Raw genomic sequence first — 57,671 nt, 5'->3', positions numbered from 1 at the left:
ACGATTACCAAAGCGGTGAAGCTGAAGCGACGACCACCCTTGACAACCTTGGCAACACGGTTGATGTTGACAACGCGCTCGATGAACTGGCTCTTCTCAGCCTCGCGTCCACCGTCACGGCCACCGCGGCCACGGCCACCGTCGCGGCCTCCACGAGCACCGTCGCGACCGCCACGGCCACGGGCGTTATCGGCGCCAGCAGCAGTTTCAGTCTTCGCGGTTGCACCGTCAGCTGCAGTTGCTTCTGACACAGTGTTCTCCTTGTTGATGTTTTCGGTCACAGTGCCAGACCGCCTTCACGTGCGCCGTCAGCAATAGCTGCAACACGGCCGTGGTAGCGGTTACCGCCGCGGTCGAAGACAACAGCTTCGATACCGGCAGCCTTGGCGCGCTCTGCAACGAGCTCACCAATGCGCTTAGCCTTGGCGGTCTTGTCACCGTCAAATGCGCGCATGTCTGCTTCCAGGGTCGATGCTGAAACCAGGGTCAGACCCTGAGTGTCATCGATGACCTGAACAAATACGTGGCGGGCTGAACGGTTGACGACCAGGCGCGGACGCACAGTCGTTCCGCTGACGCGCTTGCGAACTCGCAGGTGACGACGGCCGCGTGCTGCGGCCTTGGACTTTCCTCGTACGGATAGTGCCATGGTTACTTACCAGCCTTTCCGACCTTGCGGCGGATGATCTCGCCAGCGTAGCGAACGCCCTTACCCTTGTACGGGTCGGGCTTGCGCAGCTTGCGGATGTTGGCAGCAACTTCGCCCACCTGCTGCTTGCTAATTCCTGACACGGAGAGCTTTGTGGGGCTCTCTACGGCCAGTGTGATGCCTTCCGGTGCCTCAATGAGGACCGGGTGGCTGAAACCAAGAGCGAACTCGAGGTCCTTGCCCTTGGCGACTACGCGGTAACCGGTACCAACAATTTCCAGCTTCTTTTCGTAGCCAGCAGTGACACCGATGATCAGGTTGTCAATGAGGGTACGAGTCAGACCGTGGAGTGAACGCGAAGTGCGCTCATCATTGGGGCGGCTAACGGTGATGATGTTCTCGTCGATCGAAGCCGTGATGGGGCTGGAAACATTAAGTTCCAGCGTTCCCTTCGGGCCCTTGACGGAAACAAGGCTGTCTGCAATCTTGACCTCAACGCCGGCAGGCACGGAGATGGGGAGACGTCCAATACGTGACATAAGTTATTTCCCTTCTCTCTCTACTACCAGACGTAGGCGAGGACTTCCCCACCCACGCCCTTCTTGGCAGCCTGACGGTCGGTCAAAAGACCTGAAGACGTCGACAGGATAGCGACACCCAAACCACCCAAAACGTTGGGGAGGTTCGTGGACTTTGCGTAAACGCGCAGTCCGGGCTTGGAGATACGGCGCAGGCCAGCGATTGAACGCTCACGTGCGGGGCCGTACTTCAAGTCGATGGTCAGCTTCTTGCCAACCTCAGCGTCTTCAACCTTCCAGGCAGAGATGTAACCCTGTGCCTTGAGGATGTCGGCGATGTGGCCCTTAAGCTTGCTAAACGGCATGGTCACGGTGTCGTGGTGTGCCGAGTTTGCGTTGCGCAGACGCGTAAGCATGTCTGCGACAGGATCTGTCATTGTCATTTGGGCGCTTGCCCTTCCTCGAAACGGTTTCCTTCGCGTGGCAACAAAGTGGGCGAATTGAATTCGCACACTTTATACCCGCTGAACGGACCTGTTACGTAGATTATTTATCTTCGGATTTGAACGGGAAGCCGAGTGCCTTAAGCAGCGCACGGCCTTCGTCATCGGTCTTGGCTGTGGTCACGACAGTGATGTCCATACCGCGGGGGCGGTCAATGGAATCCTGGTCGATCTCGTGGAACATAACCTGCTCGGTCAGACCGAAGGTGTAGTTGCCGTTGCCGTCAAACTGCTTGCCACTGAGGCCGCGGAAGTCGCGGATACGGGGCAGAGCCAGCGTGACCAAGCGGTCCAGGAATTCCCACATACGATCTCCACGGAGAGTCGTGTGGCAACCAATCGGCATGCCTTCGCGCAGCTTGAACTGAGCGATCGACTTGCGAGCCTTGGAAACCTGGGGCTTCTGGCCGGTGATGGCGGTGAGGTCGCGGACTGCGTGGTCAATGAGCTTGGAGTCCTTAGCGGCATCTCCAACACCCATGTTGACAACAACCTTGACCAAGCGCGGAACCTGGTTAACGTTTGAGTACTTGAACTCCTCAACCAGACCAGCCTTGATTTCCGCTGCATAGCGGGTCTTCAGGCGAGGTGTGATCTTGGGTGTGTTCTCTGCTACTGCGGCGCTCATGCCAGATCCTTCCCCGAGGTCTTGGCAACGCGGATGCGTACTTCACGCTTGCGGCCATCGCGCTCAACGATTTCGGTGCGGTAACCAACGCGAGTCGGCTTCTTCGTGGACGGGTCCACTACAGCAACGTTTGAGATGTGAATGGGAGCCTCGACGATTTCGATGCCACCAGTGTTGGTGCCACGTTCCGTCTGACCGGCTTTAGTGTGCTTGGTGACACGGTTTACGCCCTCGACCAACACGCGGTTGGTTTCGGAGTACACCTTCAGGACCTTGCCCTGCTTGCCACGGTCGCCGCCACGCTCAGCCTTGGCGCCTGTGATGACCTGAACCAGGTCACCCTTCTTGATCTTTGCCATAAGTTACAGCACCTCCGGAGCCAACGAGATGATCTTCATGAATTTCTTATCACGAAGTTCACGGCCAACCGGGCCGAAGATACGGGTACCGCGGGGGTCCCCGTCAGCCTTGAGAATGACAGCTGCATTCTCATCAAACTTGATGTAGGAACCATCCGCACGGCGGCGTTCCTTCTTGGTGCGAACGATGACAGCCTTAACGACGTCACCCTTCTTAACGTTTCCGCCCGGAATTGCATCCTTGACGGTAGCGACGATTGTGTCGCCAATGCCTGCGTAGCGGCGCCCAGATCCACCGAGAACGCGGATTGTCAAGATTTCCTTGGCACCCGTGTTGTCGGCAACCTTAAGCCGCGACTCCTGCTGAATCACTAGTGTCTCCTGTTCGTCGCGCCGGTTCTTGGACACAATGTATCTGTGAACAAGCCTTGCGGAACGTATTGTTCGGGATGTCTCTCGACGTGCCTGGATTTTGCCAAAACACGCCTAAATACCTCATGCCAACTGCACTTTCCGCACCGGGAACGTGGATAAATCCGCGCATCGAACGGCAGTTTGTAGTGGCACGAGCATTTACGAGGTAATTGCGCACCTACTGTCACTGCCGAAAACGGCGGCACAGAAAAGGCGCAGCAATAAATAATCCTAGCACGACGGCGGAACCTGAAGGTACGCTGCCAGCCCACCAAAGGCGTTACCTCCCCCACACGGCGTGGCCAACCCTCGGGCCGCCGGTGGTTGAGCCGACATTTTTTGTAGGCGACGTAAAGGAGGCCCCAAAGGCCGCCCGCGGCCGACGGGCCGGATAGTCGCCGGAAAAATGGCGGTCAACCACCGGGACCACCGCAGGCGAGGAGCGCCGTCGAGCATTGGGTGTTAAACGATGTTGGGCCCGCCGCCACAAGTGGCAACGGGCCCAACATTTTAGTAATCAACCACGCACAAGTGCGTGAGTTGGCTTACTTAGCCTTCTCTACGATCTCAACCAGGCGGAAACGCTTGGTTGCGGAGAGCGGGCGGGTCTCGCTGATGACGACGAGGTCGCCGATGCCGGCGCTGTTCTCTTCGTCGTGGGCCTTGACCTTCTTGTTGCGGCGAAGAACCTTACCGTAAAGAGCGTGCTTTACGCGGTCTTCAACCTCAACAACGATGGTCTTGTCCATCTTGTCGGAAACTACGTAACCGCGCATCTTCTTGCGCTCGTTACGAACGAGAGTCTCCGCGCCGTTTTCGGTGTTGTCTACAGAATCGCTCACTTGGCGTCCTCCTCTGTTGCTTCAGCCTTCTTGGAGGCCTTCTTGGCTTCCTTGTCAGCCTTCTTGGAGGCCTTCTCCACGGGTGCAGCGGCAACGACGTCCGGGCGAATGCCCAGCTCGCGCTCACGCAGCACTGTGTAGATGCGGGCGATGTCGCGCTTTACAACGCGCAAACGACCGTGGCTTTCCAGCTGGCCGGTGGCCGACTGGAAGCGCAGGTTGAACAGTTCTTCCTTTGCCTTGCGGAGTTCTTCGACAAGACGTGCATTGTCAAACCCGTCAAGCTGTGCAGGGGCAAGTTCCTTGGAACCAACTGACATCTCTACTCACCACCTTCGCGACGCACAATGCGTGCTTTCAACGGCAGCTTGTGGATTGCCAGGCGCAATGCCTCGCGTGCTACCTCTTCTGATACACCGGAGAGTTCAAAGAGAACACGACCCGGCTTGACGTTTGCGATCCACCACTCGGGAGAACCCTTACCGGAACCCATGCGGGTTTCAGCAGGCTTCTTCGTCAAGGGACGGTCGGGGTAGATGTTGATCCACACCTTACCGCCACGCTTGATGTGGCGAGTCATTGCGATACGAGCAGACTCGATCTGACGGTTGGTTACATATGCCGGCGTGAGGGCCTGAATGCCCCACTCGCCGAATGAAACCACGGTGCCGCCAGTAGCCTGACCCGAACGACCGGGGTGGTGCTGCTTACGGTGCTTTACGCGACGTGGGATAAGCATTTACGCCTCTCCTCCTTCTACTGCCGGAGCCGCAACCTCTGCAGCTACAGGAGCTTCAACCGCGGCAGCTGCCTCGGTGCGCTCAGGACGGTCGTTACGACGACGGTCGCCACCGGCGCGGGGACCGCGGGCTCCGCGGTCATCGCCGTCACGACGCGGGCCACGGCCACGGGCAGGAGCAGCAGCTGCCTGAGCAGCCAGTTCCTTGGACGTGACATCGCCCTTGTAGATCCAGACCTTGACACCAATACGGCCGAACACGGTCTTGGCTTCGAAGAAGCCGTAATCGATGTTGGCACGCAGGGTGTGCAGGGGCACACGACCTTCGCGGTAGAACTCGGTGCGTGACATTTCAGCGCCACCCAAGCGACCAGCACAAGCGACACGGATGCCCTTGACGCTGCCGGTGCGCTGTGCGGACTGCATTGCCTTCTTCATCGCGCGGCGGAAAGCCACACGTGAGGTCAGCTGCTCTGCGATGCCCTGGGCAACGAGCTGAGCATCAGCTTCCGGGTTCTTGACTTCCAAGATGTTCAGCTGAACCTGCTTGCCGGTGAGCTTTTCGAGCTCGCCGCGAATGCGGTCTGCTTCTGCTCCACGACGACCGATAACAATTCCGGGACGTGCGGTGTGGATATCCACACGTACACGGTCACGGGTGCGCTCGATCTCAACCTTGGAAATACCTGCGCGGTCCATGCCCGTGGACATGAGTGCGCGGATCTGGATGTCTTCTTTTACGAAGTCCTTGTAACGCTGGCCGGGCTTGTTGCTGTCCGCGAACCAATGTGAACGGTGATCCGTGGTGATACCGAGTCGGAACCCGTGCGGGTTTACTTTCTGTCCCACTTAGCGAGCCTCCTCTTTCACGGGGGTAGCGACAACCACTGTGACGTGGCTGGTGCGCTTCTTGATCTCGAACGCACGACCCTGAGCACGCGGTTGGAACCGCTTCATGGTCGGGCCCTCATCAACGAAAATTTCGCTGATGTAAAGATCATTTTCGTTGAACGCGATGCTATCGCGATCCGCCAGAACGCGGGCATTTGCCACTGCGGACTGGACTACCTTGAAGACCGGCTCCGAAGCTGCCTGGGGGGCAAACTTCAAAATCGCCAATGCCTCATTCGCCTGCTTGCCACGAATCAGGTTGACGACGCGCCGGGCCTTCATAGGCGTTACGCGCAGATGACGCGCACTTGCCTTGGCTTCCATTGCTATCTCTCTCTCGTCTTTGCCGTATTGACAAGCGCCTAGCGGCGCTTGCCCTTACGGTCGTCCTTGACATGGCCGCGGAATGTCCGCGTTGCGGCGAATTCGCCGAGCTTGTGCCCGACCATCGACTCAGTTACAAACACGGGGATGTGCTTGCGACCATCGTGTACGGCGATCGTGTGACCCAGCATGTCCGGGATGATCATCGATCGACGGGACCAGGTCTTAATTACGTTCTTGGTGCCCTTGTCGTTTTCCCTAGCTACCTTTACAAAGAGGTGCTGGTCAACGAAGGGACCCTTTTTCAGGCTACGTGGCATGTCTCCAGGCTCCTATCGCTTGTTCTTGCCAGTACGGCGGCGACGAACAATCAGCTTGTCGCTCTCTTTGTTGGGACGGCGGGTACGGCCTTCGCGCTTACCGTTCGGGTTAACCGGGTGACGTCCACCAGAAGTCTTACCTTCACCACCACCATGAGGGTGATCGACCGGGTTCATGACAACACCGCGGACGGTCGGGCGTACGCCCTTCCAGCGCATACGGCCAGCCTTACCCCAGTTGATGTTGGACTGCTCAGCGTTACCAACTTCGCCGATGGTCGCGCGGCAGCGCGCATCAACGTTGCGGATTTCGCCGGAGGGCAGACGCAGCTGGGCGAACTTGCCTTCCTTGGCGACGAGCTGAACCGAGGCACCAGCTGAACGAGCCATCTTGGCACCGCCACCGGGACGCAGCTCCACAGCGTGGATAACAGTACCCACGGGGATGTTGCGCAACGGAAGGTTGTTGCCAGGCTTGATATCAGCTGCCGGACCGGCCTCTACGAAGTCGCCCTGCTTGAGCTTGTTCGGAGCGACGATGTAACGCTTGGTTCCATCAACGTAGTGCAGGAGGGCGATGCGTGCGGTGCGGTTGGGATCGTATTCGATCTCAGCAACGCGTGCGTTTACGCCATCCTTGTCGTGACGACGGAAGTCGATCAAGCGGTACTGGCGCTTGTGGCCACCACCCTTGTGACGAGTCGTGATGCGACCGGTGTTGTTACGGCCACCCTTTTTGGGCAGAGGACGAACCAGAGACTTCTCCGGCGTCGACCGCGTGATTTCAGTGAAGTCGGCAACGCTCGAGCCACGACGGCCCGGGGTTGTCGGCTTGTATTTACGGATTCCCATAGTATATTTCCTCGTTAAAGTGGTCTCCGCTTATGAAAGCGGACCGCCGAAGATGTCGATCGTGCCCTCGCGGAGGGAGACAATGGCGCGCTTGGTGCCCTTGCGCTGTCCCCATCCGAACTTGGTGCGCTTACGCTTACCAGCACGATTGATGGTGTTGATCGAGTCGACCTTGACGGAGAAGATTTTCTCCACGGCCAGCTTGATCTCGGTCTTGTTTGAGCGGGGGTCGACCAAGAAGGTGTACTTACCTTCGTCGATCAAGCCGTAGCTCTTTTCCGAAACGACAGGTGCAAGCACTACGTCGCGCGGATCCTTGATGGTAACGGCGCTCACTTGCCGTCCTCCTTAATGGTCTGGGCAGCTTCGCCGCCGGCCGGGACAAAGCCAGCGGCCTTGGCGTCCTCAACCGTGGTGAACCAAACTTCGGCCTCAGTGGCGTCATACCAGCGTGAACCAGGCACGTGGTACTTCATGGAGTCCTTGTTGCCCTTGATGGTGCCTTCGGCGTCATCGTTGGAATCTTCGGAAACCAGGTCTTCAACCAACAGCATGCTCGAAGCGAAAGCTTCAGAAGCGGCGCGGCCGGAAACGAAAACGTCGTATGCAGCCTGAGTGAAGACGATGTCATCAGAAACGAGTACGTCGTAGGTGTTGAGCTGGTCAACATACAGAACGTGCAGGTTGGTGATGTTACGTACGCTCAGCGCAGTGGCGTCGTTGGCGCGCTCGATGACAACCAGCAGGTTCCTGCGAGTTGAAACAGCGGCCAAAACAGCCTTTGCAGCCTTGGTGGACGGCGTGGTGCCGGAAACCAATTCAGCAACTACGTGGATACGGCCGTTGCGTGCGCGGTCAGACAGGGCACCGCGGAGAGCAGCAGCCTTCATCTTCTTGGGCGTACGCTGGCTGTAATCGCGAGGGGTCGGACCGTGGACAACGCCACCACCGGTCATGTGAGGAGCACGGATTGAACCCTGACGGGCGCGGCCGGTACCCTTCTGTGCATGCGGCTTACGGCCTGCACCAGAAACTTCGGCGCGGGTCTTGGTCTTGTGTGTACCCTGGCGCGCAGCAGCGAGCTGAGCTACGACAACCTGGTGCAGCAAGGGCACGTTGGTCTGTACGTCGAAGATCTCTGCGGGCAGATCTACTTTGACAGTAGTCATTTACTTATGCTCCCTTCACGGCGGTGCGTACGAGTACGACCGAGCCGCGGACGCCGGGGACGGCACCCTTGATCAGCAGCAGCGACTTCTCGGCGTTAACACCGTGAACCGTAAGGTTCATGGTGGTTACGCGCTCGGCACCCATACGGCCTGCCATGCGCATACCCTTGAAAACGCGGCCAGGGGTGGACGCGCCACCGATGGAACCGGGCTTACGGTGGTTCTTGTGAGCACCGTGTGATGCCGGAGCACCCTTGAAGCCGTGACGCTTCATAACACCGGCGAAACCCTTACCCTTTGAAGTACCGACGACGTCGACCTTCTGGCCGGCTTCGAAGATCTCAACGGAGAGCTCCTGGCCGAGGGTGTAGGTGTCGGCGTCTGCGGTGCGCAGCTCGACAACGTGGCGGCGAGGCGTAACGCCTGCCTTTTCAAAGTGACCAGCCAAAGGCTTGGTGACCTTGCGGGGATCGATCTGGCCGTAGCCGATCTGGATCGCTACATAGCCATCAACCTCTGCGTTACGCAGCTGGGTGATGACGTTGGAGTCGGCCTGGACGACAGTTACAGGAACAAGCAAGTTGTTCTCGTCCCAGACCTGGGTCATGCCGAGCTTCGTGCCCAGGATGCCCTTAGTGTTTCGGGTCGCGGTCATAGTTTCTCAGCACCTCCCTACAGTTTGATTTCGATGTTCACGTCGGCCGGCAGGTCGAGACGCATAAGCGAATCAACTGCCTTGGGCGTGGGATCAATGATGTCGATCAGACGCTTGTGCGTGCGCATTTCAAAGTGCTCGCGGCTGTCCTTGTACTTGTGAGGAGAACGAATTACGCAAAAAATGTTCTTCTCGGTGGGCAGCGGCACGGGGCCTACTACCGTTGCGCCTGCGCGCGTGACCGTCTCAACGATCTTCCGGGCTGAAACATCAATAACCTCATGGTCATATGACTTCAGCCGGATGCGGATTTTTTGTCCCGCCATGGCGTCGTGACTCTCTTTCCTGTAACGAAGCAACCTGTAGTAGCGATGCTGTTGACGTAAACGCTGTTTACTTTTCCTGTTCAATGTGTGGCACTCACAGCCACGCTCCCGATGAACTGAATCCGGATAAATCCGGGTTCCTCAATCCATCGCAGCTCCGCCCCCCGCGGTCGGGCGTGTCGCGAATAATTCGCGCACGTACCCGCACTAGTTATGCAAGGGACTTGTTGCACCTGGTCTTTAACTTGGACCCTGCGACGAGCATTATCTCGACCGGGACACGAAAAAGCACTTGGGCAACTCAATAAGTATGCCGGATTCGCCCGATTATTACCAATCGGGCCAAGGTAGGCGCTGGCCTCGTATGCACGAGCAAGGCCCCGACGCCAGCGTCATTTAGCGCTCTTGACGCGCGTGAGATGCTTCAAGCGTGAGCAATGTCACCGGAGATGCGAGTATCCCCGCTCCCCCAACCCAGGAGTCCTTTGCGGCTGTCCCCACCCGGAGAGTTGGCGGACGGTGGATCCTGTTCTTTGCGCTGAGCTGGTTTGGTGTCTGGATTGCCCAGTTGACGCCTGTCCAGTTGCTGCTTCCTTTGCAGGTGGAGAAGTATCTGCAGGCAACGGACTGGGTAGAGAACGTTCTAGGGTTTGGCCTGATCTCGGGCATCGCCGGAGCCTTCGCCCTGCTCGCCTACCCTCTCACCGGAGCGTTGTCGGACCGCACCACGTCCCGCTTCGGCCGCCGTCGTCCATGGATCGCCTTGGGCACGTCGGGATTCGCCGCGTCCTTGCTGCTCTTGGGTCTGCAGACATCGCTGCTGGGCATCGGGATTTGCTGGGTGGCTGCGAGTACGTTTTTCTGCGTCCTGACGGCAGCGTTGACGGCTGCCATCTCCGATCAGGTGCCGGTGAATCAGCGCGGCTATGTGTCGGGTTGGATTTCGGCCCCGCAAGCCATTGGCATCATTGCCGGCCTGGTTTTGGTGATGGCGCTGGGGTTGGGCACTTTTGGCGGATATGCCCTGATGGCCGGACTCCTGGTTGCTCTGGGCCTACCCTTCTTGCTCCTTATTCCTGACGCCGTGCTGCCCCAGGGGATCGTTGCGCCGCTGACGTGGCGAACGTTGCTGGAGGGCCTGTGGATCAGCCCGCGCAAGCATCCGGATTTTGGCTGGACGCTTCTGAGCCGCGTCTTGGTTAACTTGGGCAACGCCTTTGGCACCAGTCTGCTGCTCTATTTCTTGATGTACGGGCTCAAGGTGGACGACGCCGAAAGCTCGCTGATAGTACTGACACTCGTGTACATGGTCTTCGTGATCATTGCCTCGCTGTGGCTGGGCCGGCTCTCCGACAAATGGGGCAGGCGCCGGGCTTTTGTCTTTGGTTCCTCGATTCTCCAAGCTGCTGCGGCTCTGATTCTTGCTTTTGTACCCACCATGGGCGCGGCAACCTTCGCCGCCGCCCTTCTGGGTCTGGGCTATGGCTGCTTCCTCTCTGTGGACCAGGCGCTGGCCACGCAAGTGCTGCCGGATCAACTCTCGCGCGGGAAGGACTTGGGGATCATGAACATCGCCCTGACGGTTCCGCAGGCCTTCGCCCCTATGCTGGGTGCCCTGCTGGTCAGTGCGGTTGGCGGCTTCACACTGTTGTTTGTGGTCTCCGGTGTCACCGCGCTGGCCGGAGCCTGGGCTGTCAGCCGTGTCAAGGGTGTCCGGTAAATACGACGGCGGGTCCCGGCACCCGCTGCTCCCCCACCCGGGTGCCGCTAGGCTGGGCGGCGGCCGGTTGGGAGGGATGTTCCGCCGTCGGTATCCCCTGTCGCCTTCTCGATCAGGGCTACTTCCCGATCAGAGCTGGGCCCTTCAGTACTGGGACGGAGGCTGCTCTGGCTGCCTTGGTTGCTGCCCGGGCTGCTGTGGAGCTGGCTGCTGTGGGGTGTACTGCTGCTCCGGCTGCTGTGGCGCGTACTGCGGCGGGGTTGGAGTCTGTTGCCCCATCTCTGGACGGGCCATCAGGTACGGGGGCAGGGGCGGTTGGCTGCCCGGATCCGTGGGCATGGGGTTGCTCCCCTGCGGCTTCTTGCGATTCAACCGCCAAATGGCGAAGGCGATCAGGCCCAACGCCAGCAGTGCGAGCAAGATGTAGGTGAAGCCGCGCAGGTACCAGATGACGGCTGTGGCAACTCCTACGGCACCCCAAATGGTGAAAACGCGTTCGTCCAGGCCCAAGCCAACAGCCAGCAACGCCACGAACACCAGCAGCGAAACAAGCTGCTGCAGGGCATCGCCGCTGAAGATGGTCAGGAACCCGCCCAGGCTTGCCGCAACAGCTGCCGCCATGAGCATTCCCTTGCCAGCGGCTGCCTGTTTGGCCTGATAACGGATCACGGCTAGCGCGGCCAGCGCCAGGGCTGTCCACTGCACGAACCAGAAGAAGCCCAGGTCCACATACACGCTGCAGGCCCAGAACCAGGTCACGGCGCAGGCCAGCACCGCAATGTCCATGGCCAAACGGCGGCGCGCGGGCGGAACCTCCACGCAGCCGAGCACCGCAACGCCTGTGAAGGCAGCGGCGCCCAGCAGTGCTGTGGAGTCGTATCCCACGGCCCACAAAGCGAAGAGGGCTCCGCCGCCGAGTGCCACGGCAACCAGAGCGCCTCGCTGCACCTGCGGTTCCCGGACCAGGGACAGCAGGACCATGCGCACAATGTATAGCGTGCCCACAACCACCACGAATGCCGCTAAGGAAGCGTATCCGGTGTTGTCCACGAGATCGTCCACCTGGATGCCGAAAAGGACAGCGGACAATAGCACCATGAGGGAGCCGGGCAACGTCAGCCACGGGAGCTTCATGACATGGGTACCCAGCAAGAGCGCCAGGCCAGCCACCAGCCACATCGCAGCAAAAATGCCTGTCGCGGCGGCGCTATCCACAATGGTGGCAGTGACCAGGAAACTGCCCGTGGCTACCAACCAGTACCAGCGCATCTCGGGTGCGGCGGGCTCGCTGGCGCAGCGCCACACGATAGCCGCGACGCAGAGTCCAAGGAGTATCAGCGCCGTGGCGCCGGGCCACATGACAGGCGCGATCACGGCCGCGCCGCCCATGGCGGCAACAATGGCCAGGTAGGAGGCGCCGCGCTGCTTCAACCACACTTGGGCTGCCAGTGCCGAAGCGGCCAGGACCACCAGCTCCACCGCAACCACCCAGCGAAGGGCTGTTCCCGAGGGCTGGAATCCGAGGGACAGGACCACATAGGAAAACGGCACCAGCACCTGTGCGCCAAGCAGCAGCCACAGGCCGATCCGCAGGAACTGCTCCTGACCCACCGCCGCATTGAACCGCCCTGGCACGCCGGCAAGGTACGCCAGCCCCAGTTGCAGCAGGAGCACTCCAGTGAGTACCAGTGAAACTACCTCGAGGTTGTCCGTCATCTCCCTGACAACAATCCAAGCCAGTCCGAATACGGCCGCCCTGGCGAGCAGGAAATGCCCTCCTCGTAGACCTTCGGTGCCGGCCCGGGCCGCCAGGAACCCAGATGTGAGCGTCAGCATTCCAACGACTACGGCAGCCTGCGGGCGGTCACCCAGCGAGAGTAGCGAGAGCAGCGCCAGTGCCACCGGTCCGGCCCACAGCACCGTGGACATGGCGGCGCTGCGCAGAGTGCCGCACGCAGCAAGGGCAGACACCGCCGCTGCAGCCAATACAACGGCAGTCCGCGCCGTCCAGAGCCCAAGTTCAGAAGCGAGGATTCCCGGTGTCGCCATGAGAACAACGGCGGCCAGCGTCAGCCCGACGTCGACCTGCAGCCCCCAGATGCGCCGGCCATGCCCTGCCACCACCGTGAGGATCACCAGCTGGGGCAGCAAGGCCACCAGCATGATTGTGCCAAGACCCACGGGGGTGCCAGCAAGGGTTGTCGCCGGATCGAACTCCCGCCACAGCTGGAAAAGCGCAATGGCCAGCAGTAGGGAAACTGCCCGTGCCGCCCGCCAGTAGGCCCAGCGGTGCAGCGTTTCTTTCTGCTGGCGCAGTAGGCTGCCCGCGAGCAGTAGGTAGGCCAGCCCGGCAGCCCAGACGATGCTGGCCCCACCGGCGTCAAAGACTGGTCCGGTGCACAGCGCGGCAATGACAAGGTACGACGGCGCCACCACCTCCGCGCGGGAGAACCCTCCAGCGCGGGGCAGCTTGGTCAGGGAGAGTACGGCCGCTGCAAGCCCCATGGCAAGAGCCGAAACCAGGAACTCCGCCCGCAGCTGGGGCAGTGCGGCGGCGCCAAGGAAGGAAAGTCTTGACTGGCCTGCGTAGGAAACCGAGAGCAGCACCACCAGTCCGGTTCCCACCACTGCCCAAGCCGCGGCCGAATAGCTGGTGGCCGGGTTTGCCGCACCGAATCTGGCCAGCATGGCATCGGTCAGCAACTGCAACGCCGAGACTCCGGCCATGACGGCGAGGATCAAGTGGACCTTGCCCGGTTGGGCGGGGATGAACTGTGCCAGCGCCGCTGCCACAAAGGCGCTCACCAGCACCCGGGCCACAATCAGCATGGCATGCCCTAAAGTGGTGTTTCGCGCGAACAGGTGCCTGGCGGCCGAGTAGATAGCGCCAATCGCCGTCAGGACCATCCAATCCGATGCGGTCAGGAACGGTGCGCATAGCAGAGTGAGCGCCACGGCTGGCAGTGGCAGCCACTCCCCTTTGGGCAGGAACGCGGGCACCACAGCGGTTGCGGTGATCAGTGCAACCGCAAGGCCCAGAGCAACAAAGGATGAGTTGCCCGATTCCACGCCGAAGGGAAGGGCCAGACCAACGGTCCACGCCACAGCACCTGCGGCCACCAGCGGGACGCTGGTGAACACGTCGCGGTCAGCCCAACGGCCTTCGCGGAAGAAGAGGGTCAGCTGGTCCCGGCGGTAGGCCACGGCAATAGCTTGCAGGGCCAGTCCAAGCGTGAATGCCCCGGCCGACCACGCCAGTTCGGACTGGATCAGCCAGCCTATAAAGGGAGCAGCAAGAGTCACGGATGCCCTGAGGCCGAGGTAGTTCCACCTGCGCATTGCAGGGGCACAGAGGGAAACCATCACGGCGTAGTAGATGGTACCCGCGAGTAAAACGAGGGTGTGGTCGGCCGCGTTCAAGGCGAGCGAGAAGACGAGCGAACCGGCAATGCCCACGGGCGCAAACCAAGGACCCAGATCGGACAACGGCTTGGCATACAAGTTGGATTCGTCGCCGCTTTTGCCCAGCAGGTGTCCGGCCAGGGACAGTAGTGCCGAGAAGACAACCAATGCGGCGAAGTACCAGGCCAGCGCCGCGCCAAGGACCGCCACGGAAGACCACGCAGTGGACAGTAGGAAGGCGAGGGACAGGTAAACAACCAGCCGGCTTTGCAAGCGCACGGCCGCAACCACATAAGCCACGGTGCCAATCAGCGACGTCACGAGCCACACAACCGGGGCGTCGGGGAAGCCCAGGTTGTACGTGGCCAGACCTGCGAAAGGAATGATGGCCAGCGCGGTGCCGGTGAAGGCAACAGCCGCAGGCTTGAGCCTGGCAACCTTGCTGTGGAGCATCAGGCCAGCGCCATAGAAAAGCGCCGTGGCCAGCCAGACCCCAACAAGCCGCACGGGCACCGGCTGGCTGCTGCCAACGAACAAGGCAGCGGCGGCCACCATCAGCAGGCTGGCAACGTACAAGGTGATGTTGATGTTCTGGGTTTCCCGCCGGCTCTTCCGGGCGGCCAAGGCGGCCGGGTCAAGGGGAACATGTGGCGGACGCTGCGCCATGATCGGCGGTGCCATGGGGCTGGCTTGGCGGAGCACGGGCGCCGGCATGATATTTGGCGGGGGGCCGGCCATTGCGGGCCGGGCGGGGAAGGTCTGGCTCTGCGTTGGCCCTTGCACGGGCTGTTGCAGTGGCTGTTGCAGTGCATGAGGCGGGGGAAGCTGCAGTTGGGGAACCGGCGGCCCATTAACGGGCGGTGCAGCAACAGGAGAAGTCACAAGAGGTTGTGCCGGTGCCGCCTGTGTGATCTGGACGCCGGAAGCAGTCTGGGCGGCCTGGGCTGCAAGGGCGTCGCGCCAACCGGCAAGGTGCCCGTCCAGGTAGCCGCTGCGATAGGCCTGCTGAACGGCAGACGGTGAGGGCGGCTGGGCCGGAATTTCAGGTACCCGATCCTGGTTCATGCGACTCCCCTAGTGACTGTAGGCTCCCATCCTAGGCCAGCAGGTGGACAAAACCACCACTTAGACCACCAAATGGATATAACTATCCGGCGTCTGAAATCGACAGCATTTCAGCAATTAGGGCCTCGTCTCCGCAGGCCGTGGCAAACGCTGAAATACGACGCTCAATCTCCCGCCCCAGCAACCATTCGCCAACGGGGTGAGCCAGCCACCTCAGCCATCCCGGCCGGCAGGAGAAGGTGTACTTCCAGACTAGGCGAGTTCCGCCGTCGTGCTCGGAAAAACGCCAGCCACCGCCAAACTGCTCAAAAAACCACGGCCCGGTAACCATCTTCATGCCGACGTTCCGGCCCGGGACATACGAGACGTACTCGCTAACCATGAGCAGCCCCATCCTCGACCGCGTCCGGGTCCGCACACCCTTGGCCGCCTGAGTGGCACCGCCCTCAAAATGCTGCGAGTGGATGAACGGGTCCCACTTCAGCCGGAAGTTGCCAGTGGTCTGGGAGAGTTCGAAGGCTGTGGCAGCATCCAGCCGCACAGTCCGTTCGGCAACGACCTGAGGCACGGATCAGCCCTCCTGAATTCGGCGTATGGCGCGCACTAGGCTCACGGTTCCGCCAACGCCCGCACCAACGCCGAGGACCATGAGTCCCAGGCCCAGATAGTTGGGGAAGCTCCAGCCCGTGGCGGTCAGTGCCGGAATTTCGCTCTCTAGCTCGACGGCGGGACTCTCACCCAGGCGGTAGCGCACGGGTTGGCCCACGATCTCACCCTTCGTGGGGAAGTCCACCAACCAGCCTCGAGTGGAGATGCCGGGGCCTGGATAGTCGGGAAAGTGGTTGGTAGTGAGCGTGTGTTCCGTCCCGTCGCTGCCCGTAAACGTCAATTCCACCCTGAAGGATTGATGTATCCCACTGTCGTTAAGGCCCACATTGACCCGGGCATCGGTGACAGTTCCAGGCAGCCCTGACTCCTGCAGGTCCCGAGCAGTATTCCCCGGATTGCTCCCCAACTGAAACATGTTCAAGCCAAACAGCAGTAAGGCTGCAGCAAACGCCAAGATGATGATGGATGCGGTTCGGAGTGTCCGCGCAGGAACTTGTTGCTTGCTGATTGCCATGATTCCAGCCTATAGCGCCGCCGCTGCCGCACCATGGGCATTACTGCCCATCGGAAATTTTGCCCACATCTTCTACGCTGGTCATAAGAACGTGTAGCCCCGCACCCACCCGCAGGCCACCCCCGCCCGAACGGACTGACATGAACGAACAAATGCTCGGCGCCGACCCGGAAGAACTCCGGGCACTGGCCAAGCTCTTCAACAAATACTCATCCGCTCTGGAATCTACCTCCAGCCAGCTCCACCCCACCATCATGCGTGCGCGCTGGACCGGACCCGATGCCCAGCGGTTCCGCCAGGACTGGACGGCTCGCCTGCGGCCACAGATAAAATCGGCCAGCGAGATGTTCACCGACACCGCGGATAAATTGAAGGCCCAGGCCAGAGAGCAGGAAACCGCCTCCAGTGAAAGCAGCCTGAGCGGCAGCGGCGGAAACGGCAGCGGAAACGCTGGTGGCGGAAATAGCGGGGACAAGTCCCCCAGCACACTTCAGGACGAGTTGGAAAACCTTGGCAACCGCAGCGAGCAGGACGTGCGGGACTGGTGGAATGGTCTCAGCGACGAACAGCAGAAGGAATTGCTGGACGGCCAGGACGAAAATGGCATCCCCAATGCCTATTATCTGGCTGCCCTAGAGGACAAGCTCCCTCTGGAAGACCAGCGCGCCATCCGCGAACACCTCGTGGAGACGGCAAAATCGTCCATTCCCATGTACTCCCACACCGACAAGATCGGTGTGGACGGTCAGATCGCCTGGGTGCATGGCGGCGCCCACCTCTCCAGTCAGATTACGCAAAACGCTGACGGATCGGTGAAGCTGACCCTCGCAGGAGATGTCGGCGGAGGCGTCAACACCCCCGGCACAGCGGCAGGAGCTAACGCGACCCTGTCCGGCGAGCTATCCAAGACCTACACCTTCAACAGCCTCGAGGAAGCCTTGGCTGCCCGAGAGCAAATGCTCAACGACCTGCCGCCGGACAGCTTCGGACGCGCCTCCGAGGCCGTCAAGAACCCTGGCGAATACATCGAAGGGACACTGGACACCGCAGCCAACCAACACGGTTCCACCAAGGAGTACCTGAACGCCAAGGGAACCTTATCCATCGGCGTCACGGGCGAAATCACCGACGGCGCCTCCGCCTCGGCCAAACTGGACCTCGCCTATGAGCGGAACCTGGACGACGGGACCGCAAGCGCCAGCGTGAAAGCTTCGGTTAGCGCGGAGCTGGATCTTGGCGAAGGCATGAAGTTCGGCGGCGACGGTGAAGCGGGCGTGACACTGTCCATGGACAAGGACGGCGATATCCAGAAGATGACGATTGACCTCAAGGGCACCTTGGAAGGCTCCGCGGAGGTCCAGGCTAATCCCAATGCCCAGGATCCGCTGGCAGAATTCCTCGGCGAGACCCCTGTCAAGGAAGGCCCTAGCGCCGAAGCCGCCGCCGGTGTGCAAGGCACCGTGAGTCTGGAACTGCAGAACACGCCAGAAAACCAGGGACTCATCCAGAGCTACCTAGGCAACACCGCCAGCGGCAATGACCAAGGCGCCGCAACCGACCTGGAGAAGATCTACCACGCCTCCGCCGTCACCGTGCAGGCAAATTCAGTTGTCTCCACGGAAAACAACTTGGTTGACTTTGACAGCGGTGCCGCATCACTGAAGGTTGGTGCTTCGTCCGAGACCACCGTCAACGCCGGAACCGCCCACAAGTCAGCTTACGATGAGAGCTACCAGCCCATCCGCGGAGAATCGCACTACGGCCCCGCCAAGTAGCGCCGTAACCCCAGCATCATCCCCGCCAGACCAAGTCGCTACACGCAGTCGAGAGGCCCCACTTTGAGCCATCAATTTCAAACCGACCTAGGACTGACCCTCACCCTGCCCGAGGGCTCGGAGCCAGTCCCCGAGTCCAGCGCCGGGCCCAATAGCCGCCAGTTCAGCCTGGCCAACGGCGATGTGGTCTCGCTGATCCGCGATGACGCCACCGCCGCCACTCTGGCCGGCGTCATCGCCTGGACTCAGGGCATGGCCGCGCACTATGTGCAGAACTACGGCGCCGTGGAAGAAATGCAGGGCAGCATCAACAGTCCCGGCAAGGAAGCCTACGCTTATGCAGTCTCCTTCAAGGACGCCGACGGCGTCCCCCGCCGCGCCACGCTCATCGGTGTCCTGGCCGAGGGCACCTTTGCCGGTGCCACGCTGCTGTCGATCAACGCCGGACAGCCATTGGACGCAACACTGGTGCAGGGCATCGTGGACGGCATAGTACCCACTCACTAACGGGCGGTGCCCGGGCCGGGCACCACTCTGGCGGCGATCCGCGCAGAAGGGGCGCATCCGCCGTCGCACATTTCCATCAGCTCCGCAGTACCTCGCGAAACCCACCCAAGTGGCATGTCAAGCGTGCATTCAAGTCTTAAACAAGAGAAGGGCCCCAGCCGAAGCTGGGGCCCTTCCTTATAGATCTAAGTAATTAGAAATTACTTGATGATCTTGGTGACACGACCTGAACCAACGGTGCGGCCGCCTTCGCGGATAGCGAAGCCGAGGCCCTCTTCCATGGCGATCGGCTGGATCAGCGCGACAGTCATTTCGGTGTTGTCGCCAGGCATAACCATTTCCGTGCCCTCAGGCAAGGTGATGACGCCGGTAACATCCGTGGTGCGGAAGTAGAACTGCGGGCGGTAGTTGGAGTAGAACGGGTTGTGACGACCGCCCTCATCCTTGGCCAAGATGTAGACGTTGGCTTCGAAATCGGTGTGCGGGGTAATGGAACCCGGCTTCACGATAACCTGGCCACGCTCTACGTCTTCGCGCTTGATACCGCGGAGCAGCAGACCACAGTTCTCGCCGGCCCAAGCCTCGTCGAGCTGCTTGTGGAACATTTCGATACCGGTAACCGTGGTCTTCTGGACCGGGCGGATACCAACAATCTCAACCTCAGAGTTGATGCCCAAGGTGCCACGCTCGGCGCGGCCCGTAACGACGGTGCCACGACCGGTGATGGTGAAGACATCTTCAACCGGCATCAAGAACGGCTTGTCCTTGTCGCGGATCGGGTCAGGAACGTTGTTGTCAACGGCTTCCATCAGGTCCTCAACGGACTTGACCCATACGGGGTCGCCTTCCAGAGCCTTCAGGCCGGAAACGCGGACAACAGGTGCCTCGTCGCCGTCGAAGCCCTGTGAGGAGAGCAGTTCGCGAACTTCCATTTCGACCAAGTCGAGGAGTTCTTCGTCATCAACCATGTCGGACTTGTTCAGTGCGACCAGCAGGTAGGGAACGCCAACCTGGCGGGCCAACAGAACGTGCTCGCGAGTCTGAGCCATCGGGCCGTCAGTTGCAGCAACTACCAAGATAGCGCCGTCCATCTGAGCAGCACCGGTGATCATGTTCTTGATGTAGTCAGCGTGACCGGGGGCGTCTACGTGTGCGTAGTGGCGCTTCTCGGTCTGGTACTCAACGTGAGAGATGTTGATCGTGATACCACGCTGGCGCTCTTCCGGCGCCGAGTCGATGGAGCTGAAATCACGCTGCTCGTTGAGATCCGGGTACTTGTCGTACAGTACCTTGGAAATGGCAGCAGTCAACGTGGTCTTACCATGGTCAACGTGACCGATGGTGCCGATGTTAACGTGCGGCTTGGTCCGCTCGAACTTTGCCTTTGCCACAGGTTCCTCCTAGAACATTTAGAAAACTTACTCTCAGAGACGCTGTTCGTCACTGAAATCAAAATAAGTCTACTGGGGGCTTTTGATATTTAAGAAATTGCTTCAGATTGGGTCGCATCCAGCCTAATGCCAGATGCGACCCAGTCAAAAGAGCGACTACTCGCCGCGGGCCTTCTGGATGATCTCGTCGGCAACAGCCTTCGGAACCTCAGAGTAGCTATCGAACTTCATCGAGTACACGGCACGACCCTGGGTCTTGGACCGCAGGTCACCGATGTAACCGAACATGCCGGACAAGGGAACAAGAGCCTTGATGACCTTGACACCGCTTGCGTCCTCCATGGACTGCATCTGGCCACGACGAGAGTTGATGTCACCGATTACTTCACCCATGTATTCCTCAGGGGTGCGGACTTCAACTTCCATCAACGGCTCAAGCAGAATGGGGTTGGCCATCCGAGCAGCTTCCTTGAACGCCATACGCCCGGCGATCTTGAAGGCCATTTCGGAGGAGTCAACATCGTGAGACGCACCGTCAAGCAGTGTGGCCTTGATGCCAACCATGGGGTAACCGGCCAGCACGCCATCAGGCAGTGCGGACTGGATGCCCTGGTCAACGCTGGGGATGTATTCGCGAGGAACACGGCCACCGGTGACCTTGTTGCTGAACTCGTACATTTCGCCTTCAGAAGTATCCAGGGGCTCAATGGCGATCTGGATCTTAGCGAACTGACCTGAACCACCGGTCTGCTTCTTGTGCGTGTAGTCGTGCTTAGCAACGGCGCGCTTGATGGTTTCGCGGTACGCAACCTGCGGCTTGCCAACGTTGGCTTCAACGTTGAATTCGCGACGCATGCGGTCCACAAGGATGTCCAAGTGGAGCTCGCCCATGCCGCCAATTTCGGTCTGGCCGGTGTCTTCGTTGAGGTTGACGGTGAACGTCGGGTCCTCAGCGGAGAGCTTCTGGATAGCCGTGGAGAGCTTCTCCTGGTCACCCTTGGTCTTCGGCTCAATGGCAACGAAGATCACGGGAGCGGGGAAGGTCATCGACTCAAGAACGATCGGGTTAGCCGGATCGCACAAGGTATCACCGGTGGTGGTGTCCTTGAGGCCAATCACAGCGTAGATGTGACCTGCGTGGATCTCATCTACGGGCATTTCCTTATTGGCGTGCATCTGGAAGAGCTTGCCAATACGTTCCTTCTTCTGCTTTGTCGAGTTCAGCAGCTGTGTACCGGAAGTTACCTTGCCGGAGTACACGCGGATGAAGTTCAACTGACCGAAGAACGGGTGCGTAGCGATCTTGAACGCCAGAGCCGAGAACGGCTCCGTTTCGCTCGGTTCGCGCTTGATCTCGATGGACTCGTCGCGAGGATCGTGACCGATCATTGCGCCAACGTCGATCGGGTTCGGCAGGTAATCGATGACAGCATCGAGCATCGGCTGAACGCCACGGTTCTTGAAAGCAGAACCACAGAAGACCGGGTAGATCTCAGAGTTGACGGTCATCTTGCGGATGCCAGCCTTGAGTTCCTCGATGGAAGGCTCTACGCCCTCGAGGTACTTCTCCATGAGCTCTTCGGAGGACTCTGCAACGGCCTCAACGAGGGCTGCGCGGTACTCTTCAGCCTTTTCCTGAAGATCCGCGGGGATCTCCTGGATTTCGTAAGCAGCACCCATGGTGACGTCACCCTTGGAGTCGCCGGCCCAGACGAATGCCTTCATCGTCATCAGGTCAACAACACCGGTGAATTCACTCTCGACGCCGATCGGCAGCTGCATTACCAACGGCTTGGCACCCAAGCGGTTGATGATGGTGTCTACGGTGAAGTAGAAGTCAGCACCGAGCTTGTCCATCTTGTTGACAAAGCAGATACGCGGAACGTTGTACTTGTCAGCCTGACGCCAAACGGTCTCGGACTGCGGCTCAACGCCTTCCTTGCCATCGAAGACAGCAACGGCGCCATCGAGAACTCGCAAGGAGCGCTCAACTTCCACCGTGAAGTCAACGTGGCCGGGAGTGTCAATGATGTTGATCTGGTTGTTGTTCCAGAAGCAGGTCACGGCGGCGCTCGTGATGGTGATGCCGCGTTCCTTTTCCTGTTCCATCCAGTCAGTCGTCGAAGCACCGTCGTGCGTTTCGCCGATCTTGTGGTTCACACCCGTGTAGAACAGGATGCGCTCAGTGGTAGTGGTCTTGCCAGCATCAATGTGGGCCATGATGCCGATGTTGCGGACCTTCAGAAGGTCTGTAAGCACGTCCTGTGCCACGGTTTCTCCCTTGTCTAGAGATGAGCGGAAAGCTTGCCGGCGGGTTGAGCCGCCGGCAAGCTATTTGCTCTAGTTACCAGCGGTAATGGGCGAAGGCCTTGTTGGACTCTGCCATCTTGTGGGTATCTTCGCGACGCTTAACAGCGGCACCAAGACCATTGGAGGCATCCAATACTTCGTTGCGCAAACGCTCGGTCATGGTCTTCTCGCGGCGAGCCTTTGAGTAACCAACCAACCAGCGAAGAGCAAGTGCGGTCTGACGACCCGGCTTGACTTCAACGGGAACCTGGTAGGTAGCGCCACCAACACGGCGGGACTTAACTTCAAGGCTCGGCTTGATGTTCTCCATGGCCTTCTTCAAGGCAACAACGGGATCAGCACCGGTCTTTTCGCGTACACCTTCGAGTGCACCGTAAACGATGCGCTCTGCGGTGGACTTCTTACCGTCAACGAGGACCTTGTTGATCAACTGAGTGACCAAGGGGGAACCGTATACGGGATCTACAACTAGCGGCCGCTTGGGGGCCGGACCCTTGCGAGGCATATTACTTCTTCTCCATCTTTGCACCGTAGCGGCTACGAGCCTGCTTGCGGTTCTTAACGCCCTGGGTATCCAATGCGCCACGGACGATCTTGTAACGAACACCGGGAAGGTCCTTAACACGGCCTCCACGAACGAGCACGATGGAGTGCTCCTGGAGGTTGTGGCCTACACCGGGGATGTAAGCAGTTACTTCCACGCCGCCGTTGAGGCGCACACGTGCAACCTTACGCAGAGCCGAGTTCGGCTTCTTCGGAGTGGTCGTGTAAACGCGCGTGCAAACGCCGCGACGCATGGGGCTACCCTTCAATGCGGGAGCCTTGGTCTTTGTGACCTTGGGTGTCCGGCCCTTTCGGACCAGCTGGTTAATCGTAGGCACTTTCGTGTTCTCCGTTGTTTTCTCGAGTGGATTCTCGTGTTGCTGGCCCCGACGCTCACATTAAACAGCCGCCGGGGAAAGCCTTTTACTGGTAGTCGCAGACTTGGCGACTTCACAGCGCCTAGGCATGCAAAAATGTGGCATTCGCTGTACAAGAACCGTACAACCCGGACCCGCATCCACTTCTTACGCCTAAACGTAAGGAAGTTGACACTCTTATCCACTGCCACACTAACAATTACTAATTACATTACCATGGGTTACCCCTCTGGCACGAATCCGCCTCTAGGCACGTACTTGACAGGCTAAGCAAGCAGGTGCACGCTCAGAGATACCCAACGACGCCGTCGGCCGCGTTTTCGAGCCGACGGCGCCTCACTTGCGGGTCGGCTTGGCAATTGAGCAGGTGCGTCATGAGTGATCCAGATTTGGTTCTTGAAGGTGGCGACGCAAAAGGCTCCAGTTTGGTCGGCGCGGTAGCCGCTTTGGCCGCCCACAGTGATCCTTACACTTTTCATCGAATTGCCGGCACGTCGGCACGGCAATAGTTGCCGGTCCCCTTGCCGCAGGCATGGGTGTTGCACAGGTGAAAACTGTCATGGAGCAGCTGGATTTTTTGCGCTTCGAAGACGAGGTGGGGTTCTTTTCACATATCCCCGGAGTGGGAGCAACGGCAAGTCTGTTCCTCCATAAAGGGCTCTACGCTGGTGGCTTCCTGCCTGACTGGCTCGCAGATACCCTCGCCGAACATGGCGTGCGCACATGGGCTGATCTACAGGAGGACGATCCAGACAGTGAACTACCACCGTCCCAGAGGTACAAGCTAATGGTGATTGTCTCTGATGTTTCACGAGGACTGATGCTCCGCCTGCCACTCAACAGATTTCAAGCTCACAGCCCGAGACAAACGGGACATGCACGCCAAGGGTCATGCCAGTGCGGAAAAGTTTCTTTCCACCTGGGAGTGGGAGAAGTGGAAGTCCGGCGACTATTCCCTGTAGCTGTGTAGTTGTGCAGGAGCGTTTGCCACATCACCCCATTATCTGAGCGAGCGTCGCTTAAAGTTCGACGGCGGTGACCCACCCTTTACAGGTGGCTCACCGCCGTCGAACGTTCGTTGCCTCCCTAACCTCGCAAGCTCGGTTCGGGACCCTCGACAACTCTCTTAGTCAGCTAATGTCAGCCGGAGAAGTTGGTACCGAGATCGTAGTCATCCAAGGGGATGGCACGGAACTCGTTGCCCAGATCTCCTACGCCGCCCACGTAGTCAAAGTCGCTGAATGCGCTCGGACCGGTGAACAGGTTGGCCTTGGCTTCTTCCGTGGGCTCCACCGTGACGTTGGTGTAGCGCGGAAGGCCGGTGCCGGCAGGGATCAACTTACCGATGATCACGTTCTCCTTCAGACCCAACAGCGGGTCCGACTTACCTTCCATGGCCGCCTGCGTCAGAACGCGGGTGGTCTCCTGGAAGGATGCGGCGGAGAGCCATGATTCGGTAGCCAAGGAAGCCTTGGTGATACCCATCAGTTCGTTACGACCTGATGCCGGCTTCTTGCCTTCGGACACAACGCGACGGTTTTCCGTCTCGAAGCGACCGCGCTCGGCGAGCTCGCCGGGCAGCAACTTGGAATCGCCGGACTCAATGACCGTGACGCGGCGAAGCATCTGGCGGACGATAACCTCGACGTGCTTGTCGTGGATACCCACACCCTGGCTGCGGTAAACGCCCTGAACTTCCTCAACGAGGTGCTTCTGAGCGGCACGCGGGCCGAGGATACGCAGAACCTGCTTGGGGTCAACCGCACCCACAATGAGCTTCTGGCCAACTTCAACATGCTCACCGTCAGCAACCGTCAGACGTGCACGGCGAAGAACCGGGTAAGCGATCTCTTCGGTGCCGTCGTCCGGTGTCAGGATCAAACGCATGGTCTTCTCGGACTCATCAATGTTGATGCGGCCGGCAGCTTCTGCGATCGGAGCAACACCCTTGGGGGTACGTGCTTCGAAGAGCTCCTGAATACGGGGCAGACCCTGGGTGATGTCCTCGCCACGGCTGGCAGAAACAGCACCACCGGTGTGGAAGGTACGCATGGTCAGCTGGGTACCGGGCTCACCAATGGACTGTGCGGCAATAATACCGACGGCCTCACCAATGTCCACGGTCTTGCCGGTGGCCAGTGAACGGCCGTAGCAAAGAGCACAGGTTCCAACAGTTGACTCACAGGTCAGAACCGAGCGGACCTTGATCTCTTCAACACCAGCTGCGAACAGCTGTGCGATGAGAACATCTCCGACATCGGCTCCGGCTTCAGCCAAGACAGTGCCTGAGGAGTCCACTACCTCGGAGGCCAAGGTACGAGCGTAAACGCTGTTCTCGACTTCCTCGTGCAGGACGAACTCGCCATTGCTATCAACGACAGCGATGGGCAGAGTCAAACCGCGCTCGGTGCCACAGTCGTCTTCGCGAACGATGACATCCTGTGAAACGTCAACCAGTCGACGCGTCAGGTAACCGGAGTTTGCCGTACGCAGAGCGGTATCAGCCAGACCCTTACGGGCACCGTGAGTAGCAATGAAGTACTCCAAAACCGACAGGCCCTCACGGTAAGAGGACTTGATCGGGCGAGGAATAATTTCACCCTTAGGGTTAGCCACCAAGCCACGGATACCGGCAATCTGGCGAACCTGCATCCAGTTACCACGAGCACCGGAGGAAACCATACGGTTAATCGTGTTGGATGCGGCGAAGGATGCGCGCATAACATCAGCGATCTCGTTGGTTGCCTGGTTCCAAATGTCGATGAGCTCCTGGCGGCGCTCCTCGTCAGCAATCAGACCCTTGTCGTACTGAGCCTGAACCTTGGCGGCCTTGATCTCGTAGCCTTCCAAGATGGCGGGCTTGGCTTCGGGCACCTTAATGTCCGAGATAGCAACTGTGACACCTGAACGGGTGGCCCAGTAGAAACCGGAATCCTTCAGGTTATCCAGTGTTGCTGCCACAACTACCTTGGGGTACCGCTCGGCGAGGTCGTTGACGATCTCGGAGAGCTGGCCCTTGTCGGCAACTGCTTCGATCCACGGGTAATCCGCAGGCAGAGTCTCGTTGAAGATGACCTGACCCAGTGAGGTATCGATAATGGCTGAATCGCCAGCAACGAAGCCTTCCGGACCCTTGCGCTCGACGCCCGGAATGAAGTTATCCAAACGGATCTTCACCTGCGAGTTCAAGTGCAGCTCACCGGCGTCGTGGGCCATGATGGCCTCGGCAGCGGTGGAGAAGCTGCGGCCTTCGCCAACAGAACCTTCGCGCTTGGTGGTCAAGTGGTACAGACCGATGATCATATCCTGTGACGGCAAGGTCACGGGACGGCCATCAGAAGGCTTCAAAATGTTGTTCGAGGACAACATCAAGATGCGAGCTTCAGCCTGAGCTTCGGGGCTCAACGGCAAGTGAACTGCCATCTGGTCACCGTCGAAGTCAGCGTTGAAAGCACCACAAACCAGCGGGTGAAGCTGGATTGCCTTACCTTCAACAAGCTGAGGCTCGAACGCCTGGATACCCAAACGGTGCAGGGTTGGTGCACGGTTCAGCAGTACCGGGTGCTCGGTGATGATCTCTTCGAGAACATCCCAAACCTGGGGACGGAAACGCTCAACCATGCGCTTGGCGCTCTTGATGTTCTGAGCATGGTTGAGATCAACCAAGCGCTTCATCACGAACGGCTTGAAGAGCTCCAGAGCCATCTGCTTAGGCAGACCACACTGGTGCAGCTTCAGCTGCGGGCCAACAACAATAACCGAACGGCCAGAGTAGTCAACGCGCTTACCCAAGAGGTTCTGACGGAAACGACCCTGCTTACCCTTGAGCATGTCGCTCAGGGACTTCAACGGACGGTTACCCGGACCGGTGACGGGGCGGCCACGACGACCGTTATCGAAGAGCGAGTCAACAGCTTCCTGCAGCATGCGCTTTTCGTTGTTGACGATGATCTCCGGAGCACCCAAATCAAGCAGGCGCTTGAGACGGTTGTTGCGGTTGATCACGCGACGGTACAGATCGTTCAAGTCCGAGGTGGCGAAACGGCCACCGTCGAGCTGAACCATGGGGCGCAGTTCCGGCGGGATCACCGGGACGGCGTCCAGAACCATGCCAAGCGGGCTGTTGTTGGTGGTCAGGAATGCGTTGACAACCTTCAGTCGCTTCAGTGCACGGGTCTTGCGCTGGCCCTTGCCATTGGCAATGATGTCGCGCAGGATCTCGGCTTCGCCAGCCATGTCGAACGTCGCAAGACGGCTCTTGATGGCTTCGGCACCCATGGAACCTTCGAAGAACATGCCGTAGCGCTCGCGCAGTTCGCGGTAAAGAGCTTCGTCACCTTCCAGGTCGGCAACCTTGAGAGCCTTGAAACGGTCCCAGACCTGCTCGAGGCGGTCGATGTCGGCGTCGGCGCGCTTACGCACGTTAGCCATCTGACGGTCCGCGGAGTCGCGAGCCTTCTTCTTATCGGCAGCCTTGGCGCCTTCGCCTTCAAGACGAGCAAGCTCGCCTTCCAGGTCGCGGGCGATCGTGGCGATGTCGGAGTCACGAGTGTCCACCATGCGCTTCTTTTCCAGATCATGCTCGATCTGGAGGTTCGGCAGTTCTTCGTGGCGGGCAGCATCGTCGACGCTGGTGATCATGTAGGCAGCGAAGTAAATGACCTTTTCAAGGTCCTTCGGAGCCAGATCCAAGAGGTAGCCCAAGCGCGAGGGAACGCCCTTGAAGTACCAGATGTGAGTTACGGGAGCGGCAAGCTCAATGTGGCCCATGCGCTCACGGCGTACCTTTGCGCGGGTGACTTCAACGCCACAACGCTCGCAAATGATGCCCTTGAAGCGCACGCGCTTGTACTTGCCGCAGTAGCACTCCCAGTCACGGGAAGGGCCGAAGATCTTCTCGCAGAAGAGCCCGTCCTTTTCCGGCTTGAGCGTGCGGTAGTTGATAGTTTCCGGCTTCTTGACTTCGCCGTGTGACCAGTCGCGGATATCTTGCGCGGTGGCCAGGCCAATCTGCATGAGGCCGAAGGAGGATTCGCTGGACATATGGGTCCTGTTCTCTCTAATTCTCTAAGTCTGAATGTCTAAGCGGGTACGGGAGGAAGTGAAGGTTCGACGGCGGCGGGCTGGCCACCGCCGTCGACTCACTAAACTTCTTCGACAGAGTTAGGCTCGGCCCGTGACAGGTCGATGCCCAGCTCCTCCGCGGCCCGGAAGACTTCTTCATCCGAGTCACGCATCTCAATCGTTGTTCCGTCAGTGGAAAGAACTTCCACGTTCAGGCACAGCGACTGCATTTCCTTGATGAGAACCTTGAAGGATTCCGGGATGCCCGGCTCCGGGATGTTCTCGCCCTTGACGATGGCCTCGTAAACCTTCACGCGGCCATGAATATCATCGGACTTGATCGTCAGCAGTTCCTGCAGCGTGTACGCCGCGCCGTATGCTTCCAGTGCCCAAACTTCCATCTCACCAAAGCGCTGTCCACCGAACTGCGCCTTACCGCCCAAGGGCTGCTGAGTGATCATGGAGTACGGGCCCGTGGAGCGGGCGTGGATCTTGTCGTCCACCAAGTGGTGAAGCTTCAAGATGTACATGTAGCCCACGGAAACCGGGTCCGGGAACGGCTCGCCGGAGCGGCCGTCGAACAGACGCGTCTTACCGGAAGAATCGATCAGGCGTTCGCCGTCACGAGTCAGCGTGGTGGAATCGAGCAGACCAGTGATTTCAGAGTCACGGGCGCCATCGAATACCGGAGTAGCAACCTTCGTCTGACCGATTTCACGCGGCAGGTTCGGCAGGTTCTTGATCCAGTCAGGCTCACCTTCAACCTTCCAACCGGTCTTGGCAACCCAACCGAGGTGGATTTCCAGGACCTGGCCAACGTTCATTCGACCCGGAACACCCAAGGGGTTCAGGACGATATCAACGGGGGTACCGTCGGCCAAGAAGGGCATATCTTCGATCGGGAGGATCTTGGAAATAACACCCTTGTTACCGTGACGGCCAGCCAACTTGTCACCATCGGTGATCTTGCGCTTGTTGGCAACGTAGACGCGAACCAGCTGGTTCACACCGGGGGGCAGGTCATCTTCGGAGTCGCGGTCAAAGACGCGGACACCAATGACGGTTCCTGATTCACCGTGGGGAACCTTCAGGGAAGTGTCGCGAACTTCGCGGCTCTTCTCACCGAAGATGGCGCGCAGCAAACGCTCTTCCGGGGTCAGCTCGGTCTCGCCCTTGGGCGTGACCTTTCCAACCAGGATGTCGCCGGCTTCAACTTCAGCACCAATGTGGATGATGCCTCGCTCGTCGAGACCAGCAAGGATTTCCTCAGAAACGTTCGGGATGTCCCGAGTAATTTCTTCAGCACCAAGCTTGGTGTCGCGAGCATCGATCTCATGCTCTTCGATGTGAATGGAGGAGAGTACATCTTCAGCAACAATGCGCTGCGAAAGGATGATGGCATCCTCGTAGTTGTGACCTTCCCATGACATGAAAGCAACCAAGAGGTTCTTACCCAAGGCAAGCTCGCCCATGTCCGTTGCCGGACCGTCAGCGATGATGCCGCCAACTTCCAGACGCTGACCCTCAGAGGCCAGAACGCGCTGGTTGTAAGCCGTTCCCTGGTTGGAACGCTGGTACTTGGCGATCGGGTAGCTGATCTCCGTGCCGTCGTCGTTCAACATGACAACGACGTCTGCGGATACCTCAGAGACCACACCGGCCTTCTTGGCGATGACAACGTCTCCGGCGTCAACAGCAGTTGCGCGCTCCATGCCGGTACCCACAAACGGGGCCTCGGACTGGACCAGCGGAACAGCCTGACGCTGCATGTTCGCACCCATGAGGGCGCGGTTAGCATCATCATGCTCGAGGAACGGAATCAAGGCAGTTGCCACGGACACCATCTGGCGCGGGGAAACGTCCATGTACTCGACATCGTTGGCCGGGATCAGAACGGGCTCGCCGCCACCACCGCGCTGGCGAACCAGAACAGATTCTTCTTCGAAGTGGCTATTGGCATCCAGAGGCGCGTTGGCCTGTGCGATGACAACATCCATCTCGTCATCAGCTGTCAGGTAATCAACCTCGTCAGAGACGAAGCCGTTCTTGACACGACGGTACGGGGTCTCAATGAAACCGAACGGGTTGATACGTCCGTAGGAAGCCAAGGAACCGATCAGACCAATGTTGGGGCCTTCAGGGGTTTCAATGGGGCACATACGGCCGTAGTGCGACGGGTGAACGTCTCGAACTTCCATGCCTGCACGGTCACGGGACAAACCGCCCGGGCCCAGCGCGGACAGACGACGCTTGTGCGTCAGACCGGCCAGCGGGTTGTTCTGATCCATGAACTGTGAGAGCTGAGAAGTTCCGAAGAACTCCTTGATAGCTGCCACAACGGGACGGATGTTGATCAGTGTCTGCGGCGTAATGGCCTCGACGTCCTGAGTGGTCATACGCTCGCGAACAACGCGCTCCATACGGGATAGGCCCGTGCGGACCTGGTTCTCGATGAGCTCGCCAACGGCGCGGATACGACGGTTACCAAAGTGGTCGATGTCGTCGACGTCAACACGGAGGTCAACCTCGGCGCCGTCGCGCTGGCCCTTGGTGGTCTTGTTGCCGGCGTGCAAAGCAACCAAGTACTTGATCATGGCGACAATGTCATCCACGCTCAGCACGGAAGCCTTCTCGTCGCTCAACGGCAGATCAATACCCAGCTTGCGGTTGATCTTGTAACGGCCAACCTTGGCCAGATCGTAACGCTTCGGGTTGAAGTACAGGTTGTGCAACAGTGCGTCAGCAGCGTCAACTGTGGGCGGCTCGCCCGGACGGAGCTTGCGGTAGATGTCCAGCAGGGCATCCTCGCGGCCTGTGGTGGCATCCTTTTCCAAAGTGGCGCGGATCGAGTCGAACTCGCCGAACTCTTCCAGGATCTGGCCTTCGGTCCAACCCAGGGCCTTCAGCAGTACTGTGACTGACTGCTTGCGCTTGCGGTCAAGACGAACGCCAACCTGATCGCGCTTGTCAATCTCCAGCTCGAACCATGCACCACGTGAGGGGATGATCTTGGCGGTGAAGATTTCCTTGTCACTGGTCTTGTCCGCTGTGCGCTCGAAGTAAGCACCCGGGGAACGAACCAGCTGGGAAACAACAACACGCTCGGTGCCGTTGATGACAAACGTGCCCTTGTTGGTCATGAGCGGGAAATCGCCCATGAAGACAGTCTGCTGTTTGATTTCACCGGTCAAGTTGTTCATGAACTCGGCCTTGACGTACAGCGGTGCGGCGTATGTAGCGTCGCGATCCTTGCACTCGTCAACGGTGAACTTGGGGTCAGAGAATTCCGGCTCCGTGAAGGACAGGGACATGGTGCCCTGGAAGTCCTCGATGGGGGAAATCTCTTCGAAAATGTCGGACAGACCCGAGGTGACGGCCACACTGTCATCGCCAGTATCCACAGCACTCTGCATGCGGTCCTGCCAGCGTCCATTACCTACGAGCCAGTCAAAGCTCTCGGTCTGGAGTGCAAGCAGATTCGGCACGTCAAGCGGCTCGTGAATCTTAGCGAATGAGATGCGACTCTTTGCACCGTCGGTGCTGTTTGAATCGATAGCGGTTGCAGCGTTATTTACATTAGAGGTGCTCGAGGCGACCAAGAGGGATCCTTCCACAGACCTGCAGGCTTGTTCTTACGAACCCTTACCCGTTTCTCTCCCGGTCATCAAACCCGGAGGAACGCTGGCCAAAAAGCCGCGGAAGACGCTTCAAAGTGCAGCAATGCTGCCCTGTGGCGCGTGTTTCCATGACCCTTGACCGAAACAAAGCCCACCGCTATATGAAGGCTGAAGGTAAAGAGGGATACGCAAAGATCTACTCTACTGCCTTAAGGGCTCGCGTGTCTACCCCGAGATTTGGAAAATCGCAAGTATGGATATTCTCACCGCCGCTGCACGCCCATAATACTCCGTTTGCTCCGCCGTCGGACAGCCAAAAGGAATTTTCACAGGGGGCGGTGCTGTTAGATTCTATGGAAGGGATGCACAGTTCAACGAGGACCTGTGCGGAATAAGGTTCAAGGAGCAGTGCGGCCATGGCGTCACAAGCAAACGATGTAGTAATTCTTGCCGGAGCCCGCACTCCACAGGGGCGGCTGAACGGTCAGCTGGCGTCATTTACCGGCGCCGAACTTGGCGCAAAGGCTATCGCCGCTGCGCTCACCCGATCGGGCGTGGACGTTGCGGACATCGATCAGGTCATTATGGGCCAGGTTCTCCAGGCCGGTGCCGGTCAGAACCCGGCACGGCAGAGCTCCGTGGGAGCTGGCATTGGCTGGAATGTGCCAGCGCTGACCATCAACAAGGTCTGCCTGTCCGGGCTGACAGCAATCATTGATGCTGCGCGACTGATTCGAAGTGGGGAAGCTCACGTGGTGGTTGCCGGAGGGCAGGAATCCATGACTCAGGCCCCGCATCTTTTGCCAGGATCACGCAAAGGCTGGGCCTATGGCGCCATCGAGGCCCTCGACGTGGCGGCACATGATGGGCTGACGGACGCCTTCGACAACGACTCCATGGGCCTGTCCACGGAACGTGGAAACATTCGGCTAAATATCACCCGCACCGCTCAAGACGAGGTGGCCGCAGCCTCACACCAGCGCGCAGCTGTAGCGGCCGCAGCCGGTGTTTTCACCGACGAGATCGTCCCCGTGCTGGTTCCCCAGCGTAAGGGCGATCCACTGACTCTGAATCAGGACGAGGGAATTCGTCCGCAGACCACTGTGGATACTCTGGCCGGCTTGCGTCCAGCCTTTACCGCTGACGGCGCCATTACGGCAGGGAACTCCTCTCCCCTATCCGACGGCGCCAGCGCCCTGGTGTTGTCATCGCGCGCCTATGCGGAAGAGCACGGCCTGACGTGGCTCGCTGTGGTGGGCGCCCCCGGTCAGGTGGCCGGGCCCGATAATTCACTGCACTCGCAGCCCTCCAATGCCATTAACCGGGCGCTTTCAACGGCAGGCTGGACCGTGGCGGACCTAGACTTCATTGAGATCAATGAGGCCTTCGGCTCAGTTGCTGTTCAGTCCTTGCGCGATCTGGACTTCCCCTTGGAGAAGTGCAACATCCATGGCGGCGCCATTGCGCTAGGCCACCCCATCGGGGCCTCCGGCGCGCGGCTGGCACTGCATGCAGCCATGGAATTGAGCAGGCGAGGGACAGGAAAGGCTGCCGTGTCATTGTGCGGCGGTGGCGGCCAGGGGGAAGCTCTGTTGCTGTTCCGGGACGCAGAATGACCGGCGACTCTTTGCCCGAGGGCCATGCCCGGGTCGCGGCGGACGCAGCAGCACGCGGACTCGCAGTAGAAATCTTTGCCCGCCCTGCAGCCAATTCTTTGGAAGAGGCTGCCACTCTCATGGGAATCACGCCACAGGACATTGTGAAGTCTCTGGTGGTCAAGCGAAGTGATGGGACGTTTCTGTTTGCCCTGGTGCCCGGCGGCCGTTCCATCTCTTGGCCCAAGCTACGCACGGTGGTTGGTGTCAACAAGCTACAAATGCCCAAGGCGGAGGTGGCCCTGGAAGCCACGGGCTACGAGCGCGGCACCATCACTCCCCTGGGCAGCACTACGGCGTGGCCCGTCTACGCCGACGAGAGCATATCCGGGCGCAAGGTTGCCATGGGCGCTGGCGAGCACGGCTACAGCATGTTCGTCGATGCGGACGCACTTGTAGCGGCCTACGGCGCCGTGGTGGCCGACATCTCCGTGCCCGAATAGCAACGCTCCCTCACATCCCGGGCGTTTTCGGCCAACGCTTCATCACATCCCGGGTGTTTTTGGCCAACGCTCCATCACTTGCTGTCGATATTTGAAGGGCGGGTGAGCGAGCGCCTAGCGTGAGTGCCCAAAAGATGATGCAGCGTCGCCCAAAAAAGCCCAAAAGATGATGCAGCGTCGCCCAAAAAAGCCCAAAAGATGATGCAGCGTCGGGGACAGGCGCAAAGAAGCCCCGCACCAATTGGTGCGGGGCTTCTTTAGAAGTGCGAGGTGATTACTTGAGGGTAACCGTGGCGCCGGCAGCTTCGAGAGCTTCCTTGGCCTTCTCAGCAGCTTCCTTCGTTGCGCCTTCAAGAACAGCCTTAGGAGCCGAATCAACGACCTCCTTGGCTTCCTTCAGACCCAAGGAAGTGATGGAGCGAACTTCCTTGATAACAGCGATCTTCTTGTCGCCGGCTGCTTCGAGGATAACGTCGAATTCAGTCTGCTCTGCGGCTTCTTCAGCTCCGCCACCGGCGGGGCCTGCAACTGCAACAGCAGCAGCAGTTACTTCGAAGGTCTCTTCGAAGAGGGTAACGAACTCGGAGAGCTCGATGATGGTCAGTTCCTTGAAAGCTGCAATGAGCTCGTCGTTGGTGAGCTTAGCCATGAGTGGCGCTCCTTCTGTGTTTTGCCCGCGAGGGGCGAATCCATAAACCTAAACCCTGTTGGATCTAGGGAAATACTAGGGGTGATCACCTGCTGGCAGGCGGCGCGTCCGAAGACGGCGCACGCTATGCTTCGGTGGTCTCGGCTTCTACGGCCGGAGCTTCTTCAGCGGCCGGAGCCTCTTCAGCAGCGGGAGCTTCTTCAGCGGCCGGAGCCTCTTCAACAGGAGCGCCTTCGGCGAGCTTCACGCGCAAAGCTTCGATGGTGCGCGCAGCGGCGGCCATCGGAGCCTTGAGGACGGCAGCAATGCGTGCCAGCTGCAGTTCGCGAGACTCGAGAGCGGCCAGTGCGGCAACTCCCGCAGCATCGAGAGCTTTACCTTCGAACAGACCGGTCTTGATGACCAGCTGCTTGTTGGCTTTTGCAAAATCCGTCAGGCTCTTTGCTGCTGCAACAGCGTCACCCTTGATGAACGCAATTGCGGTGGGGCCGGAGAGCTGACCTTCGAAAGCATCAACACCAGCTTCCTTAGCCGCAATGGCAGTCAGGGTGTTCTTAACAACCGAGAACTTGGTGTCCTGGCCGAGAGAAACGCGCAGCTCTTTGAGCTGAGCTACGGTGAGCCCACGGTATTCGGTTAGGACTGCGGCAGTTGACTCATTGAAATCGTTTGTGATTTCTGCAACTGCAGCCACCTTTGTTGGCGTTGCCATAACACTCCTTCCGGGAATAGTTGCCGGCCTTTGCTGGTCCTGCCGTCAACCTGTGAGGGCATCTGGTAAAACAAAAACGCCCCGCACAGATGTACGGGGCGTTTGGTGGCAGCGGATCCATGGGATTTCTCCCGGTTCAACACTGCTACATAAGCTTTGTGCACCTGCGCTGGCCGTCCTGTTGAAGGACTTTCGGATGAAAAACTGCCCATATCCAGCGCATCAGGATGCATGCTGCATCATCAAGCTGGGGGTGATTATCATCGACCGACGGTCTTTGGTGCTTCAAGCCTACAGGAGCGGCCGCCATGAATCCAAATCGTGGAAAGGTGCAATAGGCCACACTTCCGGCTCACGTAGCTAATCGACGGCGTTGAAGTCCTTGCGCCACTGCCCCGTTACGCCAGCGCCAACGTACCCCAAGGCTGCGTTGACTGCCAGCATGTATTGGTTCTCCGGGGAATTCCAGGTGTAGAGCGTTCGCAACGTGGGAAAATGCAGTTCCAGCTGTTCCATATTGGCAACCTTGATGAACAGCCCCACATCCTTACCCTTGTGGACTTCCTCCACCACGGTGTCGTCCTGGAAAGCTACGTCGTCACGATGCCCCAGCAATGAAATGGAGGTGAAAGCCACTAGCGCCCCTGTTTCCAGGTGTTCAGCCGCGCTGACAATGGTGCGCCGACCAGTGAGCCGGGACAGCTCTTCGGCTTCTCGAAGCTGCTTCACATCCCAAGTACCAAGATCGCCGTCGTCTTCGTTATGGCCCTTTTCCAGACGGACAAAGTCCGCGGCCCACTCCTCGGGGCAGGCATCCAGCCACTGGTGAACACGGTAGGCGCCTTGATGCGTTCCCTCAGCCCGACGGGCCAGCTGTGCCAGGAGATCTCCGGGAGGAGGCATGGTGCAGGCACTGAACTGCTCCACACGTTCCAGTGCGTAGCCGGCATTGCTGGCAAAACGAGCTTCGCGGCTCTTGAGCGGGAGATCACTACCTCCCTGAGCTGCGGGAATCCGCTCTCCGGTGGAGCCGGCAGCTTCAAGATCTGCAGCGGGATGATTGGTCTCAACCACCACAATTTTGCGATTCTCACCCTTCACAAAGAGCTCAGCCGCTTCGAGAAGTTTCCGGCCAATGCCGTTTCCTGCCGCCTCGGGCAGCACATCCAAGGTCACATGCGCCAAGTCGGTGTTGTCATCTAGTGGCATCGCGATGCCGGCGCGCCCAATGATCTTTGAGCCATTGCGCGCCACCAGGACCACGTACCACTCGTAGGGATCGTGGCAAAGAGCGAAAAGCTCCGCAGGCGTATAGGCCAGAAGATCATTGCCCCACGTGTTGATGCGGACTTGTCGGGAGACTTCCACAGCCTCTAGGAAGTCTGCAGCAGAGCTATCCAAAAGATTCTCAGGAACCCGCAATTGTTCGACGGTGGCTTCAGCCATGGCAAAAATACCTGTCTCTTTCTTTCAATCCGACCGCACCATGACGTAATCATGCTCGATCTGTTTCCCCAATTGAAAGCTTCTGGTGCCAACTATGGCGAACCCATGCTTCCGATAAAATTTCTGCGCGCGTTCGTTCTCGCTGTTGACCCCAAGCCAAGTATGTTGGCGCCCCTGGCTGGCAATCCAATCTAAGCTGGCAGCCATGATGCTGGCCCCCACACCGTGGCCATGAGCGTCAGGATGTGCATAACACTTGCTGAATTCGATGGCGTCCGGTGCGCTCACGAGCCCCGCCACGTCAGCATCGACCGGGGGCGTGTCTACCAAGATGGTGTAAGCCAGCAGGCGGCCCGTCGTTGAGGGAGCTTGATCTTCGGCGACAAATATCACCCGCAGCGGATCTGCCAAATACGCGGCGAAGGTATCAGGCCCAAGATGCGCTTGAATAAACGCTGCTACTTCGGTTTTGGGGCTAGTGGGAGGACAAGCCACCGGAAAGGTCAGCGCGGCAAGCTCTGCCAGCGCGGGAGCATCAGCTGCGCCAGCCTGACGGATACGAAATTGCACCTGTGCTCCCTCCCCTACTGTTTCAGTCATCTTTCTAACGTACCAGCATGCAAACAAGAAAGGGCTGACGCAGCGTAACGCTGCGTCAGCCCTTTCTCAGGAATTTAGTGAAGCTTAGGCTTCAACCATTACCTTGGTTGCAGCCGGATCCACGGGGATGCCGGGGCCGAACGTCGTGGAGACGGTAGCCTTCTGCAGGTAGCGGCCCTTGGAAGCTGACGGCTTCAAACGAAGCACTTCTTCCAGAGCTGCTGCGTAGTTTTCGCCCAGCTTCTCAGCGTCGAAGGAAACCTTGCCGATGATGAAGTGAAGGTTGGAGTGCTTGTCGACGCGGAAGTCGATCTTTCCACCCTTGATTTCGTTAACAGCCTTGGCAACGTCGTTGGTGACGGTACCGGTCTTCGGGTTAGGCATGAGGTTACGAGGACCCAGAACCTTACCCAAACGGCCAACCTTACCCATGAGGTCAGGTGTAGCAACGGCTGCGTCGAAGTCGGTCCAGCCGCCCTGGATCTTTTCGATCAGGTCGTCGGTACCAACGAAGTCGGCGCCAGCTGCGATGGCAGCTTCTGCACGCTCACCGGTTGCGAAAACCAGGACGCGAGCGGTCTTACCGGTACCGTGAGGCAGGTTAACCGTTCCGCGAATCATCTGGTCAGCCTTGCGAGGGTCTACACCTAAGCGGAAGGCAACCTCAACGGTAGCGTCGAACTTGGAGGGGTTGGTCTCCTTGGCGAGCTTGATGGCGTCGAAGGGTGCGTATACTGTCTCCGCATCGATCTTGGCCTGAGCTGCCTCATATGCTTTACTGCGCTTTGCCATGCTGCGTTTCTCCTTGTGCAGTTGTGGTCGTTAGGACCGCGCGGGCCCTGCCACTACGTCCGCCGTGCCCACTCAAGGTGAGTCATCCGGCGTCGTTCTTAATGTTTGTTGTGCCCAAATGGGCGTAAAGCGAAAGTCTAAAAAGACTTATGCTTCGACGGTGACACCCATGGAACGGGCGGTACCGGCGATGATCTTCTCTGCGCCTTCGATGCTCGTGGCGTTGAGGTCAACCATCTTCTGGGTGGCGATCTCGGTAACCTGAGCCTTGGTCAGCTGAGCAACCTTGACGGTGTGCGGCGTACCTGAACCCTTAGCAATGCCTGCAGCCTTTTTGATGAGCTCTGCAGCCGGCGGGGTCTTGGTGATGAAGGTGAATGAACGGTCTTCGTAAACCGTGATTTCAACCGGGATAACGTTTCCGCGCTGGGATTCCGTTGCAGCGTTGTACGCCTTGCAGAATTCCATGATGTTGACACCGTGCTGGCCAAGCGCGGGACCGATGGGCGGTGCCGGGTTAGCGGCGCCTGCCTGGATCTGCAGCTTGATAAGGCCGGTGACCTTTTTCTTGGGAGCCAATGTAGGGTCCTTCTCTCAATATCTTTCCTTGGTCGACGGAGCGCGTCCAAGGTGGGTGGCCAGATGGCGTCCGGCCGAACGTTTCGCAGGGAACTAAGCACGCCCCTGCGGAACGAAATTTAGGGGCAACTAGATCTTGGTGACCTGGTTGAATGCGAGCGTAACGGGGGTTTCACGCTCGAAGATGGAAACCAGAACCACCAGCTGTGCAGCTTCGGGCTTGATCTCGGAGATCGAGGCGGACAGGCCTTCGAACGGACCATCCTTGACGATGACGGCTTCGCCAACCTCAAAGTCAATCTCGGCGTCGCTGGGATCGTGACGCAACGGAACGCCGGTCTCTTCTGCCTGCTGCTCTTCGAAGATCGGGGCAAGCATGGAGAAGACTTCATCCAAACGCAGCGGAACCGGGTTGTGGGCGTTGCCAACGAAGCCTGTAACACCGGGAGTGTGGCGAACAACGCCCCATGAGGCGTCGGTCAGGTCCATACGGACCAGCACGTAGCCGGGGATGCGAACGCGGTTAACAACCTTGCGCTGTGCATTCTTGATCTCCACGACTTCTTCCATGGGGACCTGAATTTCGAAGATGTAATCTTCCATGTTCAGCGACAGGCTTCGTGATTCAAGGTTGACCTTGACGCGGTTTTCGTAACCGGCGTAGGAGTGAATGACGTACCAGTCACCCTCCTGGCGACGCAGCTTAGCCTTGAACTCTTCGGCATGGTCAACCTCAGGCTCGGCGTCAGCGGCCGGCTCGTCGGTTGCTGCTTCTGCATCTGCGTCAACTTCTGCATCAACGGTTTCTGCCTCTGCTGCTTCCGCAGTTTCTGCGTCTACAGTGTCAGCAGTTTCGCCGTCAACAACATCAAGGTCGGCATTGATGGCAGCATCAGCAACCACAGTGTCCTGGTCCTGCTCACTGTTTGTTGCCTCGGGCTCCAGCTCAGACACGAATTTCCTGCTTTCCTTGTGCGTTTCTTAAATGGCTCAAACCGACCCATGCCAAATATTTTCAGCGGGGTCGGCCAGTTTGAGCGTCTTACTGCTCGAGGTTTACGTTTCCACCGAAGATCCACAGCACAGCTTGGCCGAAGCCGAGATCCAGGACGGTAACAATACCCATCACGATAACTACGAATACCAACACAACGGTAGTCATGTTAATCAACTCTTTGCGAGTGGGTGTGACAACCTTCTTCAGCTCGCCGATGACTTGGCGGAGGAAGAGGGCGATGCCAGCGAAAAAGCCGGGCTTGCCGGGCTTTCCAGCCTTCTTGGCAGATCCCTTGGAACCGCTTGCCGCAGTTTCGGACACCAGTGCCTCACTCATCGTTCGTTGGAGAACTCGCAAATCCGTAGATTCGGACCGCGCGACGTGCTTAGTATTCGCTTGGAGGTGGAACTCATTTTGCGACGAAGCCGCGAAACAAAGATGCCACTTCCATGCGCAGGGCAGACAGGACTCGAACCTGCAACCTGCGGTTTTGGAGACCGCTGCGCTACCAATTGCGCCACTACCCTTTGGGATTCACACACAAACCGAAACATCATCTGCGTTGAAAGATCCGCTCGGCGTTTGTAAACCATGAATAACTTACAGTCTCAAGGCCGTGATTCCAAACCGGCTTGAAGGCGTGAACCATCATGGTGTTTGAACACCGATTATCCATTCTACGCATTGATGCGGCGATAGTCGAACCGAGGACCGGATGCACCTAAAGTAGAGGGTGACGAAGTTTGTATTTTGGGCCTCCCACCGAAGAAAGAATCCTGATGTCTGCCGAATTGAGCGTTGGTCAAGTCCACTCCCGCCGTGTTTCCGCAAGGATCGCCGCGATTGCCGAATCCGCAACCCTGGCCGTTGATGCCAAAGCCAAGGCCTTGAAGGCTGCAGGGCGCCCTGTCATTGGCTTTGGTGCGGGCGAACCGGATTTCCCCACCCCGGACTACATTGTTGAAGCGGCCGTAGCTGCGGCCCGTCAACCAAAATTCCACCGCTACTCGCCAGCTGCGGGGCTTCCCGAACTGCGCAAGGCCATCGCAGAAAAGACTCTGCGTGACTCCGGCTATGCAGTAGATCCAGCCCAGGTGTTGGTGACCAACGGCGGCAAGCAGGCCGTGTATGAATCATTCGCGACACTGCTCGATCCAGGCGACGAGGTCATCATTCCCACGCCATTCTGGACCACGTACCCGGAGGCCATCCGCTTGGCCGGCGGCGTTCCCGTGGAGGTCTTTGCAGGCCCCGAGCAGGGCTACCTTGTCACCGTGGAGCAGCTCGAGGCCGCCTTGACGCCGCGCACCAAGGTGCTGCTGTTCGTCTCCCCGTCCAACCCGACAGGTGCTGTTTACTCCCCCGAGCAGACCCGCGAAATCGGCCTTTGGGCCGCGGCCAAGGGCCTTTGGGTTATCACCGACGAAATCTATGAGCACCTGACCTACGACGGCGTTCCCTTCACTTCCATTGCCACTGCGGTACCCGAGTTGGGCGACCGCGTGGTCATCCTCAACGGCGTGGCCAAGACGTACGCCATGACCGGTTGGCGCGTGGGCTGGATGATCGCGCCTTTGGATGTCACCAAGGCCGCCACCAACATGCAATCCCACGCAACATCCAATGTGGCCAATGTCTCCCAGATGGCTGCCTTAGCGGCAGTCTCCGGACCGCTGACGGCAGTGGATGAAATGAAGGTTGCCTTCGACCGCCGCCGGCAAGCCATGGTTGCCGCGCTGAACTCCATCGACGGCGTGGAATGCCCCACCCCGCACGGCGCCTTCTACGCTTACGCAGATGTCCGCGGCCTGTTAGGCCGTGAAATTGGTGGCATCCGCCCCGCCACGTCCGCCGAACTGGCGGCTCTGATCCTGGACAAGGCCGAGGTTGCTGTTGTGCCAGGTGAGGCCTTTGGTCCCAGCGGCTTCATGCGCTTGTCCTACGCACTCGGCGACGACGACCTCGCAATCGGTGTGGCGCGCCTGCAGGAATTCCTAGGCTCAGCGAAGTAATCCGCCCAAGCGTTGACCTTATGCGCACAACTCGACTCGGGTTGTGCGCATAAGTGTTTATGCGCGCAACTCAAGCTGAGTGCAACGCATCAGCGCGGTCCAATTACCTTATGCGCACTACTCACGGCGGAGTTCGGTGCATAACATCAGAAATCCCTTACAGCAGGCGGCGGTCTGCGGCCCAGCGCGTCAATTCGTGGCGTGAGGAGAGCTGAAGTTTGCGCAGTACGGCGGAAACGTGGGATTCCACTGTCTTGATGGAGATGAACAGTGCTTTAGCCACTTCTTTATAGGAGTAGCCGCGGGCAATGAGCCGCATGACTTCCAGCTCCCGTGCCGAGAGTTTGTCCAGCTCGTCTTCCACTGCGACTTCGGCGGTGCCAAAGGCATCCAGCACGAACCCCGCTAGGCGTGGTGAAAACACCGCGTCGCCTCCGGCCACTCGGCGGACAGCGTCGGAGATCTCAGCGCCGGAAATGGATTTTGTCACATAGCCGCGCGCCCCGGCCCTAATCACCGAGACCACGTCCTCGGCAGAGTCGGAAACACTCAGTGCCAGGAACTTGGTGCTGGCCAGCAGCGCGGCACAGCCTGCGATGACTTCACGCCCGCCCTGACCGCGCCCGCCTGGCAGGTGCACATCCAACAGCACCACGTCGGGCTGTTCGGCAGTGACGGCGACGATGGCTTGTTCAACGGTGGCAGCCTCGGCCAGCACCACAATGTCCTGGGCCAGATCGGCTTTGAGGCCCGAGCGGAAGATGGCGTGGTCATCCACAATCACAACCCTGATGGGTGTTGGCGGTATTGTCATTTCGCTTCCTCGGTGGCTGGAGTTTCGCTGGGCAGGTGCAACCGCACTTCGGTTCCGTCCGCCGAACTAATGATCTCAGCAGCCCCCCCGTTACGCTGCATGCGTCCCACGACGGATTCCCGCACTCCCAGCCTGTCCGCCGGAACCGTCTCGACATCAAACCCTGGCCCGCGGTCCTTAATAAACACATCCACGCCCTGCGCTCCGGCTTCAACATAGACGGAGACCGTGGTGCCACCGTGCCGCACACCATTGAACACCGCTTCCCTGACAGCCTGAACCAGTGCGCTGCCTCGGTCGGTCAGTTCGGCATCACCCACGGCCACCACTTCCACGGCTTGTCCGTAGACATCCTCCGCTTCAGCACACACTGCCTTGACCCGTTCCACGAGCGCCCCGGCATTATGCGCGGCGTCCTGATAAATCCATTCGCGCAGTTCGCGTTCCTGAGCGCGGGCCAATCGAGTCACATCCGCGGGCGAGCTTGCGCTTTTTTGAATCAGGGCCAGCGTCTGCAGCACTGAATCATGCAGATGAGCCGCAATCTCCGCCCGCTCAGTTTCGCGAATGCGCCCGGCTCGTTCGGACTGGAACTCCCGCCAGAATTTCAGTACCCAGGGCGCCAGCACCAGAGCCACCCCTGCCAGCACGGCCAAGGACGCCACCACTGAGGACCACACAAGTGTCCAAGAACCGGAGCCGGCAACAATGACAATCACTCCGGCGATGACCAGGGCGATGCCGCCACCTAACCGCAGCAAAGCCATGGGTGTGTTCATTTTGGCGGCGCTGAGCAGCCCGATCCGGCGGGTGTCATCGAGCTGCATCCACGCAAGCACGGCTCCCAGGACAATAATCAGCAGCGGAATGAGGGTGCCCAGCTGAAGATTCCATCCGCTCTGTTGCCCAAAGAGTACGACGGCGGCAATGACCAGTCCGCCGCCGATCGCCACTTCGCGGAAGCCTAGTGAGAGACGCTGACGAGTCGGGTTGCTATTGCTTTCCTCCCGAGCGCCAGGTGCGGGCCGGAACAGCGTCAGCCGGGGGTTGCCGTCCTCGTCCAGCAAAGAGCCGCGCTCCCGGGCTTCATCCCCCGCCATGGGCACCAGCAACCACAGCCACCCATAGAAGACCAGACCTGCCCCGAAGAAGAAGCTGGCGCCAAGCATGATGGCACGAACCAACCCCACCTTGACGCCGAGGTGTTCGGCCAGTCCCCCGCAAACCCCGGCGACCATGCGCTCTTGGGTGCGGTACATCTTTGCGCTCATGGTTCAATCCAAGCACGCCCCGCAACCATCCGGCCCCCTTTCGGGGGTGCTTCAGGGTTCTTTCAGGGTCACCCCCGATAGTCGCCGAGGAGCTCCGCGGGACACCATTGAACTATGACTACCCCACATGACGTCCCAGAAGAACCAGCCGGCCCCGCTCCGGAACCAAAAGCGCAGGAACCGCAAGAACCGGCCCCGACAGCACAAGACCCACACGAGGTTCCAGTGCAGGATGAACCCCATGCTCAGGAACCGGCACCAGCTTTCGCCCCGCCACAATCGGAATCCGCAAAATTCTTCCTGTGGCTCCGCGGGCTGGGCATCCGGCGCGGGAGCAACCGCTGGTTGGGTGGCGTCTGCAGCGGCCTGGCGGACAAATGGGGCATTGACCCCGTGATTGTGCGCGGGCTCGCCGTAGTTCTGACGCTCTTTTTCGGCGTCGGCTTGCTGGCCTATGGCGTGGCATGGGCGCTCCTGCCCGAGCCGGACGGGCGCATTCATGTTGAGGAGGTGGCCCGTGGACGCTGGAGTGCCGGCATGACAGGAGCCGGTATCACCACGCTGCTGGGCTTGGGAGGCTCCGGCACAGGGGCGTTCCGCGACGGGGACTGGTTCTTTTGGCCCGTCATCTGGGTCGGCGGCGTTGCTTGGCTCATCTATTGGGTCATCAACCGCGACAAGACTAAGAATGCTCGCTCCTTCGACTCGGGCGCCGCACCGCAGCAGGGGGCTCCGGGCCCTGAAGCGGGGCAGCAGCCCGGCCAGTCCTGGTCCGGCCACAGCGTGAAAGCGGCGGATTACGGCCCCCGAGGCTCTGCCAACCCGACCAGCCCGACCAGCCCCACCATGTTTTCCGGGCCGACAGCGCCCTACATCCAGCAGCCATATCTGCCCACTCCGCAGATGCACATCAAAAAACAAGTCGTAAAGAACAAGCCCCGCCTGGGCGCGGCAGGTAGTTTTCTGGTAATCGGCGCTGCTGCCGTGGTTGGTGCGGCCGTGCTGCTCCTGGACGCCGGCAATGTCATCCACCTCGGCGGCTACGAGGCCGGCGTCGCGGCGGCTGCCGCGGCCATCACTGCCGGACTCGGCATTGTGGCTGCAGGAATGAGCGGCCGCACGGCTGGCGGACTCGGGACGTTTGCCGTTCTGGCCCTGATGTTCGCCGGACTGCTCAGCCTGCCCGCCAACAACACGCCAGTCGACGCATTCAACAACACCAGCTGGACCCCCAGCTCCGTAGCTGCCGCGGAAGACGGCCGGACGGTGGTGCTGGGCAATGCCACCTTTGACCTGACCCAACTCGGAGACGGCACCGCCCTAAGCGCCGACGTGGACGTGCCGCTCAAGGCAGTCACCGCCAACATGAGCATCATGGTGCCGGCAGGCATCCCCGTGACGGTGAAGAGTGAGCTGGCGGCCGCCCAGTTCTCCATCGATGGAAAGAACGACGGCGGCGTCCTCACCCAGGACATGACCAGCACCATCAATCCCAGCGCCACAGGCTATGGCCTAGTCATCACCCTGCAGGCCGTGGCCAGCAACATTGACATCGTCACTGTGCCGGCAGCTCCGTGACGGACAACCAGCACCTCCCAGACACCCCAGCAACCCCAGCAACCCCAGCAACCCCAGACAGAGTGGAGCACACCGTGAACAATCCAACAGAACCCCTCGAGCAACCGGAGCGCACCACCGGTGGTGGCAGTCATCGCCCGCCGGCCGGCTATTTCACGGACCCAACACCGTCATCCCCAACACCGTCACCGAGCCACGAAGCTGCGGCCGGGAGCGAGACTCCGGGACTCCAGAACTCGCCCGCCGGCACGCGGGCCGGGCGGCACCCGGCCCGCGTGGGCACCATAGTGTGGGGCGCCGTCGTTCTTGTGGCAGGGATCCTGCTCATCCTGGCCACCCAGCTGGACCTGAACCTGGATGCCGGACTCACCACCATGTGGCTGCTGCTCGGAGCAGGTGTTGCCATGGTGGCAGGGGGCGCCGTCAACCTGCTGCAAAGGAAATAGCGAACGTCCACGGAACGGTCGCGAGGTTGCCGAGATCACATCTACGTCTAGAATGGTCTGATGAGGAGCTCAATGATGCGCTCAAACCACATTGACTCCATCCCTCGAAGGACCTAAATACACATGAAGATTGGAATTCTCACCAGCGGCGGAGATTGCCCCGGGCTGAACGCAGTGATCCGCGGAATCGTTCTGAAGGGCATCAAGTCCTACGGCCACGAATTTGTTGGTTTCCGTGACGGCTGGCGCGGCGTGGTCGAGGGCGATGTCATGGACCTCCCCCGCCAGATGGTCCGAGGCATCTCCAAGCAGGGCGGTACTATCCTGGGTACCTCCCGAACCAACCCCTTCGAAGGCAACGGTGGCCCCGACGTCATCAAGGCCAATATGGAGCGGCTCGGCGTTGATGCATTGATCGCGATTGGCGGCGAAGGCACCCTTGCCGCCGCGCGCCGCCTCACCGATGCTGGCCTGAAAATTGTGGGCGTGCCCAAGACCGTTGACAACGATCTTGACGCCACGGATTACACCTTCGGCTTTGACACTGCCGTGCAGATTGCCACCGAGGCCATCGACCGTTTGCGCACCACGGGCGAATCCCACCACCGCTGCATGATTGCCGAAGTCATGGGCCGCCATGTGGGTTGGATTGCCCTGCATGCCGGCATGGCCACCGGCGCCCACGCCGTGCTGATCCCGGAGCAGAAGACCAGCATGGACCAGATCGTTGAATGGGTAAAGGAAGCACACGACCGTGGCCGTGCGCCGTTGGTTGTCGTGGCTGAAGGATTCGTCCCCGACCACCAGGACTCGGCACACTCCGAGCGCGGCCTTGACACCTTTGGCCGTCCCCGTCTCGGCGGCATTGGTGACCAGCTGGCACCCGAGATCGAAGCACGCACGGGGATTGAAACCCGCGCCACGATCCTGGGCCACATCCAACGTGGCGGTGTCCCTTCCAGCTTTGACCGCGTTCTGGCTACCCGCTTGGGCATGGCTGCCGTGGATTCAGTAGTGGAAGCACGCTGGGGCACCATGGTGGCGCTCAAGGGCACCGAGATTGAGCACGTACCTTTCGAGGCCGCTCTGGGGAACCTCAAGACAGTACCGCAGCATCGCTATGACGAAGCCGCCATCCTGTTCGGCTAAGCCTTGAATCGAGAACGCCCCGCAGCCATTCATTGCTGCGGGGCGTTTGTTTTGTTTTGGGGTTCCTGAGTGGGGCCATGTAGACAAGAAAAGCCCCTCCGGGGGACAGAGGGGCTTTTCATTTCACTGCGGTCCGGCCAGCCGCCTGGGGGTGCGGCTGCCCGGATTTTCCTGGACCTTGGGGGTCTCAGGATTCTGTGCGTTCCTTATTGCGGCGTCCGCCCACCACAAGGATGGTGACGGAAGCGGCCGCTGCGGTTCCCAACCCGACTGCCCACCAGGGGAAGTCGAGGTTAATTGATGTGCCGCCATTAGTCGTTTCCTGGGGCGGGGTGTCAATCCGTTCGCCGGTCACGACGAGGCGGTGGGTGTTGATGCCGATGGGGGTGCAGGTGATCAGGGAGATCAGATCTTCGCCTTCCACCGGCCGCAGGGATTCCGTCTCGGTGGGCAAAATGGTTTCAACCTGGGTCACACGGTATGTGAGAACTTCACCATAGACTTCCACCGAAATATCCTGGCCAACCTTGACCTTCTCCAGATCGGTGAAGAGGGTTGACTCCGGAATTCCCGAGTGGCCCGTCAGCACCGCATGCGTGCCGGCACCGCCTACCGGAAGTGCGGTGCCAAACAAATGCCCCACGCCCCGCCGCAGCACCGGATCGCTAGTCCCATGGAGGACCGGCAGGTCCGCCTTAATTGAGGGGATCTGCAGGCGTGCCATCACACCGTCCGAGCTCAAGGAGAGCTGCTTTCGGTATTCCTCACCAGCTTCTGTCTGCTCATCTGCTGGTACGTTGCTGAACGGATCCAGCAACGCGCCCCCGGTCAAGGTCTGGTTGTAGGCCCTGGCCGCGGCGAGGGCCTCACTGCGCCCTTCCGGGCCGAGAACCTCTACGCTGTTGCCATAGGTGGCCAGATCCTCGGACTGCTGCAACGTGGAGAACCAACTCGCGGTGGCCGGGTAGAGGAGGACACTGACGCCAACGAAGACCAGTACGGCGATGAACACCACTGAACCCGATACCTTTGCCCGCAGGCTCGTTGCCGTGCTGGCCGGTACCAGCGTGTTGTGTCTTCCCATGTGCGGGCGGACTCCTCAGTCAAGGTCTCTGGAGGGAGACGCGGCGTGCGTCTCCCTCCAGAGTCATGCGGGTGTTGACTATGCCTGAACCGTGCGGCGAGTGCTGCGTTTGCGCAAGGCCACACCACCGGCAACAGCCAGCAGTCCCAGACCAACTGTCATGAACATGGCCGTGCCGGAGCCACCTGTGAGGGGAAGCGTGAACGGCGGTGTCTGGACGTTCTCAACCACAATGTCAACGGCGGTGGTGATCTCGGTGTTGACGGTGAAGGACTTCGGGCTTTCCTTGCTTACGGTGGTGGAGATGTTGTAACCGGCCGGAGCCTTGGTCTCAACCAGCCAGTAGGTGATGTCCGCTCCGGCGCCATTGTTCTTAGCCTTCAGACCGGCAATGTTGACGATGCCGTCAGCGTTGGTGGTGAAGACCGTCTCGCCTGACACGGAGATGGGGTTGTTGCCGGCCTTGGCATCGGCTTCAGTTGCGTAGACCTGGAACTCGGCGCCCTGCAGGTTCTTCTTGGATTCACCGGCAGAGACCTTGTGGATGATGACGTTGCCCCAGTTGGTCTGGACCTTGTCAGAGGTGGCCTTGTTGTCGTTGACGAAGACGCTGGCATCGTTTGTGATGATGCCGCTGCCGTTGCCATCGAGTGTAGTCACGGTGGTGTCCAGGGCTACCTGAACGCTGGTGCCGGGGGTGAGCTTGGCCAGGCCGGAAGCCTTGAAGTTAATCTTGACTGTGCCGGGCACCGTGGTGCTGTCGATTTCGTAGTCAGTTGCGAGCAGGCCGTTGGCCGGAACCAGCGATACTGTGGCGCCACTGAACGTGAGGCGGGGATCGAGCACATCTTCGATGGCAAAGCTCTTCAGCGAGTTGCCTTCAGATGTGTTGGGCACCGTGGCGGCAATGTTCCAGGTGACCTTGCTACCGAGGCCTTGGGCAGCCGAGTCGTTGACCGTCTTGGTGATCGAAGACAGTGAGTTCTTCGGGTAGACGTGGACATCGTAGATCCAGGTGTTGTCCGTTGTGTTAGGCAGCGGCAAAGTTACCAGGAACGGCTGGGCGGCAAATGCGATGTTGTTAGTGCCCGGGGCGGTCTCCGTCACAAGGTAGACAGCCTGCTCGAGGCCGTCAAACTTCAGGACACCACCTGCGGCTGTCTTATCTTCCATGATGAACTCAAGGTTCCCGGCCACATCGGCAGGCTTCAAGGTCTTGGTGGCCGCCCAACCTGCGTTGGTCCTCAGGTCAATGTTGGTCACCTTCTCGATCTTGAAATGGACACCAACCAATGCATCCGCTGCAGGAGGAGGCGTTTGGAGTTCGAGACCGTTGGGGGCAGTTCCCTGCGTAGCCGGCTGCGCGAACTTGTGGATGGTCAGCGACTTTGCAGCAGCCGTGTCGATGTTGCCAGCATCTGCGGCGCTAGCCGGGAGCATGCTTCCGAAGAGTGCTGCGGTGGCGAGGGCGGCGATGCCGAGACCGGCGGTGATCCGCCGCTTGAGCGGGTTTCGTCCAGTGGACATGAGATGGTTCCTATCGGTGGTGGTGGTGATGTTGGCAATAATTGTGTGGTTTGATGGCGGGGCTTGAAGCCCCGCGGGTGCTAGCGGTTGGTCTTGAACTTTCGAACCAGAACCCAAGCAGTGAACAAGATCGCCACGAGGAGGAGTCCTCCGCCGACAACCATGTACGTCCAGTTGCCGGTGCCGCCGGTGAGCGGGAGGGCGAAGGTTGGAACACTGGCGTTGACGAAGCGATACACCTCGTGTTTACCGGTCTGCACCGAGACGGTAGCCGATGCGGCATCCACCCAGGCATCCGGATTAGCCAGGCTCTTGTCCGCATTGATCGTGCCGGTGTAGCGCTGCAGGCTCAGCTGCAGGTACGCGGGCTTGAGTGTGCTCGCCTCGCTCAGTGCATAGTTCAAGCCAGCGGTCACGGACTTGGTATTGGCATCCGCCACAGTGTTGGCGCCGGCAACCGTCAGTGCCTCTCCCGTGCCGGGCTTGGCCGTCAGGGTGAAGTCACCGGGAACCAGGGTCCCGCCGTTGCTGTTGTCAATGAACTTCAGCAATGTCAGCACCGTGGTGCACTTCACCGTGTTAGTTACGGTGTAGCTGTTGTCACCGGCGGCCAGCACTGCAGCATAGGGAACATTGCTCGAGATCTTCGTTCCATTGGCGAGTGTCACCTGTGAGTCCGTGACCTTGCAGGCCATGGTCGGGTCAATGGTTGTAGTCTCGGCGATGGTGACCGTGTTGCCGGCAAAGTATCCGGGGTACACCGTTCCCCACTCCGGGGCGGTGGCCCCGGTGAGGGTCAGTGCGGCAGAGATGCCGGCGGGCTGCTGGCCATTGGTGTAGGGCTTGCCGTCCACGATCCACTGCTTCTGAACCATAATTGTCGCTGCTTTGTTCGTATTGGTGAACGAACAGATGACGTCACTGGCACCGAGCGTGAAGCTTCCCGTCAAGGTTCCTTGAGCCACGGTTCCCGTGGCCGTGGTGCACTTGAGCGTCGAGGTATAGCTGCCCTTGTTGGTGGCCGTTGCTAGTACCTCGGACACGTTCACCGTGGTCCCCTGGGGGAAACTGGCCGAAATGACGTTGCCGTTGTTCGGCGCGTCAGAAGAACCCGTCACGCCGTTAGCGGCGAAGGAAGCCTTGTCGTCAGCAATGGCGTTGACCCAGGTCTTGGTGACCGTCACCTTTGCCACTGGCAGCGGTAACTTTGCGTTGATGACTTCACAGCTGATGGCATCGGCCGGGTTTATCGTCACGGTAAAACCGAGAGTACCTGAATTGGTGACTGGCACATTTGCGCCCGTAACGTTGTTGGTGCACTTGGCATTCTTGGTGTTTTGGAGTTCCAGGACATGCTGCGACTGCTGTACTTCTGCAAATTGAACCGTGCGCCCACTTGAAACAAGGTTATTGACCTTGAAGTTCACGGCTCCGTCAGTCCCGGTGACTGCGTTGAACGGGGAGATGTCGTCCGTTGCCCTGCCGTTGATAGTCCAACCGGCTGCGGGTGCAAGCGTCCCATCCAGTTCACGCACCTGCTTGACGACGCTGACCGTGCCTTGGCAGTTCTTCAGCGCTATCTCGGTGAGCTTGGCCGTCAACTTGTCATAGTCATCGATCTTGAAGTAGTCGGCTCCCGAAACGGGGCCAGAAATGGCTTGAATATTGGCCATGTTGATGTCGGCCCCCACGCCCAGTCCCATGACGAATGTGCCGGAATTCTTCAAAGCGTCCGCAGCGGTCACTGCCGTTGACAGGTCTACGGCATCGGATCTTAGCCCAAAATCAGTGTTGTTCCGGGGGACAGACTGGTTGGCGTTTGAGTTCGGTGTCCCGTAAGCAGTCGGATTACCATCGGTGACAAACAAAACGATGTCATATTGACTCGTGGGGATCTGGCGCAGTGCGGCGTCCCAGTTTGTGCCACCTACGCTGGTGGGTACCCGACTGAACTGCCCAATCTTGGTATTAACAGTATTGGCACCGTTCGTTGTCGACACCGATGACTTGGCGATGGACGCGTTGGTGCGGTCCGGTGCGAATGTTCCGAAAGTGTAGGCCCCCACAGAGGACGGCGTGCCGCGCAAGCTGTCTACAACGCTCTTGGCTGCAGTCTTCGAAGCAGAAACGTGCGTGTCAAGCAGGGAGTTGGAAAGATCGAGAACAATAGCTATGTTCAGCCCGCATTTGCCCGGAAGTACCGGGTTATTCAGCGCAGTGACCAATGCCTGTGGGGCCACCTTGAGCTGCTGGGCAGCGGGGGCCTTGGGCGCAGCGTCGATGACCGGGGCCTTGGGAGCAGCCTTCGTGGGCGCAACCGGCTCGGAGGTAGCTTCGCCGACTGTCGCAGGCTCTTCACTCGGAGCCGCAGCAGCGTGAGTAGTCTCCGAGGCTGCCAGGTCCGCAGCAGCAGGAGTGGTCTCCGCGGCAGCCGGCGTCGCCTCGGCAGCGGCGGCTGGCAAATCGACGGTGTCAGGGGAGGACGCCACTGCGCCCACTCCGACACTTCCGACGAGTGCCAGGCCCAGCATGCCGGCGGCTACGCGCAGCATTGCTGTCCTGCCAGCCGGACCGGATCTACGCCGGCTTCCATGCCGGTGTCGGGCAGACGTGGAAAAACGCATGACAACTCCCCCAAAACGAACTAATGATTCGCGCAAATGTGCGCCTCATTAGATTAGGGAGGTTGGGCTAACTAATACCCGAGTGGTCAACACTCTACTTTTGGACAGTCACACTCTATTTTTAGACGGTCAGGCTGTACTTTTGGATAGTTTCACTCTAAAACCGTTGCCGAAACACTCGCATTGTGAGGTGGATCATGGAGTGTTGCGACGGGGCCCACAAAGGTATGACTCCTGTGCAACGATGCGCACAGCAGCTAGAGGAGCCCAATTCCACCCGCACATAGCTAATGCCCGCAGCAATTGTTTGCTGCGGGCATTAGCGTTAAAGCATGACCTTCGATCTGAACTCCGCACCCATCGTTCTGCTGGCCTGGGAACGGGCGCTGGCCCTCCCCACGGATTCGCTGCTCTCGGACACCCGGAACGGCCGGTTCACCCACGCCACGGAAAGTACCGAGCTGACTTTCCTGCGCCTGTGGAACCAGTCCATCCTCAGCGGGCCGGCCCACCTTCTGACTGCCGCGCAGGCGTACAGTGACGACGAACTTAGCGACCACTCCACCATGCTGCGACTAACAAGGCTCGACGGCGGCCGCGGGCTGGGCACCCAGGCCCTGTATTACGCCGACGATCTGGAGTTGCACCAGCCCGAGCACACCGTCCATGTTTCTACGGGGACACAAGAGGTCTCGAGGCTTGAATCATTGTGTCCGCCGGACGACGTCAACGACGTGGGCCTCTCAAGCCGGGAGCACAAGTTCACTGTCATGGATTCGGGCGAGTCCGACGCCGGACCCCTCGCCTGCAGTGCGTACGCCGAGCATCAAGGACTACTAGCTCAGCTGGGCACCCTAGTGGCGCCAGCTTCCCGGCGCCAGGGCCTGGGCCGCCTGGCCACAAGCATTGCCGCCCACGAGGCACTGGCCGCCGGGCTGATCGTGCAGTGGCAGTCTGATGTGAACAATGCCGCTGCCCATGCCTTGGCCATCAGTACCGGTTTTAGTGTGGCTGGCTTGCTGACCCGGATTTCTCTTCAGACTGGTCAAACTCGGCATAAATAGCAGTGACATCGCGTGGCTTGGCAAAGCAGATAGCCATGGCAGCGCCCAGCAGCACGGCGGCCGCCGGCAGCAGCGTTGACTGCGCCATAGCGGTGGAGAATCCGGCATGCAGGATCTCCGGCAATTGGCCTGTTCCACCGGTTGCGCTGCCGGTGGCACCGGCAGGCAATTCGGCCGCCAACCGTGCGGAGATCAACGCGGCGATTGCAGCACTTCCCAAAACCGCACCAATCTGGCGTGTCGTGTTGTAGATGCCAGCCCCGGCGCCAGCCTCGCGCGGGCCAAGGTTGCGGGTGGCCGTCGTCGACAGTGGAGCCCAAATACCCGAGCTGGCAACACCAAGAAGGCCACTGGGAAGCAAGAACAGCCAGATTGGGGTGTCTGGAGTCATCAACAGGGCCGTCCAGCCGAGCGAAATGGACATCAGAATGAAGCCGACGAAGGCAACATATCGGGGGTTGACGGCGTCAACGAGCTTGCCAACAAAGGGAGCCAAGATACCCGAGAGCAGCGCCATCGGAATCATCATGAGAGCCGATTGGGTGGGCGTCATACCGCGGACCAGCTGGTAGTAGAAGAACAAGGGCAGGCTCATGGCCGTCACACTGAAACCCATGGAGGTGATGGCGACGTTGGCGAGGGAGAAATTGCGCACCTTAAAGAGGTGCAGCGGGACAAGTGGCTCACCCTTGTTCACCGCTTGCCACCAGACGAACGCACCCAGGAAGAGGATTCCGGCAATGATCAGGCTCCAAACGGTGATGGGACCAGCAATGACACCCCAGTCGAAGCTTTCGCCTTCCTGAATACCAAAGACCAGCAAGAACAATCCAGCAGAGCTGAGCAAGACACCCAGCCAGTCAAATTTGTGTTCGTGAGTAGTCAGTGTGGGCACCAATCGCCATGCCAGCACAAATGCCACGATTCCCACGGGGACGTTGACGAAGAAGATCCATTCCCAGCCGAGCCCATCCACCAGGAGACCGCCCACAATGGGGCCAACCAACATCGCCACACCCGCGGTAGCACCCCACAAACCCATGGCCGGGCCGCGCTTGTCCGGGGCAAAGATCCGGGTAATGATCGCCATGGTTTGTGGCGTCATCATGGCCGCACCTAGACCTTGGACCACGCGGGCAATGATGAGGGTACTAATGTCCCCGGAGAATCCGCACCAGAGGGACGCCAGCGTGAAGACTGTCAGCCCACTCAAGTAGAGGTTTTTGGGGCCGTATTTGTCGCCCAAACGCCCAGTCACCAGAAGCGGGACGGCATAAGCCAGCAGGTAGGCGCTGGTAGCCCAAATCACCGAGTTGATGTCGGTGTTGAGGCCTTCCATGATTTTCGGATTCGCCACCGAAACAATGGTTGAATCCACCAGAATCATGAAGAATCCCAGAACGAGTGCCCATAACGCGGGCCACGGTTTTGCTACGACTTCCATGAGTGTTCCTTAAAACTAGAAAAATAGCAGATGTGGTTGGTTCACCAGCGCAGTGTTCCGGAGGAAATATCTGCGCAGAGCTCTCGGATCCACTGCATTTCGGCATTGAGTAAGACCTGTTGGTAATGCAGATCGATCAAGAAACGTGGCTCAACGCCCTTCGCCGACGCGTTGGCAACTCCCGTCTCCAACGCAGCCAGTTCCACTTCTAAGGCAGCCAGACGCTGCCCCAAAAGATCGGTCACGACCTCAGCGGGTAGGTTGTGTGCCTCGTCCAAGGCCTGCGGAAAACACGGGTATTCGTTGATCGGAGTAGCCAAGATCTCCTTGACACGCTTTTCCAACGCCACCCTGCCCTCGGGCAAGATAGCGTAGGTGGTTCGCTCGGGCCGATTGCCGTCCCGTTCGGTGCTAATAGGTTCCACCAGTTGAGCAGCAGCTAAACGGCCCACTGCGTGATAGAGCGTGCCTGGGCGGACCTTCACTATTCGGTCCTCCCGACGCTGCATCAGCACTTGATACATCTCGTAAGGGTGCATGGGGCGTTCAACAAGTAGGCCTAAAGCGGATATGCCCAATGGCGTCAAGTGCCTAGCCTTTGTCATGATCCTCCTCCCGATTACTCCGCAAGAATTATTCCACGTGGAATAATCCGGCACAAGAGCGCCTGCCACTCTGGCGACTGCACTTTGTTGTGGGTTTTTATGGTGCCGGATGTATCAGCGCGGTGAGCGCAGGAATCCCGTTTGTCGTCCTACAACTTGGCCAGCATCTGTGGCAACGATGAGTTCCTGATTGGCCGGATACTGCTCCCCATCGTCGTTAACGATCAGTACGGCGTCCGGATCCACCGAACGTTTCACGAGCGCCAAAGCAATGGGGCCCATCTCATAGTGTTGAGCCGAGGAGGTGACAGTGCCAACCACCCGCTCGTCGACGAGCACCTCGCTGCCCACGGCGGGCAGGGTGTGCAAGGATCCATCCAACTGCAAGAACACCAAACGGCGCGGGGGGCGGCCGAGGTTATGAACGCGGGCAACGGTTTCTTGGCCCTTGTAGCATCCCTTGTTCAAATGCACTGCAGTGCGCATCAAATCCAGCTCGTGCGGAATGGTCTTCTCATCCGTTTCCGCACCGCGGCGAGGCCGCCAGGCTGCCAGACGCAGCGCTTCTGCAGCCCAAACCCCTGCCAACGGACGCTGCCCCACGGTCTCAACGAGGTCTGCGGCCGGGATGAGGTATTCAAACCACGGGCGCTCAAGTCCGGGGTGTTCTGCATCCGGCACCGCGGCATAACTGTAACCGCCGGCGGATATATTAGGCCAGGGATCTTCCCACACGGTCAACGCAGACCATTCTCCAATCCGCACTACCGAGCCCACAACGGCCCAGTCTGTGGAAACATCAGCAATCTCCACACGCAGCATGAATTTCATCGAGTTCAGCCACTGGGCTAGCGGAGCTGCTTCCTCGGTCTCCACGATCAGCCACGTTGTTTCGCCGTCGTCTACCACCCGCGCGTCGTAGTCGATGCGCCCTTGAATGGTGAGCAACAGCAGTTCGGTGCCAACATTGGGGGCCAGATTTGTCAGTGCCTGGGAGGAGAGGGTGTTGAGCCAGCTCAGCCGGTCCGGGCCACTGACGCTCACCACTCCGCGGTGGGACAGATCTACCACGGCACTGGGCGCCTTACCGAGGTATCCGATCAGGAGCCGCTGTTCACGGTTGGGATCCCCATAGTGCGCGGCAACGCCGGCATCGAGGCCGCCTGCTGCCACGGCGCCGGAACGGTTCAACAAAGGACTCAAATAGCTCATAACGGGTGCAACGCCTTCTCTTGTGAGCCTATTCCAGCCAGCCCACAGATCCGTCAAACGGAGGCTGCCTGCAGCGGCCGGTGACCGGATCCGCCGTCGTGCTTATCCCAGTTAGGGTGCGCTGGGAATTTTATGCAAGGCAGCGGAGGCATGTGCGGCCAATGATTTGCCCTGCGCAGCCACGTCCCAGCGCCAGTACAGGTCACCGTTGACGAGGCCAAAAATGCGGGTGGCCGCCGTGTAGCTCTTGGCACCTGCGCCGCGCATCACGGCGTCGGTGGACAGCTGAATCTGCGGCCCCTTGATGCTGCCGTAGTACAGCTCGGAGATGCCGCCGGGATGAACAATATTGGCCATGATGTCGAAGCCGCCATCAGTATTGCGGAGGGCTTCGACGTCGTCGGCCGTGCGCAGTGCCGGAACAATATCCGCAGGAATCAGACCGGGGCCACCATCGGAATCGTTCATGGGGCGGTCCAGCTGCCAGAAGCCGGTTTCAACGGAGAGGGGCCGCAAAATAGCGCCGTGCTCATCCGTCAGCCAAGACTGGGCCGAGTACTGCAAATACGGCAGGCCATTGCTGCTGAAGGTCACGGTCTGGGTGAAGTATTCCGAGTCATCTTCACCGGTACCAAGACGCCCGGCACCCTTCCAGGTGCCCAGCAGCCACGAGAGTGGAACGAGTTCAGGGGTGAGGTCCGTCGGGATTTCAATAGGCATGACGGACTACTGCTGGCCCTTGAACAGGCGCCACACCACCAGTCCGGCAAACCAGGCCATGGTTATGCCGGCCAAAGCCAGCAGGCAGATGAAGAAGATTTCCAAGGCAAGTACGCTCATGTTGCCATCCTACAATGTTCTGCGCGTGGTTGATTCACTGGCGTG

General features: G+C 59.5%; 53 protein-coding genes, 1 tRNA gene and 1 pseudogene (1 of these 55 only partly in view). 10 read left to right on the top strand and 45 right to left on the bottom strand.

Going from position 1 to position 57,671, the window contains the following annotated elements:
- The 18 genes and pseudogenes from rpsE to rpsJ form a co-directional block, all read right to left on the bottom strand.
- A protein-coding gene (rpsE, locus tag CXQ93_RS09575) for a 30S ribosomal protein S5 (RefSeq protein WP_181036103.1) crosses the window boundary here: on the bottom strand, positions 1–251 show its 5' end (the start). The gene continues 421 nt to the left of window position 1, outside the view; only the first 251 of its 672 coding nucleotides appear in the window; it begins with the start codon at positions 249–251; the stop codon falls past the left edge of the window.
- 26 nt (positions 252–277) lie between these two features.
- Complete coding sequence (gene rplR, locus CXQ93_RS09570; RefSeq protein WP_044576453.1) at positions 278–649, bottom strand: 50S ribosomal protein L18; 372 nt, start codon at positions 647–649, stop codon at positions 278–280.
- A gap of 2 nt (positions 650–651) precedes the next feature.
- Positions 652–1,188, bottom strand: coding sequence for a 50S ribosomal protein L6 (gene rplF, locus CXQ93_RS09565; protein WP_104110181.1), 537 nt, complete (start codon positions 1,186–1,188; stop codon positions 652–654).
- A 23-nt stretch (positions 1,189–1,211) separates the two neighbouring features.
- Positions 1,212–1,610 (bottom strand): 30S ribosomal protein S8, encoded by a 399-nt coding sequence (rpsH, locus tag CXQ93_RS09560; protein WP_062286644.1) that lies wholly within the window; start codon positions 1,608–1,610, stop codon positions 1,212–1,214.
- Between the two features lie 103 nt (positions 1,611–1,713).
- A complete protein-coding gene (gene rplE, locus CXQ93_RS09555; RefSeq protein ID WP_062286643.1) occupies positions 1,714–2,298 on the bottom strand; it encodes a 50S ribosomal protein L5 in 585 nt (194 codons plus the stop codon).
- Positions 2,295–2,657 carry a 50S ribosomal protein L24 gene (rplX, locus tag CXQ93_RS09550; protein WP_062286642.1) on the bottom strand — a complete coding sequence of 121 codons (363 nt, stop codon included), beginning with the start codon at positions 2,655–2,657 and terminating at the stop codon, positions 2,295–2,297. The genes rplE and rplX overlap by 4 nt, the downstream gene beginning before the upstream one ends.
- Positions 2,658–2,660: 3 nt before the next feature.
- Entirely contained in the window at positions 2,661–3,029 is a 369-nt protein-coding gene (gene rplN, locus CXQ93_RS09545; RefSeq protein ID WP_062286641.1) for a 50S ribosomal protein L14, read from the bottom strand.
- A gap of 587 nt (positions 3,030–3,616) precedes the next feature.
- Positions 3,617–3,847 carry a 30S ribosomal protein S17 gene (gene rpsQ / locus CXQ93_RS09540; RefSeq protein ID WP_062292996.1) on the bottom strand — a complete coding sequence of 77 codons (231 nt, stop codon included), beginning with the start codon at positions 3,845–3,847 and terminating at the stop codon, positions 3,617–3,619.
- A gap of 62 nt (positions 3,848–3,909) precedes the next feature.
- Entirely contained in the window at positions 3,910–4,233 is a 324-nt protein-coding gene (gene rpmC / locus CXQ93_RS09535) for a 50S ribosomal protein L29 (RefSeq protein WP_062286640.1), read from the bottom strand.
- Positions 4,234–4,235: 2 nt separating this feature from the next.
- On the bottom strand, positions 4,236–4,652 hold the full coding sequence (gene rplP, locus CXQ93_RS09530; protein ID WP_062286639.1) for a 50S ribosomal protein L16: 417 nt from the start codon (positions 4,650–4,652) through the stop codon (positions 4,236–4,238).
- Complete coding sequence (rpsC, locus tag CXQ93_RS09525; RefSeq protein WP_062286638.1) at positions 4,653–5,501, bottom strand: 30S ribosomal protein S3; 849 nt, start codon at positions 5,499–5,501, stop codon at positions 4,653–4,655. It abuts the gene before it with no gap.
- The gene (gene rplV / locus CXQ93_RS09520) at positions 5,502–5,867 is read right to left on the bottom strand and encodes a 50S ribosomal protein L22 (RefSeq protein ID WP_062286637.1); all 366 of its coding nucleotides are present in this window, start codon (positions 5,865–5,867) and stop codon (positions 5,502–5,504) included.
- Between the two features lie 38 nt (positions 5,868–5,905).
- Positions 5,906–6,187, bottom strand: a complete 282-nt coding sequence (gene rpsS, locus CXQ93_RS09515) for a 30S ribosomal protein S19 (protein ID WP_019481497.1) — start codon at positions 6,185–6,187, stop codon at positions 5,906–5,908.
- A gap of 12 nt (positions 6,188–6,199) precedes the next feature.
- Complete coding sequence (rplB, locus tag CXQ93_RS09510) at positions 6,200–7,039, bottom strand: 50S ribosomal protein L2 (protein WP_104110180.1); 840 nt, start codon at positions 7,037–7,039, stop codon at positions 6,200–6,202.
- Positions 7,040–7,069: 30 nt separating this feature from the next.
- A complete protein-coding gene (rplW, locus tag CXQ93_RS09505; protein WP_104110179.1) occupies positions 7,070–7,375 on the bottom strand; it encodes a 50S ribosomal protein L23 in 306 nt (101 codons plus the stop codon).
- A 239-nt stretch (positions 7,376–7,614) separates the two neighbouring features.
- Positions 7,615–8,208, bottom strand: a pseudogene (rplD, locus tag CXQ93_RS09500) (50S ribosomal protein L4); the annotation flags it as partial.
- Positions 8,209–8,212: 4 nt separating this feature from the next.
- Positions 8,213–8,863 (bottom strand): 50S ribosomal protein L3, encoded by a 651-nt coding sequence (gene rplC / locus CXQ93_RS09495; RefSeq protein WP_104110177.1) that lies wholly within the window; start codon positions 8,861–8,863, stop codon positions 8,213–8,215.
- Between the two features lie 17 nt (positions 8,864–8,880).
- Positions 8,881–9,189, bottom strand: a complete 309-nt coding sequence (gene rpsJ, locus CXQ93_RS09490) for a 30S ribosomal protein S10 (protein ID WP_062286632.1) — start codon at positions 9,187–9,189, stop codon at positions 8,881–8,883.
- Positions 9,190–9,619: 430 nt separating this feature from the next.
- Here rpsJ and CXQ93_RS09485 point away from each other — a divergent pair, with 430 nt between their 5' ends.
- The gene (locus CXQ93_RS09485) at positions 9,620–10,909 is read left to right on the top strand and encodes an MFS transporter (RefSeq protein WP_258068779.1); all 1,290 of its coding nucleotides are present in this window, start codon (positions 9,620–9,622) and stop codon (positions 10,907–10,909) included.
- Between the two features lie 144 nt (positions 10,910–11,053).
- Here CXQ93_RS09485 and CXQ93_RS20645 read toward each other — a convergent pair whose 3' ends face one another.
- From CXQ93_RS20645 to CXQ93_RS09470, 3 genes are all read right to left on the bottom strand, one after another.
- Positions 11,054–15,376 (bottom strand): hypothetical protein, encoded by a 4,323-nt coding sequence (locus CXQ93_RS20645; RefSeq protein WP_181036102.1) that lies wholly within the window; start codon positions 15,374–15,376, stop codon positions 11,054–11,056.
- A gap of 82 nt (positions 15,377–15,458) precedes the next feature.
- Entirely contained in the window at positions 15,459–15,944 is a 486-nt protein-coding gene (locus CXQ93_RS09475) for an SRPBCC family protein (protein WP_104110176.1), read from the bottom strand.
- Positions 15,945–15,947: 3 nt separating this feature from the next.
- Entirely contained in the window at positions 15,948–16,499 is a 552-nt protein-coding gene (locus CXQ93_RS09470; RefSeq protein ID WP_104110175.1) for a hypothetical protein, read from the bottom strand.
- A 140-nt stretch (positions 16,500–16,639) separates the two neighbouring features.
- Between CXQ93_RS09470 and CXQ93_RS09465 the strand changes: the two genes are divergently transcribed.
- Positions 16,640–18,274 carry a WXG100 family type VII secretion target gene (locus CXQ93_RS09465; protein ID WP_146073203.1) on the top strand — a complete coding sequence of 545 codons (1,635 nt, stop codon included), beginning with the start codon at positions 16,640–16,642 and terminating at the stop codon, positions 18,272–18,274.
- A gap of 63 nt (positions 18,275–18,337) precedes the next feature.
- Entirely contained in the window at positions 18,338–18,781 is a 444-nt protein-coding gene (locus CXQ93_RS09460; protein WP_104110173.1) for a hypothetical protein, read from the top strand.
- Positions 18,782–18,981: 200 nt separating this feature from the next.
- Here the strand turns inward: CXQ93_RS09460 and tuf are convergent, their stop codons facing one another.
- From tuf to rpoB, 6 genes are all read right to left on the bottom strand, one after another.
- The gene (tuf, locus tag CXQ93_RS09455) at positions 18,982–20,172 is read right to left on the bottom strand and encodes an elongation factor Tu (protein WP_062286627.1); all 1,191 of its coding nucleotides are present in this window, start codon (positions 20,170–20,172) and stop codon (positions 18,982–18,984) included.
- A gap of 156 nt (positions 20,173–20,328) precedes the next feature.
- Entirely contained in the window at positions 20,329–22,443 is a 2,115-nt protein-coding gene (fusA, locus tag CXQ93_RS09450) for an elongation factor G (protein WP_104110172.1), read from the bottom strand.
- Positions 22,444–22,516: 73 nt separating this feature from the next.
- Positions 22,517–22,987, bottom strand: coding sequence for a 30S ribosomal protein S7 (gene rpsG / locus CXQ93_RS09445; protein ID WP_038464713.1), 471 nt, complete (start codon positions 22,985–22,987; stop codon positions 22,517–22,519).
- A 1-nt stretch (position 22,988) separates the two neighbouring features.
- A complete protein-coding gene (rpsL, locus tag CXQ93_RS09440; RefSeq protein ID WP_038464715.1) occupies positions 22,989–23,363 on the bottom strand; it encodes a 30S ribosomal protein S12 in 375 nt (124 codons plus the stop codon).
- Positions 23,364–24,542: 1,179 nt separating this feature from the next.
- Complete coding sequence (locus CXQ93_RS09435; protein WP_104110171.1) at positions 24,543–28,445, bottom strand: DNA-directed RNA polymerase subunit beta'; 3,903 nt, start codon at positions 28,443–28,445, stop codon at positions 24,543–24,545.
- A 101-nt stretch (positions 28,446–28,546) separates the two neighbouring features.
- Positions 28,547–32,065, bottom strand: coding sequence for a DNA-directed RNA polymerase subunit beta (rpoB, locus tag CXQ93_RS09430; RefSeq protein ID WP_104110316.1), 3,519 nt, complete (start codon positions 32,063–32,065; stop codon positions 28,547–28,549).
- A gap of 434 nt (positions 32,066–32,499) precedes the next feature.
- On the opposite strand from rpoB, the gene CXQ93_RS09425 reads away from it, so the two are divergent.
- Together CXQ93_RS09425 and CXQ93_RS09420 are read left to right on the top strand one after the other, a co-directional pair.
- Positions 32,500–33,699, top strand: a complete 1,200-nt coding sequence (locus CXQ93_RS09425) for an acetyl-CoA C-acetyltransferase (RefSeq protein ID WP_104110170.1) — start codon at positions 32,500–32,502, stop codon at positions 33,697–33,699.
- Positions 33,696–34,181: an aminoacyl-tRNA deacylase gene (locus CXQ93_RS09420; protein WP_104110169.1), complete on the top strand. Its 486-nt coding sequence runs from the start codon at positions 33,696–33,698 to the stop codon at positions 34,179–34,181. The genes CXQ93_RS09425 and CXQ93_RS09420 overlap by 4 nt, the downstream gene beginning before the upstream one ends.
- Positions 34,182–34,455: 274 nt before the next feature.
- On the opposite strand, the gene rplL is transcribed toward CXQ93_RS09420, so the two are convergent.
- The 9 genes from rplL to CXQ93_RS09375 form a co-directional block, all read right to left on the bottom strand.
- Positions 34,456–34,830 carry a 50S ribosomal protein L7/L12 gene (gene rplL, locus CXQ93_RS09415; protein WP_104110168.1) on the bottom strand — a complete coding sequence of 125 codons (375 nt, stop codon included), beginning with the start codon at positions 34,828–34,830 and terminating at the stop codon, positions 34,456–34,458.
- Between the two features lie 124 nt (positions 34,831–34,954).
- A complete protein-coding gene (gene rplJ / locus CXQ93_RS09410; protein ID WP_104110167.1) occupies positions 34,955–35,542 on the bottom strand; it encodes a 50S ribosomal protein L10 in 588 nt (195 codons plus the stop codon).
- 360 nt (positions 35,543–35,902) lie between these two features.
- The gene (locus tag CXQ93_RS09405) at positions 35,903–36,988 is read right to left on the bottom strand and encodes a GNAT family N-acetyltransferase (protein WP_104110166.1); all 1,086 of its coding nucleotides are present in this window, start codon (positions 36,986–36,988) and stop codon (positions 35,903–35,905) included.
- Positions 36,989–37,012: 24 nt separating this feature from the next.
- Entirely contained in the window at positions 37,013–37,588 is a 576-nt protein-coding gene (locus CXQ93_RS09400; protein ID WP_104110165.1) for an N-acetyltransferase, read from the bottom strand.
- A gap of 84 nt (positions 37,589–37,672) precedes the next feature.
- Positions 37,673–38,380: a 50S ribosomal protein L1 gene (gene rplA / locus CXQ93_RS09395; RefSeq protein ID WP_062286617.1), complete on the bottom strand. Its 708-nt coding sequence runs from the start codon at positions 38,378–38,380 to the stop codon at positions 37,673–37,675.
- Positions 38,381–38,527: 147 nt separating this feature from the next.
- Positions 38,528–38,959, bottom strand: coding sequence for a 50S ribosomal protein L11 (rplK, locus tag CXQ93_RS09390; RefSeq protein WP_062286616.1), 432 nt, complete (start codon positions 38,957–38,959; stop codon positions 38,528–38,530).
- A 129-nt stretch (positions 38,960–39,088) separates the two neighbouring features.
- Positions 39,089–39,913, bottom strand: a complete 825-nt coding sequence (nusG, locus tag CXQ93_RS09385) for a transcription termination/antitermination protein NusG (protein WP_104110164.1) — start codon at positions 39,911–39,913, stop codon at positions 39,089–39,091.
- A gap of 88 nt (positions 39,914–40,001) precedes the next feature.
- Positions 40,002–40,292, bottom strand: a complete 291-nt coding sequence (gene secE / locus CXQ93_RS09380) for a preprotein translocase subunit SecE (RefSeq protein ID WP_104110163.1) — start codon at positions 40,290–40,292, stop codon at positions 40,002–40,004.
- A 118-nt stretch (positions 40,293–40,410) separates the two neighbouring features.
- Positions 40,411–40,483: transfer RNA gene (locus tag CXQ93_RS09375), tRNA-Trp, on the bottom strand.
- 252 nt (positions 40,484–40,735) lie between these two features.
- Here CXQ93_RS09375 and CXQ93_RS09370 point away from each other — a divergent pair.
- A complete protein-coding gene (locus tag CXQ93_RS09370; RefSeq protein WP_104110162.1) occupies positions 40,736–41,968 on the top strand; it encodes a pyridoxal phosphate-dependent aminotransferase in 1,233 nt (410 codons plus the stop codon).
- Between the two features lie 157 nt (positions 41,969–42,125).
- On the opposite strand, the gene CXQ93_RS09365 is transcribed toward CXQ93_RS09370, so the two are convergent.
- Together CXQ93_RS09365 and CXQ93_RS09360 are read right to left on the bottom strand one after the other, a co-directional pair.
- Positions 42,126–42,782 (bottom strand): response regulator transcription factor, encoded by a 657-nt coding sequence (locus tag CXQ93_RS09365; RefSeq protein WP_104110161.1) that lies wholly within the window; start codon positions 42,780–42,782, stop codon positions 42,126–42,128.
- Complete coding sequence (locus CXQ93_RS09360) at positions 42,779–44,053, bottom strand: ATP-binding protein (RefSeq protein WP_104110160.1); 1,275 nt, start codon at positions 44,051–44,053, stop codon at positions 42,779–42,781. The genes CXQ93_RS09365 and CXQ93_RS09360 overlap by 4 nt, the downstream gene beginning before the upstream one ends.
- 114 nt (positions 44,054–44,167) lie before the next feature.
- Here CXQ93_RS09360 and CXQ93_RS09355 point away from each other — a divergent pair, with 114 nt between their 5' ends.
- The 3 genes from CXQ93_RS09355 (at position 44,168) to CXQ93_RS09345 (ending at position 47,226) form a co-directional block, all read left to right on the top strand.
- Complete coding sequence (locus CXQ93_RS09355) at positions 44,168–45,631, top strand: PspC domain-containing protein (protein WP_104110159.1); 1,464 nt, start codon at positions 44,168–44,170, stop codon at positions 45,629–45,631.
- 74 nt (positions 45,632–45,705) lie between these two features.
- Complete coding sequence (locus CXQ93_RS20640) at positions 45,706–46,077, top strand: hypothetical protein (protein WP_181036101.1); 372 nt, start codon at positions 45,706–45,708, stop codon at positions 46,075–46,077.
- A 123-nt stretch (positions 46,078–46,200) separates the two neighbouring features.
- A complete protein-coding gene (locus CXQ93_RS09345; RefSeq protein ID WP_104110157.1) occupies positions 46,201–47,226 on the top strand; it encodes a 6-phosphofructokinase in 1,026 nt (341 codons plus the stop codon).
- A 187-nt stretch (positions 47,227–47,413) separates the two neighbouring features.
- On the opposite strand, the gene CXQ93_RS09340 is transcribed toward CXQ93_RS09345, so the two are convergent.
- The 3 genes from CXQ93_RS09340 to CXQ93_RS09330 all read right to left on the bottom strand — a co-directional run bounded on the left by CXQ93_RS09340 (position 47,414) and on the right by CXQ93_RS09330 (position 52,389).
- Positions 47,414–48,310 carry a class C sortase gene (locus CXQ93_RS09340; protein WP_104110156.1) on the bottom strand — a complete coding sequence of 299 codons (897 nt, stop codon included), beginning with the start codon at positions 48,308–48,310 and terminating at the stop codon, positions 47,414–47,416.
- 78 nt (positions 48,311–48,388) lie between these two features.
- Positions 48,389–49,837 (bottom strand): SpaH/EbpB family LPXTG-anchored major pilin, encoded by a 1,449-nt coding sequence (locus CXQ93_RS09335; RefSeq protein WP_104110155.1) that lies wholly within the window; start codon positions 49,835–49,837, stop codon positions 48,389–48,391.
- 80 nt (positions 49,838–49,917) lie between these two features.
- Positions 49,918–52,389 carry an LPXTG cell wall anchor domain-containing protein gene (locus tag CXQ93_RS09330; RefSeq protein ID WP_181036100.1) on the bottom strand — a complete coding sequence of 824 codons (2,472 nt, stop codon included), beginning with the start codon at positions 52,387–52,389 and terminating at the stop codon, positions 49,918–49,920.
- A 404-nt stretch (positions 52,390–52,793) separates the two neighbouring features.
- Here CXQ93_RS09330 and CXQ93_RS09325 point away from each other — a divergent pair, with 404 nt between their 5' ends.
- Positions 52,794–53,525, top strand: coding sequence for a GNAT family N-acetyltransferase (locus tag CXQ93_RS09325; protein ID WP_104110153.1), 732 nt, complete (start codon positions 52,794–52,796; stop codon positions 53,523–53,525).
- Here CXQ93_RS09325 and CXQ93_RS09320 read toward each other — a convergent pair.
- The 4 genes from CXQ93_RS09320 to CXQ93_RS09305 all read right to left on the bottom strand — a co-directional run bounded on the left by CXQ93_RS09320 (position 53,464) and on the right by CXQ93_RS09305 (position 57,506).
- Entirely contained in the window at positions 53,464–54,969 is a 1,506-nt protein-coding gene (locus CXQ93_RS09320; RefSeq protein ID WP_104110152.1) for a DHA2 family efflux MFS transporter permease subunit, read from the bottom strand. The two genes, CXQ93_RS09325 and CXQ93_RS09320, sit on opposite strands and share 62 nt — an antisense overlap.
- A gap of 41 nt (positions 54,970–55,010) precedes the next feature.
- Positions 55,011–55,574, bottom strand: a complete 564-nt coding sequence (locus tag CXQ93_RS09315) for a PadR family transcriptional regulator (RefSeq protein WP_104110151.1) — start codon at positions 55,572–55,574, stop codon at positions 55,011–55,013.
- 114 nt (positions 55,575–55,688) lie between these two features.
- On the bottom strand, positions 55,689–56,786 hold the full coding sequence (locus CXQ93_RS09310) for a folate-binding protein YgfZ (RefSeq protein ID WP_104110150.1): 1,098 nt from the start codon (positions 56,784–56,786) through the stop codon (positions 55,689–55,691).
- A 111-nt stretch (positions 56,787–56,897) separates the two neighbouring features.
- On the bottom strand, positions 56,898–57,506 hold the full coding sequence (locus tag CXQ93_RS09305; protein WP_104110149.1) for an FABP family protein: 609 nt from the start codon (positions 57,504–57,506) through the stop codon (positions 56,898–56,900).
- Positions 57,507–57,671 lie beyond the last annotated feature (165 nt).

It is taken from the genome of Arthrobacter sp. N199823 (assembly GCF_002929705.1).
GTDB lineage: Bacteria > Actinomycetota > Actinomycetes > Actinomycetales > Micrococcaceae > Specibacter.
This window is presented reverse-complemented; position numbering and strand designations above follow the sequence as displayed.

Coding starts and splice junctions, on each gene's coding strand:
- rpsJ (WP_062286632.1), bottom strand. CDS start 9,189: ATGGCGGGACAAAAAATCCGCATCCGGCTGAAGTCATATGACCATGAG.
- CXQ93_RS09370 (WP_104110162.1), top strand. CDS start 40,736: ATGTCTGCCGAATTGAGCGTTGGTCAAGTCCACTCCCGCCGTGTTTCC.
- CXQ93_RS09360 (WP_104110160.1), bottom strand. CDS start 44,053: ATGAGCGCAAAGATGTACCGCACCCAAGAGCGCATGGTCGCCGGGGTT.
- CXQ93_RS09305 (WP_104110149.1), bottom strand. CDS start 57,506: ATGCCTATTGAAATCCCGACGGACCTCACCCCTGAACTCGTTCCACTC.
- rplL (WP_104110168.1), bottom strand. CDS start 34,830: ATGGCTAAGCTCACCAACGACGAGCTCATTGCAGCTTTCAAGGAACTG.
- secE (WP_104110163.1), bottom strand. CDS start 40,292: ATGAGTGAGGCACTGGTGTCCGAAACTGCGGCAAGCGGTTCCAAGGGA.
- rplR (WP_044576453.1), bottom strand. CDS start 649: ATGGCACTATCCGTACGAGGAAAGTCCAAGGCCGCAGCACGCGGCCGT.
- rpsQ (WP_062292996.1), bottom strand. CDS start 3,847: ATGCGCGGTTACGTAGTTTCCGACAAGATGGACAAGACCATCGTTGTT.
- rplP (WP_062286639.1), bottom strand. CDS start 4,652: ATGCTTATCCCACGTCGCGTAAAGCACCGTAAGCAGCACCACCCCGGT.
- CXQ93_RS09335 (WP_104110155.1), bottom strand. CDS start 49,837: ATGTCCACTGGACGAAACCCGCTCAAGCGGCGGATCACCGCCGGTCTC.
- CXQ93_RS09345 (WP_104110157.1), top strand. CDS start 46,201: ATGAAGATTGGAATTCTCACCAGCGGCGGAGATTGCCCCGGGCTGAAC.
- rpsS (WP_019481497.1), bottom strand. CDS start 6,187: ATGCCACGTAGCCTGAAAAAGGGTCCCTTCGTTGACCAGCACCTCTTT.
- rplV (WP_062286637.1), bottom strand. CDS start 5,867: ATGGAAGCCAAGGCAAGTGCGCGTCATCTGCGCGTAACGCCTATGAAG.
- rpsG (WP_038464713.1), bottom strand. CDS start 22,987: ATGCCTCGCAAGGGTCCGGCCCCCAAGCGGCCGCTAGTTGTAGATCCC.
- CXQ93_RS09470 (WP_104110175.1), bottom strand. CDS start 16,499: ATGGCAATCAGCAAGCAACAAGTTCCTGCGCGGACACTCCGAACCGCA.
- rplE (WP_062286643.1), bottom strand. CDS start 2,298: ATGAGCGCCGCAGTAGCAGAGAACACACCCAAGATCACACCTCGCCTG.
- CXQ93_RS09355 (WP_104110159.1), top strand. CDS start 44,168: ATGACTACCCCACATGACGTCCCAGAAGAACCAGCCGGCCCCGCTCCG.
- rplF (WP_104110181.1), bottom strand. CDS start 1,188: ATGTCACGTATTGGACGTCTCCCCATCTCCGTGCCTGCCGGCGTTGAG.
- rplB (WP_104110180.1), bottom strand. CDS start 7,039: ATGGGAATCCGTAAATACAAGCCGACAACCCCGGGCCGTCGTGGCTCG.
- CXQ93_RS09400 (WP_104110165.1), bottom strand. CDS start 37,588: ATGACTGAAACAGTAGGGGAGGGAGCACAGGTGCAATTTCGTATCCGT.
- CXQ93_RS09365 (WP_104110161.1), bottom strand. CDS start 42,782: ATGACAATACCGCCAACACCCATCAGGGTTGTGATTGTGGATGACCAC.
- CXQ93_RS09310 (WP_104110150.1), bottom strand. CDS start 56,786: ATGAGCTATTTGAGTCCTTTGTTGAACCGTTCCGGCGCCGTGGCAGCA.
- rplJ (WP_104110167.1), bottom strand. CDS start 35,542: ATGGCAACGCCAACAAAGGTGGCTGCAGTTGCAGAAATCACAAACGAT.
- CXQ93_RS09465 (WP_146073203.1), top strand. CDS start 16,640: ATGAACGAACAAATGCTCGGCGCCGACCCGGAAGAACTCCGGGCACTG.
- CXQ93_RS20645 (WP_181036102.1), bottom strand. CDS start 15,376: ATGAACCAGGATCGGGTACCTGAAATTCCGGCCCAGCCGCCCTCACCG.
- rpsH (WP_062286644.1), bottom strand. CDS start 1,610: ATGACAATGACAGATCCTGTCGCAGACATGCTTACGCGTCTGCGCAAC.
- CXQ93_RS09330 (WP_181036100.1), bottom strand. CDS start 52,389: ATGCTGCGCGTAGCCGCCGGCATGCTGGGCCTGGCACTCGTCGGAAGT.
- rplX (WP_062286642.1), bottom strand. CDS start 2,657: ATGGCAAAGATCAAGAAGGGTGACCTGGTTCAGGTCATCACAGGCGCC.
- CXQ93_RS09420 (WP_104110169.1), top strand. CDS start 33,696: ATGACCGGCGACTCTTTGCCCGAGGGCCATGCCCGGGTCGCGGCGGAC.
- CXQ93_RS09325 (WP_104110153.1), top strand. CDS start 52,794: ATGACCTTCGATCTGAACTCCGCACCCATCGTTCTGCTGGCCTGGGAA.
- CXQ93_RS09315 (WP_104110151.1), bottom strand. CDS start 55,574: ATGACAAAGGCTAGGCACTTGACGCCATTGGGCATATCCGCTTTAGGC.
- CXQ93_RS09320 (WP_104110152.1), bottom strand. CDS start 54,969: ATGGAAGTCGTAGCAAAACCGTGGCCCGCGTTATGGGCACTCGTTCTG.
- rplC (WP_104110177.1), bottom strand. CDS start 8,863: ATGACCGCGACCCGAAACACTAAGGGCATCCTGGGCACGAAGCTCGGC.
- CXQ93_RS09340 (WP_104110156.1), bottom strand. CDS start 48,310: ATGGGAAGACACAACACGCTGGTACCGGCCAGCACGGCAACGAGCCTG.
- CXQ93_RS09405 (WP_104110166.1), bottom strand. CDS start 36,988: ATGGCTGAAGCCACCGTCGAACAATTGCGGGTTCCTGAGAATCTTTTG.
- CXQ93_RS09425 (WP_104110170.1), top strand. CDS start 32,500: ATGGCGTCACAAGCAAACGATGTAGTAATTCTTGCCGGAGCCCGCACT.
- rplA (WP_062286617.1), bottom strand. CDS start 38,380: ATGGCAAAGCGCAGTAAAGCATATGAGGCAGCTCAGGCCAAGATCGAT.
- CXQ93_RS09435 (WP_104110171.1), bottom strand. CDS start 28,445: ATGTCCAGCGAATCCTCCTTCGGCCTCATGCAGATTGGCCTGGCCACC.
- rpmC (WP_062286640.1), bottom strand. CDS start 4,233: ATGTCAGTTGGTTCCAAGGAACTTGCCCCTGCACAGCTTGACGGGTTT.